Source organism: Streptomyces sp. ACA25 (assembly GCF_028200735.1).
In the GTDB taxonomy this organism is placed as follows: domain Bacteria; phylum Actinomycetota; class Actinomycetes; order Streptomycetales; family Streptomycetaceae; genus Streptomyces.
This window is the reverse complement of the sequence record NZ_JAQKPV010000004.1, coordinates 280940-336266: the sequence shown is the minus strand read 5'-3', so window position 1 is coordinate 336266 and position 55327 is coordinate 280940. Positions and strand designations below refer to the sequence as shown.

At 73.3% G+C, this 55327-nt stretch carries 53 protein-coding genes, 1 tRNA gene, 1 other RNA gene, 1 pseudogene and 1 riboswitch (2 of these 57 cut by a window edge); of the genes and pseudogenes, 29 read left to right on the top strand and 27 right to left on the bottom strand.

Annotated elements, in window-relative coordinates; all coding sequences use genetic code 11:
• A protein-coding gene (locus tag PJ985_RS09605; RefSeq protein ID WP_271683177.1) for a glycosyltransferase crosses the window boundary here: on the bottom strand, positions 1–569 show its start. It extends 586 nt beyond the left edge of the window; only the first 569 of its 1155 coding nucleotides appear in the window; the start codon lies at positions 567–569; its stop codon lies beyond the left edge, outside the window.
• Positions 570–746: 177 nt separating this feature from the next.
• Between PJ985_RS09605 and PJ985_RS09600 the strand changes: the two genes are divergently transcribed.
• The 3 genes from PJ985_RS09600 to PJ985_RS09590 all read left to right on the top strand — a co-directional run bounded on the left by PJ985_RS09600 (position 747) and on the right by PJ985_RS09590 (position 3776).
• Entirely contained in the window at positions 747–2216 is a 1470-nt protein-coding gene (locus tag PJ985_RS09600) for a hypothetical protein (protein WP_271683176.1), read from the top strand.
• 184 nt (positions 2217–2400) lie between these two features.
• Positions 2401–2856, top strand: a complete 456-nt coding sequence (locus PJ985_RS09595) for a hypothetical protein (protein ID WP_271683175.1) — start codon at positions 2401–2403, stop codon at positions 2854–2856.
• A 728-nt stretch (positions 2857–3584) separates the two neighbouring features.
• The gene (locus PJ985_RS09590; protein ID WP_271683174.1) at positions 3585–3776 is read left to right on the top strand and encodes a hypothetical protein; all 192 of its coding nucleotides are present in this window, start codon (positions 3585–3587) and stop codon (positions 3774–3776) included.
• Between the two features lie 143 nt (positions 3777–3919).
• Here PJ985_RS09590 and PJ985_RS09585 read toward each other — a convergent pair whose 3' ends face one another.
• The 3 genes from PJ985_RS09585 to PJ985_RS09575 form a co-directional block, all read right to left on the bottom strand.
• On the bottom strand, positions 3920–5125 hold the full coding sequence (locus PJ985_RS09585) for a hypothetical protein (protein ID WP_271683263.1): 1206 nt from the start codon (positions 5123–5125) through the stop codon (positions 3920–3922).
• A gap of 89 nt (positions 5126–5214) precedes the next feature.
• Positions 5215–6966, bottom strand: coding sequence for a lipopolysaccharide biosynthesis protein (locus tag PJ985_RS09580; protein WP_271683173.1), 1752 nt, complete (start codon positions 6964–6966; stop codon positions 5215–5217).
• Positions 6963–8171 (bottom strand): glycosyltransferase family 4 protein, encoded by a 1209-nt coding sequence (locus PJ985_RS09575; protein WP_271683262.1) that lies wholly within the window; start codon positions 8169–8171, stop codon positions 6963–6965. Before PJ985_RS09575 ends, PJ985_RS09580 begins: the two co-directional genes overlap by 4 nt.
• A gap of 245 nt (positions 8172–8416) precedes the next feature.
• Here PJ985_RS09575 and PJ985_RS09570 point away from each other — a divergent pair, with 245 nt between their 5' ends.
• Entirely contained in the window at positions 8417–8866 is a 450-nt protein-coding gene (locus tag PJ985_RS09570; protein WP_271683172.1) for an adenylyltransferase/cytidyltransferase family protein, read from the top strand.
• On the opposite strand, the gene PJ985_RS09565 is transcribed toward PJ985_RS09570, so the two are convergent.
• A complete protein-coding gene (locus tag PJ985_RS09565; RefSeq protein WP_271683261.1) occupies positions 8844–9539 on the bottom strand; it encodes a CDP-alcohol phosphatidyltransferase family protein in 696 nt (231 codons plus the stop codon). The two genes, PJ985_RS09570 and PJ985_RS09565, sit on opposite strands and share 23 nt — an antisense overlap.
• A gap of 261 nt (positions 9540–9800) precedes the next feature.
• Here PJ985_RS09565 and PJ985_RS09560 point away from each other — a divergent pair, with 261 nt between their 5' ends.
• Positions 9801–10772, top strand: coding sequence for a hypothetical protein (locus PJ985_RS09560; protein WP_271683171.1), 972 nt, complete (start codon positions 9801–9803; stop codon positions 10770–10772).
• Between the two features lie 168 nt (positions 10773–10940).
• Here PJ985_RS09560 and PJ985_RS09555 read toward each other — a convergent pair whose 3' ends face one another.
• Positions 10941–11660 carry a bifunctional DNA primase/polymerase gene (locus PJ985_RS09555; protein WP_271683170.1) on the bottom strand — a complete coding sequence of 240 codons (720 nt, stop codon included), beginning with the start codon at positions 11658–11660 and terminating at the stop codon, positions 10941–10943.
• 283 nt (positions 11661–11943) lie between these two features.
• Here PJ985_RS09555 and ddaH point away from each other — a divergent pair, with 283 nt between their 5' ends.
• Complete coding sequence (gene ddaH / locus PJ985_RS09550; RefSeq protein ID WP_443033446.1) at positions 11944–12819, top strand: dimethylargininase; 876 nt, start codon at positions 11944–11946, stop codon at positions 12817–12819.
• 24 nt (positions 12820–12843) lie between these two features.
• Here ddaH and PJ985_RS09545 read toward each other — a convergent pair whose 3' ends face one another.
• The 3 genes from PJ985_RS09545 to PJ985_RS09535 form a co-directional block, all read right to left on the bottom strand.
• A complete protein-coding gene (locus PJ985_RS09545) occupies positions 12844–13833 on the bottom strand; it encodes a small ribosomal subunit Rsm22 family protein (RefSeq protein WP_271683169.1) in 990 nt (329 codons plus the stop codon).
• A 90-nt stretch (positions 13834–13923) separates the two neighbouring features.
• Positions 13924–14994, bottom strand: a complete 1071-nt coding sequence (locus tag PJ985_RS09540) for a serine hydrolase domain-containing protein (RefSeq protein WP_271683168.1) — start codon at positions 14992–14994, stop codon at positions 13924–13926.
• Entirely contained in the window at positions 14973–16343 is a 1371-nt protein-coding gene (locus PJ985_RS09535) for a multidrug effflux MFS transporter (protein ID WP_271683167.1), read from the bottom strand. Before PJ985_RS09535 ends, PJ985_RS09540 begins: the two co-directional genes overlap by 22 nt.
• A gap of 209 nt (positions 16344–16552) precedes the next feature.
• Here PJ985_RS09535 and PJ985_RS09530 point away from each other — a divergent pair, with 209 nt between their 5' ends.
• Positions 16553–17446: a PhzF family phenazine biosynthesis protein gene (locus tag PJ985_RS09530; protein WP_271683166.1), complete on the top strand. Its 894-nt coding sequence runs from the start codon at positions 16553–16555 to the stop codon at positions 17444–17446.
• A gap of 92 nt (positions 17447–17538) precedes the next feature.
• Positions 17539–18153, top strand: coding sequence for an SRPBCC domain-containing protein (locus tag PJ985_RS09525; protein WP_271683165.1), 615 nt, complete (start codon positions 17539–17541; stop codon positions 18151–18153).
• Between the two features lie 44 nt (positions 18154–18197).
• Here the strand turns inward: PJ985_RS09525 and rnpB are convergent.
• Positions 18198–18604: RNase P RNA component class A (gene rnpB, locus PJ985_RS09520), an RNA gene on the bottom strand.
• 188 nt (positions 18605–18792) lie between these two features.
• On the opposite strand from rnpB, the gene yaaA reads away from it, so the two are divergent.
• Both yaaA and eda read left to right on the top strand, forming a co-directional pair.
• Positions 18793–19581, top strand: a complete 789-nt coding sequence (yaaA, locus tag PJ985_RS09515) for a peroxide stress protein YaaA (protein WP_271683164.1) — start codon at positions 18793–18795, stop codon at positions 19579–19581.
• 77 nt (positions 19582–19658) lie between these two features.
• Positions 19659–20279, top strand: coding sequence for a bifunctional 4-hydroxy-2-oxoglutarate aldolase/2-dehydro-3-deoxy-phosphogluconate aldolase (gene eda, locus PJ985_RS09510; protein WP_271683163.1), 621 nt, complete (start codon positions 19659–19661; stop codon positions 20277–20279).
• 55 nt (positions 20280–20334) lie between these two features.
• On the opposite strand, the gene PJ985_RS09505 is transcribed toward eda, so the two are convergent.
• Genes PJ985_RS09505 through PJ985_RS09495 form a run of 3 tightly spaced genes read right to left on the bottom strand, consistent with a single transcriptional unit; the run spans position 20335 to position 23152 of the window.
• A complete protein-coding gene (locus PJ985_RS09505; protein WP_271683162.1) occupies positions 20335–21510 on the bottom strand; it encodes a bifunctional RNase H/acid phosphatase in 1176 nt (391 codons plus the stop codon).
• Positions 21507–22250: a zinc ribbon domain-containing protein gene (locus PJ985_RS09500; protein ID WP_271683259.1), complete on the bottom strand. Its 744-nt coding sequence runs from the start codon at positions 22248–22250 to the stop codon at positions 21507–21509. Before PJ985_RS09500 ends, PJ985_RS09505 begins: the two co-directional genes overlap by 4 nt.
• The gene (locus PJ985_RS09495; RefSeq protein WP_271683161.1) at positions 22247–23152 is read right to left on the bottom strand and encodes a Nif3-like dinuclear metal center hexameric protein; all 906 of its coding nucleotides are present in this window, start codon (positions 23150–23152) and stop codon (positions 22247–22249) included. Before PJ985_RS09495 ends, PJ985_RS09500 begins: the two co-directional genes overlap by 4 nt.
• A gap of 196 nt (positions 23153–23348) precedes the next feature.
• Here PJ985_RS09495 and PJ985_RS09490 point away from each other — a divergent pair, with 196 nt between their 5' ends.
• The 3 genes from PJ985_RS09490 (at position 23349) to PJ985_RS09480 (ending at position 26398) form a co-directional block, all read left to right on the top strand.
• Entirely contained in the window at positions 23349–24566 is a 1218-nt protein-coding gene (locus PJ985_RS09490) for a hypothetical protein (RefSeq protein WP_443033445.1), read from the top strand.
• A gap of 236 nt (positions 24567–24802) precedes the next feature.
• On the top strand, positions 24803–25402 hold the full coding sequence (locus PJ985_RS09485) for a class I SAM-dependent methyltransferase (protein ID WP_271683257.1): 600 nt from the start codon (positions 24803–24805) through the stop codon (positions 25400–25402).
• 156 nt (positions 25403–25558) lie between these two features.
• A complete protein-coding gene (locus tag PJ985_RS09480) occupies positions 25559–26398 on the top strand; it encodes a DUF5336 domain-containing protein (protein ID WP_271683160.1) in 840 nt (279 codons plus the stop codon).
• 117 nt (positions 26399–26515) lie between these two features.
• Here PJ985_RS09480 and PJ985_RS09475 read toward each other — a convergent pair whose 3' ends face one another.
• The 3 genes from PJ985_RS09475 to PJ985_RS09465 are packed head-to-tail and all read right to left on the bottom strand — an operon-like array spanning position 26516 to position 29712.
• Entirely contained in the window at positions 26516–27589 is a 1074-nt protein-coding gene (locus PJ985_RS09475; RefSeq protein WP_271683159.1) for a prenyltransferase, read from the bottom strand.
• Positions 27586–28371: a class I SAM-dependent methyltransferase gene (locus tag PJ985_RS09470; RefSeq protein WP_271683158.1), complete on the bottom strand. Its 786-nt coding sequence runs from the start codon at positions 28369–28371 to the stop codon at positions 27586–27588. Before PJ985_RS09470 ends, PJ985_RS09475 begins: the two co-directional genes overlap by 4 nt.
• Before the next feature lie 6 nt (positions 28372–28377).
• Entirely contained in the window at positions 28378–29712 is a 1335-nt protein-coding gene (locus PJ985_RS09465; protein ID WP_271683157.1) for a glycosyltransferase family 4 protein, read from the bottom strand.
• A gap of 299 nt (positions 29713–30011) precedes the next feature.
• On the opposite strand from PJ985_RS09465, the gene PJ985_RS09460 reads away from it, so the two are divergent.
• Positions 30012–30611 (top strand): TetR family transcriptional regulator, encoded by a 600-nt coding sequence (locus PJ985_RS09460; protein WP_271683156.1) that lies wholly within the window; start codon positions 30012–30014, stop codon positions 30609–30611.
• A gap of 253 nt (positions 30612–30864) precedes the next feature.
• A pseudogene (locus tag PJ985_RS09455) lies at positions 30865–31440 on the top strand (response regulator); the annotation flags it as partial.
• Here the strand turns inward: PJ985_RS09455 and PJ985_RS09450 are convergent.
• The 4 genes from PJ985_RS09450 to lanKC form a co-directional block, all read right to left on the bottom strand.
• A complete protein-coding gene (locus PJ985_RS09450; protein ID WP_271683155.1) occupies positions 31366–33351 on the bottom strand; it encodes an ATP-binding cassette domain-containing protein in 1986 nt (661 codons plus the stop codon). The pseudogene PJ985_RS09455 and the gene PJ985_RS09450 overlap by 75 nt on opposite strands.
• Position 33352: 1 nt before the next feature.
• Positions 33353–35128, bottom strand: coding sequence for an ABC transporter ATP-binding protein (locus PJ985_RS09445; protein ID WP_443033444.1), 1776 nt, complete (start codon positions 35126–35128; stop codon positions 33353–33355).
• 31 nt (positions 35129–35159) lie between these two features.
• Positions 35160–35288, bottom strand: coding sequence for a SapB/AmfS family lanthipeptide (locus PJ985_RS09440; RefSeq protein ID WP_271683154.1), 129 nt, complete (start codon positions 35286–35288; stop codon positions 35160–35162).
• Positions 35289–35354: 66 nt separating this feature from the next.
• A complete protein-coding gene (lanKC, locus tag PJ985_RS09435) occupies positions 35355–37940 on the bottom strand; it encodes a class III lanthionine synthetase LanKC (protein ID WP_271683153.1) in 2586 nt (861 codons plus the stop codon).
• A gap of 253 nt (positions 37941–38193) precedes the next feature.
• On the opposite strand from lanKC, the gene PJ985_RS09430 reads away from it, so the two are divergent.
• The 6 genes from PJ985_RS09430 (at position 38194) to PJ985_RS09405 (ending at position 45039) form a co-directional block, all read left to right on the top strand.
• Complete coding sequence (locus PJ985_RS09430) at positions 38194–38949, top strand: class I SAM-dependent DNA methyltransferase (RefSeq protein WP_271683152.1); 756 nt, start codon at positions 38194–38196, stop codon at positions 38947–38949.
• 87 nt (positions 38950–39036) lie between these two features.
• Positions 39037–39165, top strand: a riboswitch (cobalamin riboswitch).
• 124 nt (positions 39166–39289) lie between these two features.
• Positions 39290–40576 carry a prenyltransferase/squalene oxidase repeat-containing protein gene (locus PJ985_RS09425; protein WP_271683151.1) on the top strand — a complete coding sequence of 429 codons (1287 nt, stop codon included), beginning with the start codon at positions 39290–39292 and terminating at the stop codon, positions 40574–40576.
• The gene (locus tag PJ985_RS09420; protein ID WP_271683150.1) at positions 40576–41346 is read left to right on the top strand and encodes an SCO2322 family protein; all 771 of its coding nucleotides are present in this window, start codon (positions 40576–40578) and stop codon (positions 41344–41346) included. Before PJ985_RS09425 ends, PJ985_RS09420 begins: the two co-directional genes overlap by 1 nt.
• Positions 41343–42509, top strand: a complete 1167-nt coding sequence (locus tag PJ985_RS09415; protein ID WP_271683149.1) for an energy-coupling factor transporter transmembrane component T — start codon at positions 41343–41345, stop codon at positions 42507–42509. The genes PJ985_RS09420 and PJ985_RS09415 overlap by 4 nt, the downstream gene beginning before the upstream one ends.
• Positions 42506–44143 carry an ABC transporter ATP-binding protein gene (locus PJ985_RS09410; protein WP_271683148.1) on the top strand — a complete coding sequence of 546 codons (1638 nt, stop codon included), beginning with the start codon at positions 42506–42508 and terminating at the stop codon, positions 44141–44143. The genes PJ985_RS09415 and PJ985_RS09410 overlap by 4 nt, the downstream gene beginning before the upstream one ends.
• A 59-nt stretch (positions 44144–44202) precedes the next feature.
• Entirely contained in the window at positions 44203–45039 is an 837-nt protein-coding gene (locus PJ985_RS09405; RefSeq protein WP_271683255.1) for an ECF transporter S component, read from the top strand.
• Positions 45040–45143: 104 nt separating this feature from the next.
• Here PJ985_RS09405 and PJ985_RS09400 read toward each other — a convergent pair whose 3' ends face one another.
• The 3 genes from PJ985_RS09400 to PJ985_RS09385 all read right to left on the bottom strand — a co-directional run bounded on the left by PJ985_RS09400 (position 45144) and on the right by PJ985_RS09385 (position 46874).
• Entirely contained in the window at positions 45144–45596 is a 453-nt protein-coding gene (locus PJ985_RS09400) for a phospholipase (RefSeq protein WP_271683147.1), read from the bottom strand.
• Between the two features lie 412 nt (positions 45597–46008).
• The gene (locus PJ985_RS09390) at positions 46009–46440 is read right to left on the bottom strand and encodes an ANTAR domain-containing protein (RefSeq protein WP_271683146.1); all 432 of its coding nucleotides are present in this window, start codon (positions 46438–46440) and stop codon (positions 46009–46011) included.
• Positions 46441–46517: 77 nt separating this feature from the next.
• A complete protein-coding gene (locus PJ985_RS09385) occupies positions 46518–46874 on the bottom strand; it encodes an STAS domain-containing protein (RefSeq protein WP_271683145.1) in 357 nt (118 codons plus the stop codon).
• A 55-nt stretch (positions 46875–46929) separates the two neighbouring features.
• On the opposite strand from PJ985_RS09385, the gene PJ985_RS09380 reads away from it, so the two are divergent.
• Positions 46930–47514 carry a TetR/AcrR family transcriptional regulator gene (locus PJ985_RS09380; RefSeq protein ID WP_271683144.1) on the top strand — a complete coding sequence of 195 codons (585 nt, stop codon included), beginning with the start codon at positions 46930–46932 and terminating at the stop codon, positions 47512–47514.
• Positions 47515–47594: 80 nt separating this feature from the next.
• On the opposite strand, the gene PJ985_RS09375 is transcribed toward PJ985_RS09380, so the two are convergent.
• Positions 47595–48434 carry a peptidoglycan-binding domain-containing protein gene (locus PJ985_RS09375; protein ID WP_271683143.1) on the bottom strand — a complete coding sequence of 280 codons (840 nt, stop codon included), beginning with the start codon at positions 48432–48434 and terminating at the stop codon, positions 47595–47597.
• A 956-nt stretch (positions 48435–49390) separates the two neighbouring features.
• On the opposite strand from PJ985_RS09375, the gene PJ985_RS09370 reads away from it, so the two are divergent.
• The 3 genes from PJ985_RS09370 to PJ985_RS09360 all read left to right on the top strand — a co-directional run bounded on the left by PJ985_RS09370 (position 49391) and on the right by PJ985_RS09360 (position 51237).
• Complete coding sequence (locus PJ985_RS09370; protein WP_271683142.1) at positions 49391–50047, top strand: HAD-IA family hydrolase; 657 nt, start codon at positions 49391–49393, stop codon at positions 50045–50047.
• A gap of 111 nt (positions 50048–50158) precedes the next feature.
• The gene (locus PJ985_RS09365) at positions 50159–50935 is read left to right on the top strand and encodes an AzlC family ABC transporter permease (RefSeq protein WP_271683141.1); all 777 of its coding nucleotides are present in this window, start codon (positions 50159–50161) and stop codon (positions 50933–50935) included.
• On the top strand, positions 50932–51237 hold the full coding sequence (locus tag PJ985_RS09360) for an AzlD domain-containing protein (protein WP_271683140.1): 306 nt from the start codon (positions 50932–50934) through the stop codon (positions 51235–51237). Before PJ985_RS09365 ends, PJ985_RS09360 begins: the two co-directional genes overlap by 4 nt.
• Positions 51238–51298: 61 nt before the next feature.
• On the opposite strand, the gene PJ985_RS09355 is transcribed toward PJ985_RS09360, so the two are convergent.
• Positions 51299–51889 (bottom strand): TMEM165/GDT1 family protein, encoded by a 591-nt coding sequence (locus PJ985_RS09355; RefSeq protein ID WP_271683139.1) that lies wholly within the window; start codon positions 51887–51889, stop codon positions 51299–51301.
• Positions 51890–52204: 315 nt separating this feature from the next.
• Positions 52205–52786, bottom strand: coding sequence for a superoxide dismutase family protein (locus PJ985_RS09350; protein WP_271683138.1), 582 nt, complete (start codon positions 52784–52786; stop codon positions 52205–52207).
• Between the two features lie 241 nt (positions 52787–53027).
• On the opposite strand from PJ985_RS09350, the gene PJ985_RS09345 reads away from it, so the two are divergent.
• From PJ985_RS09345 to PJ985_RS09335, 3 genes are all read left to right on the top strand, one after another.
• Positions 53028–53663, top strand: a complete 636-nt coding sequence (locus PJ985_RS09345) for a DedA family protein (protein WP_271683253.1) — start codon at positions 53028–53030, stop codon at positions 53661–53663.
• Positions 53664–53728: 65 nt separating this feature from the next.
• Positions 53729–54016 (top strand): YiaA/YiaB family inner membrane protein, encoded by a 288-nt coding sequence (locus PJ985_RS09340; RefSeq protein WP_271683137.1) that lies wholly within the window; start codon positions 53729–53731, stop codon positions 54014–54016.
• Positions 54017–54225: 209 nt separating this feature from the next.
• Positions 54226–54408, top strand: coding sequence for a hypothetical protein (locus PJ985_RS09335; RefSeq protein ID WP_271683136.1), 183 nt, complete (start codon positions 54226–54228; stop codon positions 54406–54408).
• Positions 54409–54544: 136 nt separating this feature from the next.
• Here the strand turns inward: PJ985_RS09335 and PJ985_RS09330 are convergent.
• Positions 54545–54616 (bottom strand) — tRNA-Val (locus PJ985_RS09330).
• 174 nt (positions 54617–54790) lie between these two features.
• Here PJ985_RS09330 and PJ985_RS09325 point away from each other — a divergent pair.
• On the top strand, positions 54791–55327 hold the 5' portion of the coding sequence (locus tag PJ985_RS09325) for a DUF4097 family beta strand repeat-containing protein (protein WP_271683135.1). It continues 285 nt past the right edge of the window; the window shows 537 of its 822 coding nt (coding positions 1–537); its start codon is at positions 54791–54793; the stop codon falls past the right edge of the window.

Sequence of the window (55327 nt, the reverse complement as noted above, 5' to 3'; positions counted from 1 at the left end):
CGCACCTCCTTCTGCACCGGCACCCCGTTGACCAGCCGGTACGCCGGAGCCATCGGCTCCGGGGCGACCACCGCGGCCGTCGCGTCCCGCTCCGTGGCGGTCAGGTGCAGCACGGCGTCCGCCTTCTTCAGCACCCGGCGCATCCCCAGGACATCCACCAGCCGGGCGACCCGCTTGTCCGAGGGGTCGACCATGCCGTGGGTCTGCAGCACCAGCGGCCGCCGCGCCTGCAACGCCACCAACGCGACCGGCAGCGTCACCAGGTCCCGCATCAGATGCACATGAACCACATCGGCGGACTGCACATAAGCCCACGCCCGGGCGAGCAGCGCCGGCGAGGTGATGCCGCTGACCTCGAACCGGGGCAACACATGACGGGCCGGGAACAGCTTCACCGGAACCCCGTCGACCTCGCGGGGCTGCTCGCCCTCGAACCCGTCCCCCAGGGCCAGCACGGTCGCCCGGTCCCCCCGGGCTCGCTGCCCCCGGGCCAGATGCAGTGCGACGCGCGTCGGCCCACCGAACCGGTGCGTAGGTGTGTGCAGCGTGACGACATGCAGAACTCTCACAGCGGGTCCCCTCCCGACCGGTGGACTCCCACCGGATCAACTCCCCCAAGACTATTAAGAGGCAGGCTAGTTGGCGGACGATCCGCGGTATACACCGCAAGCGCCCGTACCCCTCCGCGCGGCCAGTAGACTCCGGTCCGGGGACTCACATCAGGTCGGGGGTGGGCAGCGTTGGCCGTGGATCTGCACGACCGCACGCACCCGCAGGAAGCCCCGGGGGTGCGGCGCACCGCGCTCTCCCGGGCCACCGCCCTGCCGCTCATTTTCGGCGTCGTGGCCCTCCTGCCGCTGGCCGTGGCCGCCCAGCCGGGTGACGGTGTCCGCGACACGGCGTTCCTCCTCCAGCTCACCGTCGCCATGTACGCCGGGACCCGGCTGTGCGCGATGGTGCTGTCCTGGCGGCGACGGCTGGTACAGGGCACCTTCTGGCTCTTCTGCTACCTGGCCATGGGAATCGCCCCGCTGGCACAGAGCGTCCTCGGCCGCGACCCGACACCGGTGATCGGCCCGCGGTCGGACACCGTGCTCGCCACCGCCCTGGTCCTGCTCGGCATGGTGGCCTTCGACATCGGCGTGCTGCTGAGCCGGCACCGTCCGGCGCTGCGCCGCCGGGTCCGGGAACCGGCCCGGGTGCACCGCACCCGGCTCTACGTCCTGGTGGCTGTCGCCTACGCGGGCAGCGGCCTGCTGATCGTCCGGCTCGGCGGTCTGGGACTCTTCTTCACCAGCCGTGAGGAGATCAGCGACGGTCTGGACATCGCCTCCGGCGCGCCACTGGACGAGGTCACCGGTGAGGTCGGCAACGCCATGATGCGGGGCTTCGGCACGGTGCCGGCGCTGCTCGCACTTCTCTTCCTGACCCGCTGGCTGGTGACCTCCCGCCAGGCCCGCCGCAGCCCGTCGGTGGTGCTCCCCTGGGCGGGCCTGGTGATCATCAACTGCGTGGTCAACAACCCGGTGTCCAATCCCCGCTACTGGTTCCTCACGGTGCTGTTCGCCCTGCTCTTCACGATGTTCCCGCGCAGCCCGGTGATGTACCGGTCCTCCCTCGCCCTCGGGGTGGTCATCGCGCTGCTGCTCTTCCCTTTCGCGGACCGCTTCCGGTACGCCGACGACGGCCACCGGCTGGTGGACGCAAGCTCCGCGCTGGAGCCGCTGGTCATCAAGGACTACGACCAGATCGGCATGTTCGCCAACACCCTCACCTACGCCGACGACGGCGCCGGGCACTCCTACGGCCGGCAGCTCAGCGGCTCGGTACTGTTCTTCGTGCCCCGCGCGATCTGGCCGGAGAAACCCCTGGACTCCGGCGTCCGGGTGGGTGAGTGGATGGGCATGACCAACACCAACCTCTCCTCCCCGCTGTGGGCCGAACTCTGGCTGGACTTCGGCCCCCTGGGCATGGCGGGAGGCTTCCTCGGCCTCGGCTATTTCGCGGCCCGTGTCGACCGCCGCTACGTCCGTCTCACCGTGGACGATCCGGCACCCGGGAACGTGCTTGCCGTGGTGGTACCGGTCATCGCCGGATACAGCTTCATCCTGCTGCGCGGCCCCCTGCTCCAGGCGACCGGCCGCATCGCGATCGCCGCACTCTGTGTGGCGCTGATCACCACCTTCCGCGAGAGCCCCTCCCACCAGCTCCGCTGACACCTGCCCCCCGGACACCGGGAGTTGCCCCTCGCTGACCTCTGCGTCACACTCGTTCCGGACACAGCGGGAACGGGGACTGGGGAGCGCTGCGCGGCGGGAAGGCCTGCGGGGAGCCCGGCCGTTCGGGGGAGGGCCGGCCTGCGGCCCGGCGGAGTCTCCGTTGCCCGGACAGGGGGAGCAGATGGCGCATTCACCGTTCTGGGCGGAAGCACTGTCGGCCGGAGCACAGGACCGGGCCCGCACGAGTCTGAACAGCCAGATGCACGACGGCGGTAGCGTATCGGAGGGTCTGCTGATCCGCTCGGACGAGGTCGGCCCCATCGGTGGCGACGCGTTCACGATCCACGGAATTCTCGACACGCACGTTCGCGGGGACGACAGCGAGACCCACCTGGCCGCAATCCACTTCCGCAAGGACATCTTCGACACCGGCCGCGCTCTCCACACGCTCCGGGAAATGTGGCCCGCCCAGCTGGCCACCCTGGAGCAGTCCTCCGGAAAGATATCCAACCACCTCAACTACTCGGTGGAGAGCCACCGGGCGAACGAGGAATGGATCGCCCTGGATATGCGGAACAGCGGATCCGAGCAGCCCGCCTCTCCCCTCGCACGCTTCGCGCAGGACGGTCCGCAGTGAGCGGTATCTCCTTCCGCGCTCTGACCGACCTGCGGGTGGGCGCGCTGTCGCAGGCCGCGACCGAGTGGCTGGCCAAGTCGGTGCGCCTGGACCAGGCCGAGGAGATCGCGCAGGACCCCGGTGGCATGGCTGACAAGGCCCGCAGGACCACCTGGGAAGGGCTGAACGCGACGGTGACGGTCCCGTTCGTGCTGGACCAGGCAGAGCAGGTGGCCCGCGCCGCCCGGACCCCGGACCGTCTACCACGTGCTGCGGGACGGCCACGAACGGTTCAGGACGCATCAGGACCGGCTGGAACGGATCGTCGACGAGATACAACACCTCCTGGGACCTGCGCATCAGCGCGGGCGGGTGGATAGCGCTGACGCCGAAGGCGATCAAAGAGCTGGAGATGAACCCGGACAGCAATTACGACGGCCAGGCCCGGATCACGGCAATGAAGGAGCGGGTGGAACAGGTCCTCGCGGAAGCAGCGGAGACCGACCACTTATTGGGGACGGCTCTCCGGGACGCGGTGGGACACGACCCGCACAGCTTCACCGGCGTGGAGTACAGCGGTCTGCACGCAGCAGAACAGGCACACGCCGACAGCGGGCGTCTGCTCGAGCTCAGTGAGCGGCCGGCCCTCTCCGACGACGAGCTCAGAGAGTTCAACAAGCTGGCGGAGAAGTACGCACAGGATCCGGCGTTCGCCGAGCGGGTGGCGGCTCGGCATGGGCGCCGAAGGCGTGGCGGCATTCTGGCTCACCACCTCGTCCGTCGGGGCGATCGGCGACGAGCGCCACGAACTCGTCGCCGCCACCCAGGAGCACGTGGGGCACCTGCTGGGGCTGGCGTCCCACAGCTCCAGCGACGAGATGAATTCGGCACCTCACAACCCTGGACTGAAGACGAAACCCCTCAGGACAGCCCAATCCTGAGCGCCGGCGCAGACCTCCTCCGGTTCATCGCACAGGACATGCTCAAATGCGAAGGCTCCGAACAACTCCCCGACGGCCCCATTCAGCTCCCGGCTGAACGCACCCAGACCCTGCCACACGCCCTGGGCACGACAGGGCGTTCGTCACCGGGCCCGGTCGTCGATGCCGTCCGGTTCGCGGAGGATGGCACGGGTGCGGAGCCAGGTGGCGGCGGCCTTGGTTGCCGAGCCGAGGCACAGGCCCCAGGCCGCACCGAGGACCCCGCCGAGGGCGTAGCCGCCCAGCAGGCAGGCGACGGAGAACAGGGAGAACGCGATCTGCAGGGACAGCGTGGTGCGGGGGCGCAGCACGCGCAGGGTGAGGAGGCCGCAGGTGCCCAGCGCCATGGCGGCGTACTGGCTGCCGGTGGCGGGCAGCAGGGCGGCGGCCGAGTCCCAGGTCTCGCCGAGGAGTTGGCGTCCGGCGGTGGCGGGGAGGAGGGCCAGGACGGTTGCCCAGACGGCGGCGACGGCGGCCAGGACGGTGCCTGCCAGGGCCGCCGCGCGGGCTTTGCGGCGGGCGTCGGTCAGCCGGTTGAGCAGCGGGGGCCCGAATCCGGTGACCGCGTTGAAGAGTACGTTCATCGGCCCGAAGAGTGTGGTGGCGCCGCGCAGCGCCCCCACGGCCAGTGGGCTGGCGAACAGCCCGAGGCCGATGATGGCGAGTTGTGTGCCGGCGTTGCCGAAGCCGAACTCCACGACGAAGCGCCGCCCGAGGTGGTCCCGGCGCACCAGGGACCGGACGGCGAGCGGCCCGGCGCCCCGGGTGGCGCGGAGCAGCAGGAGCGTGCCGAGGAGGAGGGCGGGGAGGGCCGAGAGCCCCCACAGCAGCACCATGCGCGCCGGGCCGGTGCCGTAGGGCTGCGCGGCGAGTACCGGGACGACCGCGGCCAGCCGCAGCGCGTCGGCGGCGAGTGCGTGGTGCGGCAGCCCGAGGACGGAGAACGCGTAGCGCAGTGCGTCCTGGGTGAGGACCAGCGGCAGTACCAGTCCCAGGGCACCCAGCCCGGTGGCGAGTTCGCCGGGGATCAGGAGGCCGCCGGCCGCGAGCACCGCGCCGAGGCAGGTGGAGGCGGTCAGGGTGAAGACCGCGGAGCTGCGGCAGTGCCGGCTCACTTCGGGGGCCGGTCCGCGGCGCAGCACCAGGGCCTGCCCGACGTAGGCGGTGGAGGCCCCGAGCAGCACGGCGAAGACGGTGTAGACAACGGCGAAGGACGCGAAACCGGCTGCGGTGGACTGCCGGGCGACGAACACCACGACGAGGATGTTGGTGAGTGCCGCGACGCCCTGGTCGGCCACCGAGGCGGCCATCACCGCTTTCGTTCCCCGGTGCGGCCGCACCGGTGGTGCGGCCGGGGGCGGTGCGGTGTCGGGTTCCTGCGCGTCAGGCTGGTCCCGGGTCACTTCCGCGGGTTGCGTTCTTCGAGTTCGGACGGGTCGAGGATGCGCAGCCCCATGGTCTCGGAGCTGATGTCGCGGGTGCTGCCCGCCCGGCCCTCCGGACTGACACGGCGGGCAGTGCCGGCGGTTCCGGTGCCGCCTGCGGTGCTGCCCGGCCGGAGCGGGGTGCGAGCGCGGGACGGGGCGTCGGCGTCGGCCCGCCGGTCGCTGCCGGCGCCCCAGGAGTGCAGCACCGCTCCGAGCAGCAGGCCGCCGGCGCCCACCACGAGCTCCCGTACGCGGGCCAGGTCGTCGCGGCGGACGTCCCTCGGGTCGCAGACGACCACCACACCGTCCACCCGGTCGATCAGTGCTATGGCGTCGGCGTAGGAGAGCACCGCGGGGGCCAGCACGACGACGACCGCGCCTTTGTCGTCGGCGTGGGTGATGAGCCGGCTGGCTGCCGCGGAGGTCAGGGCCCGTGGCACGTTGCGGACCCGGCGTCCGGGCACCAGGTCGAAGATGCCGGACTCGCCGGCGTCGATGGGCACCCGGACCCCGGCCGGCCAGCCGCTCTCGCCGCGGCCGGAGGCGCCGGCCCATCCGGGGCGTACGCCGTCGGCGTGGCGCAGCTGGTCGGTGAGGGTGGGGGTGCGCAGGTCGGCCTCGATCAGGAGCGGGTCCATGCCCATCTCGGCGAACGCCGCGGCCAGGTTCACGGAGGCGGCCAGCGGGGTCTCGATGCTGCCTCGGGGGGCGACGACGAGCAGGCGCCGGCGCTGCGCGAAGGTCTCGTCGTAGGCGAGGCGGAACGCCACCGAGCGGTATTCCTCGGCGAGTCTTCCTTCGGCGAGGAGCTGGTCCGGGTCCTCGCGGGAGGCCCGGGGGAGCTCTCCGAGGACCGGGGCACGCAGGGCGCGGCTGACGTCACCTGCGGAACGCACCCGGGGGTCGAAGACGAGCCGCAGCCAGGCTGCCAGCAGGCCGAGTCCGGCGCCGACGGCGCCGCCGAGGCCGAGGAGCAGGCCGAGTCCGGGGCCGGAAGGGCTTTCGGGGGCGGTGGCCACCGTGATGACGACGCCGCCGGTGGTGTCGAGGGAGGTCACGGAGCTGATCGCGGCGTTGATTTCCCCGATCTGCCCGAGCAGGAGGGTCTGACGGGCGGTGGCCTGCTGGTGGGCGGCGGTCCCCTCCGGCGCCTCGGCTATCTCCGCTTCCAGTTCCGCACTGCGTTCCTCGAGCGGCTCGCGCTGGGTCCTGAGGGCTTCCGCCATCCGCTCGACGGTGTCGTCGGCGGCTTCCTGGCGGACTTCCAGGTAGGCGGAGACGAAGGCGTTGGCGTACCGGGCGGCGGTCTCCGGGGCGTCGGCGGTGTAGGAGAAGCGCAGGACCTCGGTGTTGGGCGGGTTGCTGACCTGCAGGTCGCGTTTGAGGCCCCCGGCCCGGGCGGCCGGAATGCCGACTGCGTCCGCTGCCCGTCCGGCGACGAGGTCGCTGACCGCTGTGCGGCGTTCGGACCCCATGGCCACCCGGTCCAGGACGCGGCCCGTGAAAGGGTCCGAGGTGGGTTCCCGTACCTTGACCTCGCTGCTGGCGATGTAGGTGCTCCCGGCGGAGAGCCCGAGGTATCCGCCTCCGAGGAGTCCGAGGAGCACCCCGGCGGCGAGGAGCAGCCGGTAGCGCAGCAGCTGCCGGAACTGTTCGCGCAGCAGGTCGGGTTCGTCGTGGCCGGGGGCGCCGCGGTGCTCCTCCCGAGGCGTGCCGTCCTTCATGAAGCGGTCCCTCCCGGGGTGGTGCGGGGCTGGTGGGCGGCCAGCGCTTCGTCGAGCAGGGCGGAGATCCGGCGCAGGCCGGCGGACTGGCTGAGGTGAGTGCGGGCGTAGTCGTAGCCGCGGGCGCCGATGGTGTCGGCGGCGGCCGGGTCGGCGGCCAGTTCGGCGGCCGCGGCTGCCAGGGCGGCGGGGTTCTCCGGGGGCACGAGCCAGCCGGCGTCGGAGCGGCGGATCTCCTCGGCGGTGCCGCCGCTGTCGGCGACCGAGCCGATCACCGGGCGGGCGGCCATGAAGTACGAGGTGAGCTTGGAGGGCACGCTCATGTCGAGTACCGACGCCAGCTGGGTGACGACGAGAGCGTCGGCGGCGGCGAGGGTGTCGGGGAAGTCATCGGCGTCGCAGGGCGGCAGGAAGTCGATGTTGGGCACGCCGGCCGCGAGTTGCCGGAGGTGTTCCCGGCGGCTGCCGTCCCCCATGAGCACGACGCGCAGGGCCGGCGTCGTACGGGCGGTCTCGACCAGGACCTCCAGGCCCTGCTTGAGGCCCATGTTCCCGGAGTGCAGCAGGACGGTCTCGCCGGGGGCCCAGCCGAGGCGGGCACGGGTCTGTGCGCGGGTGGCGGTGGGCCGGGAGACATGGGACCAGTTGGGGACGAGCCGGATGCGGTCGGCGTGGACGCCCAGGTCCCGGACCCGGTCGCGGAAGGACTCGTGGATGATGCCGACCAGGGTGGCGGAGCGCAGGACCTGTCGTTCCACTGCGGTGGCGGCCGCGGCGGCGCGGCCTCCGCCGTCGATCCCGCTCTGCACGGCGGCGGCACCCATCAGGTCCTGGACGACCGGGACGAAGGGGGCTCCGTGCCGCCGGGCGAAGCGGGCGGCGAGTAACCCTCCGGCCAGGCTGGGCATCTGGGCGACCACCGCGTCGGGGCGGCCCATCCTGGGCGGGGACAGCCAGCCGTGCGCCAGGATCGACGCCTCGTAGAGGGCACGGCGTGCTGCGGTCTGGCGGACCGGTACGGAGTGGCGTCTTCTGTGGACGAGGACTCCCGCGCGCCGGTCCAGGGTGCGCCACACACCGCGGTAGGCGGGGTCGGTGCGCCAGGCGGGGTAATGGGGCATCCCGGCCAGCACATGGACCTCTGCGTGCCGTTCCGCTGCCCAGTGTTCGGCGACCTGGGTGGCGTAGGGGCCGATTCCGGCCATTTCCGGGGCATAGTTGGTCGACACCAGAAGCAGCCGCTCGCGTATCTCCGCAGGCTTGTCGCGCACCGTTCATCTCCTCCCCCGGCAGAGCCGCCCCCCGGCCGCATGTGGTGCACAGCCTATCCGCAGAACCGTACGGTGTGTCAGATAGCCGTTGCGACAGGGCGGGTTGACGCTATCGTCGGGACGAGCCGGCTATCGCGCGGGGGCGGAACGCCGGAGAGCTGACCGGGGGGTCACTGCGTATGCGGCACACGGTGGGTTACGCACCAGGGGTCTACGACCTCTTTCACATCGGGCACCTGAACATTCTCCGGCACGCGAAGAGCCGTTGCGACTACCTGGTCGCGGGCGTGGTCTCGGACGAGATGGCGGTCCTGGCCAAGGGAAAGCCTCCGGTTGTCCCGCTGGTGGAGCGGCTGGAGATCGTGCGGAGCATCCGCTTCGTGGACGCGGCCTTCGTGGAAACGGTGCCGGACAAGCTGGAGACCTGGCAACAGGTGCGGTTCGACCGGCTCTTCAAGGGTGACGACTGGCGTGGCACGCCGAAGGGCGACAAGCTCGAGCGTGACTTCGCGACGGTCGGCGTCGAGATCGTCTACTTCCCGTACACCGTGCACACGTCGAGCACGCAGCTGAGAGGCGCCCTGGACGCGCTGGCGGCACCGGCCGTCACGAGGGGAGCGGAGGCCTGACGGCCGCCAGCTCACGGAACCACTTCACCAGGAACGCCGCGAGGAAGAGCAGGTGGACCGCGCACAGCAGCGCGTAGCCGGCGCGGAAGGCGGCCTGACTGCCGAGCAGCAGGAAGACGGTGCACAGCACGCCGTAGTCGGCGGGCAGCAGGGCGACGGCCCGGACCCGGGACGGTGCGGCGGACGGGCTGCCGGGCCGCGGCCCGGGCTTCAGCTTGTCCGTGAGCAGACCGGCGCAGAAGATGAGCACGGCCGCGAACTGGAACGCCAGCGGCACCAGCAGCCAGCCGTCGTGCGGCAGGTCGAAGAAGCGGTGGAAGGAGATCAGTACGGCCGCGTGCAGTGCGGTGATCTTGGCGCAGTCCACCACGTGGTCCAGCCACTCCCCCGCCGGGCTCGACTCCTGTCGCAGCCTGGCCAGCTGACCGTCGGCGGAGTCCAGCGCGAAGCCGGTCACCAGCGCGGCCCAGACACCCGCGGCGAGCAGCCAGGACGGCTGGACCAGCGCGACAGCCGCGATGGCGGCACCGCTGAAGAGTGCGCTGATCCCGGTGACGCCGTTCGGGGTGAGGCCCGCCCGGTAGGCGGCGGCGGCCAGGATCCGGCCCAGAGGACGGTTGACGTAGCGGGAGTAGAGCGAGACGCCCTTGCCGGACTTCTGCGCTCCGCGCAGCTGCCGCAGCGCCGCTCCGAACGTCTCCGGCCGGGCCGCATCCCCGCCCCCAGTGGGGGCCGGGTCCCCCGGGCCGGCCGTCGTGCCGCTGCCTGCCGTTGTCGCTTCCGTCATCCGGTTTTCCACCCCATCCGTGCCCCCGCCCGGCCGCCGCGCTGACGTGACGCAGGGCATCATCCCATGCGGAACACGGAGTTGGGGCCCGGATACGATGCTCCGGCCAAGGGCTGGTGCCCAGGAAGCAAGGGGGAGGGTCCCACGATGCGGGCGAGAGCACGGGTGTCGGCCACCGCGGCAGCGCTGGTCCTGGCACTGACGGTGTCCCTGTCGGGCTGCCTCACGGTGCACGGGGAGCAGGCGGTGATTCCGGCGGTGTCCGAGGAGGAGGCCGAGCGGGTGCTGGCGGAGTACACGGCGGTCAGCAACGAGGCCAACCCCGCCTTCGACACCGCGCTGAACCTCACCATCGAGACCGGTCCGCTGGGGGCGATCAACCAGGCCGGGCTCCGGTCACGCGGCACCGTGCACCCCGAGGGGAACGAGCAGTACCAGGACCTGGAGTTCACCGACACCCGGTTCCTGATACCGCAGCAGGCCGGCTGGCCCAAGTTCTTCGTCGCGGACTCGCTGAGCAGCCGGCACGGGACGAACCGCTGGCTGCTGGTGTTCACCCGCAGCCGCGTCGATGAGGACTGGCGGGCCTCCTACCTTTCCGTTCTTCCCGCGGACCGGGTTCCGGAGTTCAGCGAGGACGAGGACGGCTTCGCCGAGGCGGTGCCCCGGGAGGCGGACTCCCGTCGCACTGTCGCGCCGGGGGATCTGAGTGCGGCCTACACCGCCCACCTGCAGGACCAGGAAGGTCCGTTCGCCGAGAGCTCCTACACGTCCGGGGAGTGGGAGAAACGGGATTCCGCCAACAACGACCCGGCCTACGTGACCGAGTTCCGGGATCTGCCCGCCGAGGAGGAGGCCTACGCCCCGGCCGCGCTGCGCACCGCGGACGGCGGCGCTCTGGTGTTCTTCGGTTCGCACCACCACGAGCGGAAGACCATGGCGGAAGGCGAGCCGCTGGTGGTCGACCAGTACGTCGAGGCGCTTCTGGAGAGCCCGGCCGAGCGCACCCTGACCACCGTGCGCATGGCGATGCAGGTCGCGCACGTCCCGGCGGCGGGTGACGAGGGCATCGCGCTGCTGAACCGGATCAGCGGGGCGGTGTCGGCGAGCGGCGGCTGACGGCACCCCGGCAGCCGGGAGGGCCGGGGCGGGCGGTTCCCACGGGGAAAGGGCCGTTCCGGCGGCGTGGAAACGCGCCGCAGGTGTCCATCGGGCGCCGGACCGGCGTCATGTCGCCACCGTGGGGCCGGGGCCCGGGTACGCGCGACGAGGGACGCAGCCCTGGGCCTAGCGTGCGGGCCAGGCGCTCGGCTCGACTTCCTGCCCGCTCGCGGCGAGCTCGGCGCAGGCGTCGGTCAGCGTCTCCAGCAGCGTGAGCGGCTCGGGCAGCGGCAGCTCGGGGCCGCGCAGCCAGCGGACCCCGCCCCGGCCGGGGACCCGGGAAGGCGGCAGCAGTACGTAGCTGCCGCGGCAGTGCCAGCGCAGCCCGGGGTGCTCGTCCATGGTCTCGGGGCGGCAGTCCAGCTCGCACGGCCACCACTCGTCCTCGTCCGCCGGGGTGCCGCGCGTCCTGGTGAAGAACAGCATCCGGTCCGGATCGGTGACGGCCACCGGGCCGGTGTCCACCCCTCCGGCCGTCAGCCGCTCCAGGGCTGCCTCGCCGGCGGACAGGGGTACGTCGAGCACGTCGTGGGCCTGACCGGTGGCGGTGATGACGTTGGCCTCCGGGTCTGCGCGCAGCCAGCGCAGGACCTGGTCCCGGTCCGTGGTGGCCTGGGTCTGCCAGGCGAAGGAGACGGGATGGCGGGCAGGCGTGGGGCAGCCGATGCGCTCGCAGGAACAGCCGTAGTCGTGCGGGTAGGCGGCCATGGCCAGCGGGAATCCGGCATCGGCAGCGGCGAGCAGCAGTTCCTCACGAGCCAGCGCGGCGGCTTCGGTGGCTGCCGCGTTCCGGACGTTCCGGCCGTTCCGGCGCAGCCAGCGGGGGATCCTGCTCTCGCGTTCCATGGGCTGTCAACCGCCTCACTTCCGTCCGAGGGCCCGCCTGGCCGTCTTTCCGCCATCCTGCCCTGTGAGCGGGGCCTATGGGTAATCGGACCTCCTACAAGCCCGGCGCGCCGCCGAATATTCCCCCGCACCACCCGCCCCACCCGTGAGCTCCGGCCGGGAGCCGCCGGCGCCGCCCCGGCCTGCCGGTACCGGAATCATCAGCACAGCCTCATGATTTCCGTCCCGACAGGGCGCACCATGGGCTCACACCGACCACCCGGCTGACGTGAGGAGACCCCCTTTGTACCGACCTCGCAGCTATCTGATGTGCCCGCCGGAGTATTTCCGGGTCAGCTACTCCATCAATCCGTGGATGGACCCGGACAAGCCGGTGGAGCTGTCGCTGGCGCTCGCTCAGTGGGAGACTCTGCGCGACCGCTACCGCTCCCTGGGCCACACCGTGGAGGAGCTGACCCCGCACCCGGGGCTCCCCGACATGGTCTACGCCGCCAACGGGGCCACCGTGATCGACGGCCGGGTGCTCGGGGCCCGCTTCGCCCATCCGGAACGGCAGGACGAAGCCGAGCGGCATCACGCCTGGCACCGGGAGCACAGCGCGGCGGAGGTCAGACGGCCGGAACACGTCAACGAGGGTGAGGGCGACTTCGCGGTGACCGCCTCCTGGCTGCTGGCCGGCCGGGGCTTCCGCAGCAGCCCGCTGTCCCACCCGGAGGCCCAGGAGTTCTTCGGCCGCCCCGTCCTCGGCCTCGACCTCGTCGACCCCCGGTTCTACCACCTGGACACCGCGTTCGCCGTGCTCGACGACACACGTGACGACGCGGTCATGTACTACCCGCCGGCCTTCTCACCCGGCAGCCGCGCCGTGCTCGCCCGGCTCTTCCCCGACGCGGTGCTCGCCGAGGAGGCGGACGCACTGGCGCTCGGTCTCAACGCCGTCTCCGACGGCCACCACGTCTTTCTGCCGCAGGAGGCCCAAGGGCTGTTCGGCCCGCTGCGGGACCGTGGATACGAGCCGGTGCCCACCGACCTCACGGAGCTGCTCAAGGGCGGCGGCAGCGTCAAGTGCTGCACGGCCGAGCTGCGCGGCGGCCACCGCAGAGCGGGCGCAGCCGGGGCCGCGGGCGCAGCCGGGGCCGCGGGCGCTGCCGGCGGATAGCTCCGGTGCCGGGGGCCGCGTCACTCAGGGCGGCGGCCAGGGCGCACCCCAGCCGGCGTCGCGGGCGGCCCGGTACTGCTCGCGGTCCCGCTTGGTGACCGTCCCGCGCCGCAGCCCTTCCTCGGGCTCGCACAGGTCGAGGAGCACCTGGCCCTTGCGCAGCTGCGGCCTGCGGACGATGCGGGACGCGGCCGGAGTGGCCGGCCCCGGGTCACGGACGGCTGCGACATAGCTGTACTTCTCGTCCTCGTACGGCAGCGAGCCGCCCTTGATCCGCCGGTGCAGGGCGGAGCGGTTCACCCGGGCGGCGAAGTGGCACCAGTCGGCGCCGACCTCGATCGGGCACCGGTCGTCGTGCGGGCAGGGTGCCAGCACGGTCAGCCCGCCCGCGATCAGCTGATCACGGGCCTGCCGGATGCGCAGGTAGCCGGCCGGGGTCCCGGGCTCCACCAGGACCACGGCCCGGCCGGCCCCGGCCGCGGCGGAGACCACCGCCGAGCGGGCCGGGCCGGTGAGTTCACCGAGCACGTAGGAGACCGTCACCAGATCCGCCGCCGGCAGTTCGGGCGCGTCGTCGAACGCCTGGCGGCACCACTGTGCCGCGCGCAGCGCCGGGTCGCCGGAGGCGGCGGCCAGCTCGCGTCCCAGCTCCAGCGCGGGCTCCGCCCAGTCGAGCACGGTGGTCGGCCGGTTCTGCCCCGGCCACCGGGCCGCCGCCGCCCAGACCGCGGAGCCGGTGCCGCCGCCCACATCGGTGTGGCCGGAGGGTGACCAGCCGGGCATCCGGTCCGCGAGCTCCGTCAGTGCGCCCGCCACCGCCTGGAAGGTGGCGGGCATCCGGTAGGCGGCATAGGCGGCCACGTCGGCCCGGTCGCGCAGGATGGGTGAGCCGGTCGTGCCATGGCCCCGGTAGTGCCCCATCAGCCGCTCGACCGTGCCGGTGACCTGCGTCGGGGGGAGCCCGTCGAGCAGGCGGTCGAGGGCGGCGCGGAGCTCGTCGGCGGTGCTGTTCACCGGTGCAGTGTAGGAGACGGCGCGAGGGTGCGGGCCCCCGGTGGCCGCCCCGGGGTTCCGGGGCGGGGACGGCCCCGGGGCCGGGCGCGGTCAGCGCAGCGCCCGGGCGAGCCGGGTGGCGGCCCGGGCCCGCGGGGTGCTGTCGGGCCGCCGCGGACGGACCGGGTGAACGGTGTTCGCGAGCAGGACCAGGTAGCCGCCGGTGTGCCGGTCGAGCACCAGACTGGTGCCGGTGAAGCCGGTGTGGCCGGCCGCGCCGTGGCCCGCCAGCTCCCCCATGAAGTACGGCTGGTCGACGGCGAAGCCCAGACCGGGCGGGTCGAGCAGCAGGGCGGCCGACTCGGGAGTGAGGAGCGGCGGGCCGCCGGCGAGCAGTGCCCGGCACAGCCGGCCCAGGTCACCGGCCGTGGAGAACAGCCCGGCGTGCCCCGCGATGCCGCCGAGCGCGTGCGCGTTCTCGTCGTGCACCTCGCCGCGCAGCAGGCCGCGGTCGGCCTTCGCCCAGGGTCTGCGCTGATCCTCGGTGGCGGCCGCCCCGGCCGCCGGTACGGGTCCGTAGCGGGTGTCGTCCATGCCCAGCGGGGCGGTGATGCCGTCCCGGACGAGCACGTCGAGGCGCTGCCCGGTCACTCGCTCCAGCACCTGCTGCAGCGCGAGGAAGTTGAGGTCGGAGTAACGGTAGGTGCTGCCCGGTTCGGTGACCGGCACCTCCCGCCACAGCAGCCCGAGGCCGCCGCCGTCGTGGAAGGGCAGCTCGGGCCGGAGCCCGGAGGTGTGGGTGAGCAGCTGCCGCACGGTCACCGCCGCCTTGCCTGCCGCGGCGAACTCGGGAACGTGGTCGGCGGCCGGCCCGTCCAGGGCCAGTGCTCCGCGTTCGGCCTGCTGGACGGTGGCGACGGCGGTGAACAGCTTCGTCAGGGAGGCGAGGTCGAAGAGGGTGTCCGCGCGCATCGGGACCCAGTCCGCCCGGGCCCGCTCGCGGCCCCGGGCGGCATACCGCACGGCCCAGCCCGTGGTGTGGCGCACCAGAACACCGGGGCCACGGCCGGCCAGTACCACCGCCCCGGCGCACCAGGGGCGCCCGCCCTCCGCCAGCGCGGAGACCTCCCGGACGAGCGCGGCGAGCTCCGCCGCGGGGGTCAGATGCTCCGGCGTCGCCATGGACGGCAGAGTACGACGAAGCTGGCCCCGGCGAGCACGGTCGCACTCAGCTGCACCACGGCCATCGGAACGGCCGTGTGCTCGCCCGCGACCCCCACGAGCGGGGAGGCGAGGGCACCGACCAGGAACAGCGACGCGCCGAGCAGTGCGGAGGCCGACCCGGCCGCGTGCGGGGTGCGCATCAGCCCTTGCGAGTTGGTGTTCGGCAGCACCAGAGCCATCGCCGACATCAGCACGAACAACGCGCAGGTCACGGGCAGCAGGCCGATCTCACCGAACGCCCCGGCGGTCATCAGCAGCAGGGCGAGGGACGCGCCGCCGATGAGGAGCAGACCGACGGCTATGACCGCGTTCAGCGACACCCGGCCGACGAGTACCTTGCCGTTGATCTGGCTGACCACCACCATGCCGAGGGCGTTGACCATGAACAGCATGCTGAAGGTCTGGGCGGAGGCGCCGTAGATCTCCTGCACGACGAACGGGGAGGCGGCCACATAGGCGAAGAGCGCGCCGAACGTGAGGGCGCCGGTGAGGAGGTGTCCGGTGAACACCCGGTCCTTCCAGAGACCGCCCATGGCGCGCAGCGCGGACGGCACGCCGCCGCGGGTGCGCTGTTCCGGGGGCAGGGTCTCGGGCAGCCAGCGTGCCGCGATCAGCATGAGGACCAGGCCGAAGGCGCCGAGGATGACGAACAGCCCGCGCCAGTCGGTGACGAGCAGCAGCTGCCCGCCGATGACGGGCGCCAGGACGGGGGCGGCGCCGGCGATCAGCATCAGCGTCGAGAAGAACCGGGCCATCGCCAGGCCGTCGAACAGGTCCCGGACAATGGCCCGGGCGATGACGATCCCGGCGGCGCCGGCCAGTCCCTGAATGAGCCGGAAGGCGCTGAGGCTCTCGATCGTGGGGGCGAAGGCGCAGGCGACGGAGGCGACGACGAATCCGCCCATGCCGACCATCAACGGCCGTCGGCGGCCGAGCTGATCGCTCATCGGTCCGACGACGAGCTGCCCGAGGGCCAGTCCGAGCAGGCAGGCGGTGAGCGTGAGCTGGACGTTCGAGGCGCTGGTGTCCATGATGCGGCCGACCTCCGGCAGAGCCGGCAGGTAGAGGTCCATGGACAGCGCGGGAAGCGCGGAAAGACTGCCGAGGATGAGAGTGATCAGCAGGCCGGCCCGGTGGCGGCGGGAGATCGGTGGGGCGCCGGAAGCATCCGGCCGGAGTACCGGGCCGGGATCCGGGGAGGCCCCGGGTATGAGGGGAGCGGAAGGAGCGGCTGCGGTGTCGTGGACGCCGATGCCGGGCGGGCCGCCTTCGGTGGCGACCGGGCAGGGTTGGCCGGGCTGGGTCATGCACCTCTCCGGTGGCTTGTGCGGAACGGCCCGATCATCCCATGACCTGTTCCTCGGGCCCCAGTGGTTTGTGCGCGGGTCTCACCCCTCGGCCTGAGGTGTGCGTCACGTCCGTGGGGCCGCCGGACCGGCGCGGCGGCCGGGCACCGCCGGCCCTGGCGCGACGGTGCGCCCGGAACACCCTGCGGTGCGCGGCGGTTGGCACGGTCATGCCTTCACGCACCGATGTTTCCGTACTGCACTACACGGCCTTCTCCGCCTCCCCGGAAGGAGGCAACCCGGCCGGGGTCGTGCTCGACGCGACCGGGCTCGACGACGGCGACATGCGGGAGATCGCGGCCGGGGTCGGCTACTCGGAGACCGCGTTCCTGACCCCGCCGCCCCCGGGCCTCGACGCCGAACCGGGCCGCGGCTTCACCATCCGGTATTTCAGCCCGCTGGCCGAGGTGCCGTTCTGCGGTCATGCCACCGTCGCGGCCTCGGTGGCCGTCGCCGAGCGCCTCGGCACCGGAGAACTGGCCTTCGCCACCCGGGCCGGTACGGTGCCGGTGACCGTCACCGAACAGGACGGCACCCTGCACGCCACGCTCAGCAGTGTCGAGCCGTCCACCGAGGCCGCCGGGGCCGAGGACGTCAGCGAAACGCTGGCCGCCCTCGGGTGGGCCGCGGACGAGCTGGATCCCGGGTTGCCCCCGCGCATCGCCTTCGCCGGCGCCCGCCATCTCGTGCTGGCCGCCGCCACCCGTGAGCGCCTGGCCACTCTCGACTACGACTTCGAGCGGCTGAAGAACCTCCTGCTCCGGCTCGGCCTCGTCACCGTGCAGCTGGTCTGGCGTGACCGCACGGACCCGGCCGGCACCGTCTTCCACGTCCGGAACCCCTTCCCGGTGGGCGGCGTGGTCGAGGACCCGGCCACCGGGGCAGCCGCCGCGGCTCTCGGCGGCTACCTCCGGGAGCTGAAACTCGTGCCGGGCGGCAACGTCCGCCTCACGCTGCACCAGGGCCACGACATGGGCCGCCCCGCTCTGCTCACCGTGGAGCTGCGCCGCAGGGACCCCCGGGTGCACGTCACCGGTGCGGCGGTGGCGATTCCGGGGCGTTAGGACGGATCGGCTCCCCGAAGCAGGCATGCCCCGGCAGCGGTCCGGGCACCCGGCAAGCCGCTGGGAAGCCGGAGCGAAATAAGGGGTATCCCATGAGTGACACCGACACGCACAGTGACACCTATCGGGAGATCGGGCGCCGTCCGACCGCAGAGGGCGAGGCCCGCACTCTCCTGCTGCGCCGGCACTGCGCCGGCTCGGTGCCGTCCGCCTGGGCCGCGTGCACCGAGCCCGACCGGCTGAGCCGCTGGCTCCATCCGGTCACGGGAGAGCTGTCCATCGGCGGCGCCTACCGGCTGGAGGACGAGGCGCACGGCGAGATCCTGCGCTGCGAGCCGCCCCACCTGCTCGCCGTGACCTGGAGCCAGGGAGAGGGCGGGCCCGCCACCGAGGTGGTGGTGCGGCTGGCTCCCCTCACCGAGCGGGAGACCGCCGTCGAACTGGAGCACGGGCCCATTCCCGACGAGGTCGAGGCGGACGGGCGGTTCCTCGACCCGGTCCTCAACGACGCCCCGACCGGCATGTGGGGGCTGGGGACCCGCTGGGACATGGTGCTGATCTCACTGGACCGCTACCTGCGCGGTGAGCTGGACGAACCGAGCGCCGCCACTCTGGACGAGCACAGCCCGGAGGTGCGGGAGCTGGCCGACCGCTGCGGCCTCGCCTGGGCATCCACCGTGGCCTCCGCCACCACGAACCGCGCCTGATTGCCGCGAACCGCCGGGGCGCACCGCGCGCCCGGGAGATGCGGCAGACGAGCCGTGCTGTACGCCGGGTTCTGTCTCCCGGGGCCCTCGCGGCCCCCGGGGAGGCGGTCATCCCTCTACGACTGCCGTCACCGGCAGCCTCCAGCGGTCCACCCGCGGACTCGGGCGGGCCGCCCTCGATCGTCCGCGCAAGGCCGTCACCGACGGCCTCTCCTGACCTTGCTCCGGGTGGGGTTTACCGAGCCGCCCAGGTCACCCTGGGCGCTGGTGGTCTCTTACACCACCGTTTCACCCTTACCGGGTACTGCTCGCGCAGTCCCGGCGGTCTGTTTTCTGTGGCACTGTCCCGTGGGTCGCCCCAGGTAGGCGTTACCTACCACCCTGCCCTGCGGAGCCCGGACGTTCCTCGGCGGGACCTCGAAGGCCCCGACGCGACCGCCCGCACTACTCGTCTGCCGCGTCCGCCATGGTACCCGCCGGGCAGGGCGGTCCGGTGCCGCGGGAGCTCCGGGCCCGCCCGGGTCCGGAGCCGGGCGGGCGGACCGGAGGCCGTAGGCTCGTGAGGCCGCCGCCCCTGCCGAGCCGATCACCGGGCCGGGCGCTCCCGCGGCGAGGTGGAGAGACAAGGAGAGACGTTCCGTGCTGGTGCTGCTGCCGCCGTCGGAGGGCAAGGCCGAGGGGTTCGGCGGACCCCCGCTGGATCTCGGCGGTCTCTCGCTCCCCGGCCTGACGCCGGCCCGGGAAACCGTGCTGGCCGAGCTGGTCGACCTGTGCTCCGGTGACCCGGAGAAGGCCCGGGGGGTGCTGGGGCTCAGCGAGCGGCAGGCCGGGGAGATCACGAAGAACGCGGCCCTGCGCACCGCCCCGGCCCGTCCGGCCGGAGAGATCTACACCGGCGTGCTGTACGACGCGCTGGGACTGGCCACCCTGGGCACGGCCGCCCGGGAACGCGCGGGCCGCGCCCTGCTGGTGTTCTCCGGTCTGTGGGGGGCCGTCCGGGTGTCCGACCTGATTCCGTCCTACCGCTGCCCGGTGGGTACCCGGCTGCCGGGTACCGGCGGGCTGGCCGGCCTCTGGCGCCCCGTCATGGCCGAGGTCCTGCCGGAGGCGGCCGGCTCAGGCCTGGTGCTGGACCTGCGTTCCGCCGCCTACGCCGGCATGTGGAAGCCGAAGGGCGGCCCGGCGGAGCGCACCGTCACCGTGCGGGTGCTGCAGGCGAAGGTGGTGGACGGCACCGAGCGGCGGTCCGTGGTGAGCCACTTCAACAAGGCGACCAAGGGCAGGATCGTGCGCGCGCTGCTGGAGTCCGGGGCGCAGCCGCGCAGCGCCACCGGGCTGGCGGATGTGCTGCGTGACCTCGGGCACACCGTGGAGATGCCCGACGACGCCGGGCCCCGGAGGCTGGACGTCATCGTGCGCGAACTCTGAGAGCGCCGGCCGGCGGGCGGATTGCGAACGGCGCAACCGGCGTTGTGCCGGGCGGCGGGCGGGTGCATGGTCGAGGAATGGAAGGCTCTGTTCTCGATCTGTCCCCCGTGCTCCCGGTCGTCGCCCTGGAGGACGCCGCCGATGCCGTGCCGCTGGCCCTCGCCCTCGCCGCCGGCGGGCTGACCGCCCTGGAGGTGACGCTGCGCACCCCGGGGGCGACCGACGCCATCCGGGCCATCGCCTCCGAGGTGCCGCAGGTGACGGTGGGCGCCGGTACGGTGCGCACCCCGGAGCAGGCCGAGGAGGCCGTCGCGGCGGGTGCCGGGTTCCTGGTGAGCCCGGGATCCACCGGTCATCTGCTCGCCGGCCTGCGGGCGTCCGGGGTGCCGTTCCTGCCGGGAGCGGCCACCGCGTCGGAAGTCATGGTGCTCCTGGAGCACGGCATCACGGACCTGAAGTTCTTCCCCGCCGAACCGGCCGGTGGGGTCGCCTTTCTGCGCGCCCTGGCGGGCCCGTTCCCGCAGGTCCGGTTCTGCCCCACCGGGGGCGTCACGGCCGAATCGGCGCTGGCATATCTGGCCCTGCCCAACGTGGTGTGCGTGGGCGGGAGCTGGATGGTGCCGGAGGACGCGCTGGCGGGCCGCGACTGGGGCCGGGTGACGGATCTGGCCCGCAAGGCGCCGCTCCGGGCCGGCTGAAGGGTCCCTCCGGTCACCGGCCCGCCCCGGACGCCCCGGCGTCCGGGGCGTCCGGTCAGCGCAGGTGGCTCGTCTCGTTGAACAGCCGGACCGAGGCGTTGCCGTCCGCCCAGTAGGCCACCGCGGACAGCGAGGCAGCCGCCAGCTCCATCCGGAACATCGCCTCCGGCGGGGCGGCGAGAGCCAGCCGGAGCAGGGACTTCACCGGGGTGACGTGGCTGACCAGCAGCACCGTGCGCCCGGCGTACCGGGCGAGGAGCCGGTCCCGGGTCACCGCGACCCGGCGGGCCACCGAGGCGAAGCTCTCGCCGCCGCCCGTGGGCTCCGCCTTGGCCGAGGTCAGCCAGTGGTGGAGGTCGTCCGGGTACCGCTCCTGGACCTCTGCGAAGGTGAGGCCCTCCCAGTCGCCGAAGTCCGTCTCCCGCAGGCCTTCCTCCAGCCGTACGTCGAGGTTCAGCCGGGCCGCGACGGTCTCCGCCGTCTGCCGGCAGCGCTTGAGCGGTGAGCTGACGATTGCCTGGACGGTTCCGCGTGCGGCGAGCGCCTCGCCGACGGCCTCCGCCTGCCGGTGGCCGGTCCCGGAGAGCTCGGGGTCGTTGCCGCCGCTGCCGGAGAACCGCTTGAGCGGAGTCAGGGCCGTCTCCCCGTGCCGGAGCAGCACGAACGTGGTGGGCGTGCCCAGGTCCGCGCCCCAGCCGGCCGACGGGGGTGCCGTCTCGGCAGCGGGTTCCGCGGCCACCGCGGGCCCGGGCCGCTCCGCCACGAGCTGTGCCCGGGAGCGGTCGGCCTGCCACACCTCGCCGCGCTTCCCGGCGTCCATCGCCTCGTTGGCGAGCCGGTCGGCGTACTTGTTCTTCTCCCGGGGGATCCACTCGTAGGTGACGGCCCCGGCGGGGAAGATCGTTCCGGCCTCGGCGGCGAGCGGACGCATGTCCGGATGCTTGATCTTCCAGCGGCCGGACATCTGCTCGACGACGAGCTTGGAGTCCATCCGGACGTGCACGGTGGCCCCGGGGTCGAGCGCGAAGGCCGCCCGCAGGCCGGCGACCAGCCCTTGGTACTCGGCGACATTGTTGGTCGCGGTACCGATGTGGGCGGCCGTCTCCGCCAGCACCTCACCGGACGCGGCATCGAGGACCACCGCGCCGTACCCGGCCGGTCCCGGGTTGCCCCGGGAGCCTCCGTCCGCCTCGATGAGGAAGGTGCGCCCCTTGCCCGGTCCGCGCGTCACAGCCCGGACTCTGGGGTGCGGACCAGGATCCGGCGGCAGTTCTCGCAGCGCAGGACGGCGTCCTCGGAAGCCGCCTTGACCTCGTTGACCTCGGTGATGTTGAGCTCGAGACGGCAGCCCTCGCAGCGCTTCTGATAGAGCCGCGCCGCCCCGACTCCGCCGTGCTGGGCCCGGAGCTTGTCGTACAGCTTGAGCAGCGACTCGGGCACCGCCCGGGCGATGACCTCGCGCTCCCGGCCCACCGTCCCGGCCTCGGCGTCGATTTCCCCGACCACCGTGTCGCGCCGGCCGGTCACTTCGGTCACCGTGGTCTGCAGCTCCTCGACCGAGGCGGCCAGCTCCTCGGCCCGGGCCTGGGCCGACTCGTGGCGTTCCATGATCTCGAGCACGACGTTCTCCAGGGCGTCCTGCCGCTTGGCGAGCGAAGCGATCTCGCTCTGCAGGCTCTCCAGGTCCCTGGGACTGGTGACCATGCCGGAGTCCAGCCGCTGCTGGTCGCGGACGGCCCGCTGCCGGACCTGGTCGACGTCCTGCTCGGCCTTCGTCTGTTCGCGGGCGGTGTCGCTCACCTCGGTCTGCGCGGCGACCAGCAGGTCGCGCCGCTGGGCGAGCTCGCTCTCCAGCTCACGGAGCTCCGCGTGCTCGGGGAGGGTGGTGCGCTGATGCGCGAGCTGGGTCAGCCGGACATCCAGGGCCTGGACGTCGAGCAGACGGATCTGGTCGGCAGGCGCAGCGTTCAGTTGGGGGCTCCCGGTGTGACTTCGGACGGGGCGCGGGCGGCGCCCCGGTGCGGGGTGGTGGACGACGGACGGGCCGGATCGGCTGCCGCGTGTGCGCTCCACGGGTCGGTGACCCGGTGGGAGACATGGACGCGCAGGTCCCATCCATGACGGTCGGAGAGGGCGTCGAGCTGGGTCGCGGCCTGCTCGCACCACGGCCACTCGGTGGCCCAGTGGGCCGCGTCGACCAGGGCGAGCGGAGACTGCTCGCGGGCCTCGGAGGCGGGGTGGTGGCGCAGGTCGGCGGTCAGGTAGGCATCCACGCCGGCCGCGCGCACGGCGGGGAAGAGGCTGTCGCCCGAGCCGCCGCAGACAGCGACCGTGCGGACCGGACGGTCCGGGTCCCCGGCGGCGCGGACGCCCTGCGCGGTGGCCGGCAGCCGGGCGGCGGCGTACGCGGCGAACTCGGCGACGGTCAGCGGCTGGTCGAGCTCGCAGATCCTGCCGAGGCCGCGGCGCCCGGCCGGGTCGTCGGGGTCGGGCACCAGGGGCCCGGTGATCCGGAGCCCCAGTGCCCCGGCGAGGGCGTCGGAGACCCCCGGGTCGGCACGGTCGGCGTTGGTGTGCGCGACCTGGAGCGCGATGCCGTTCCTGATCAGTGTGTGCACCACGCGGCCCTTGAAGGTGTCGGCCGCGACCGTGGTGGTGCCGCGCAGGTACAACGGGTGGTGTGTGAGCAGCAGCTGTGCCCCCAGCTCGACGGCCTCGTCGGCGATCTCCTGCACCGGGTCGACCGCGATGAGCACCCGGTCGACGTGGTCCGACGGGTCTCCGCAGACCGTGCCGACGGCGTCCCAGTCCTCGGCTCGCTCAGGGGGCCAAAGGGTGTCGAGCGCGGTGAGGACATCGGAGAGGGCGGGCACGGGGCCCAGGCTACCTGCCCCGGCGGGGGCCCGGCCCCGCCCCGGCCCCGGAGGGGCAGGCCGCGGGAACGACGGAGCACAGCGGGCGCCGGCGGCCGGCCCGAACAGGCTTCTCGTCACTCGTAAGCGTGAAGGCGCCCTCCGTCGGTTGTTCTACGGGCCGTACGAATCTAGCGTCCTGGCTGGAGGTGATCGCATGATGACGGTCTGTGCCGACCAGCCCCGGACAGCTGCCGGGGCGGTAGCCCGGGTGGGTGCCCGGGCGGCCGCCGACGTCCTTGCCGGTGTTCCCGGTTGCAGGCCGCTGACGATCGCGGCCGACGGTTCCTACGGGGCCCGCCTGGTGGTGCGCGGCCCGGGGCCGGACGGACGGACGGGCTGGTGTCCGGAGCGCTGGACGCTGGACGGGCCCGAGCCGTACAGCGTTCCGCTGCCCGGCAGCCGGCCGGAGGATCCGGCCGGTGAGCTGCAGCCGCTGGCCGACGGCCGGGTGCTGATCAGCCGGCCCGCCGACGACGGGTTCAGCTTCGCCCTGCTCTACCCCTCGGGTCCGGACACCGGGGAGCTGGCGCTCGGCTCCGTGGAGTGCGGGCAGCTCTCCCTGCTGCCCCCCGCCCCGGACGGTTCCCGCGTCTACGCCCTGGTCCCCGGGGACGGGGCGACGGTCCTGTGGCAGGTGTGCGGTGGGGCCTTCGGGCCCGAGCCGGTGGCCCGGATCCCCGGGCGATGCTCGGGCGGAGCCTGGCTGGACCGGCAGGGGCGGCTGCTGGCGCTGGACCGCACGGACGTGGAGGGCCGGACCCGGACCGTGACGCTCGACGTCCGGCACGGCGGCACCCCGGCCACCCTGCTGCAGATCGCCGAGGGCAGCAACGACCGGCTGCTGCTGGCCGACCCGGACAGCGGGCTGCTGCTGGTCCGCTCCGATGCCCCCGGCGAGGACCGGGTGGGCTGGGGGGTGCTGGGCAGCCACCGGCCGGTCCGGTTCCCGGAGGCTCTGCACCCGGAAGGGGTGCGGCTGGTGCCGTTCGCGGTGCAGCCGGACCAGGTGCTGCTGCCGGAGACCTGTGCGGTGGCACTGCTCGCTGAAGGGCCGGGCGGGACGCGGATCGTGGCGTGGCGCCCTCAGCAGCGGGAAGTGCAGCCGGTGGCTGCCCCGGAGGGGTGGCTGACAGGCGCCGGCCGGTGGACGCCCGGCGGCGAGCTGCTGCTCCCCTTCTCCTCGGCGGACACCCCGTGCGGAGTGGCCCGGGTCCCGGTCCCGGTCCCGGTGCCCCGGCCCCGGCCCCGGCCGCTGCGGAGTTTTCGGGGCGGAGAGCTCCCGGCGCCCGGCCCCGCCGCCGACACCGCGGCCGTGGCGGGGGTGTGCCGGCCGGTGCCACTGCAGCAGGCCCCGCTGGCCGGGAAGGGCTGAGCCTTCCGGCTGTCCCGGGGCCGGCAGTCGGCGGCGGGGCCGGGAGCGGTGTCACCCCCGGTGTGCCGCTCCCGGGCGGATGAGGCAGAGTGTGGATCCGGCAGCATCGAGGAACACCGGCGCGCGGCCGCGCCGCGCGCACCACGAGCACGGGGACCGCAGGGGGACGGGTGGCGCACGACGGGCTGGAGCCGGCACCGGAGGCTCTCGCCGCCTTCAGGGCGGCCAAGGGATTCATGCCGGCCGACGAGGGGCTGGCGCTGTACGCGGCGGCGGTGGAGGCGGGCAGGCTGCGGCTGCCGCTGCTCGAGATCGGAACCTACTGCGGACGCTCCACGCTTCTGCTGGCCGACGCGGCCCGGCGGAGCGGAACAGTGGTGGTCACGGTGGACCACCACCGCGGCAGCGAGGAGCAGCAGCCGGGCTGGGAGTTCCACGACGCGGAGCTGGCCGATCCGCGGGATGCCGCCGGCCGGCTGGACACCTTGCCGGTCTTCCGCCGGACGCTGGCCGCCGCCGGGCTGGAGGAGCATGTCGTCGCGGTGGTGGGCCGGTCACCACAGGCCGCGTCGGTGTTCGGCGGTGCGGAGCGGTTCGGTCTGGTGTTCATCGACGGCGGTCACACCGACGCCCACGCGACCGCCGACTACGAAGGGTGGGTGCCGCAACTCGCCACGAACGGGCTGCTGGTGATCCATGATGTGTTTCCCGATCCGGCGGACGGTGGCCAGGCTCCGTTCCGCCTCTGGCAGCGAGCACGGAATACCGGCGTTTTCGAGGATATTTCCGCCACCAAATCGCTGCGGGTGCTGCGCCGGACGGGCCCCGGCAGCTGAAGTGCCGAGCCGCGGCGGCAATATCACGACGGCATCACAAGCGTGTCGCCTGGGAAACAGTAACCGGACCTGTCTGACCGGGAGTGAGCTTCGTCCGTACGATGGGCCCGTTCCGCGTGACAAGACCATGACGATGCGACCGACAAAGGATCTGACGTGAACAACCGCTCGCTCACCCGAGGCGATGCAGCAGTGGCCGGAGCAGCGGTCCTGCTCTTCATCTTCTCCTTCCTCCCGTTCTACAGCTTCAGCGAGTTCGGCGGCGGAAGCACGATGGCATGGTCCAGTGACCTGTTCCCCGTGCTGCCCTCGATTTTCCTCGCGGGCATCATCGGCGGCGGTCTGATCGTCGGCTCACGGTTCCTGCCGCAGAAGGACCGGGAGTTCGGCGGTCTTCGGCTCGACCAGTGGGGCATCGCGCTGAGCGTGTTCTCCCTGTGGACGGCCTTCTGGACGCTGGTCGGCGGCCCGAGTGGCGCCACCGGTGCCGGGCAGGTCCTCGCCTTCATCACCACGATCCTCCTGGCCGCCGGAGCCGTCGCGACACCGCTGGTGCCCGCGCTGAAGGCTCCGCTGCTCAGCGGTACGCCGGCCCAGCCCGCCGTTCCGGGGGCACCGGGCCAGCCCCAGCCGGGCCAGGCTCAGCCGGGGTACGGCTACCCCGGTGGCGCCCCGCAGCAGCCCTACGGTGCCCAGCCCGCCGCCGCCCAGCCCTACGGTGCCCAGCCGGGGGCCCCGGGTCAGCCGCAGCAGCCGCAGCAGGGGGCCGTGCAGCCGCAGCCGACCGCACCGGACCCGAACTTCCAGCCGTTCTGGTTCGCCGTGCCCGCCCAGCGCCCCCTGTACGCGGAGGACGGCTCGCAGGCACCGGTTGCCGAGCTGGCTCCCGGCACCTGGTACCTCGCGGTCGAGCAGCGCGGTCAGGCTCTGGTCGCCCAGACGCAGGACGGCCGTCGGGGTGTGCTGCAGGACAGCAGTGACATCCAGCGCGGCTGACAGCGCGCGTCCGCTCACGGCGGTGGCCCTGCCCGGTTCTCCTTCTCCGGGCGGGGCCGCCTTCGCGTTGCGGACCCGTCGGCGCCGGGCCGACGTGCGGCGCCGGGCGAGCCGCGTTCAGTCCGCGCAGCAGTCCGGCTCCAGGCCGCACGGCAGGGTGTCACCGCCGAAGACGGCACAGGTCGCGTCGTCTCCGGTGAGCACGGCGACCGCGAGCAGGACCGAGCCCGCTGTCCAGGAGGTGAGCTCCTCGGGCCAGACGGCGTCGTCGGCGAAGACGTAGCCGGTCCAGTAGAGGCCGTCCCCCGCCCGCAGGCGCTGGATCCAGCGCAGGATCTCGGCCGCCCGCTCGTGGTCCCCCATGGCCCAGAGGGCCAGGGCAAGTTCGGCGCTCTCGCCGCCGGTGACCCAGGGGTTGGGCAGCACACACCGCACGCCCAGGCCGGGCACCACGAATTCGTCCCACCGCTCCTCGATCCGGGCGCGGGCCGCCGGCCCGCGCAGCGCGCCGCCGAGGACGGGGTAGTACCAGTCCATGGAGTAGTGGGACTTGTCCAGGAAGCGTTCGGGGTGGTGGCGCACCGCGTGCCCGAGGCTGCCGGCGGCCAGCTCCCAGTCGGGCTGCGGTTCACCCTGCAGCTCGGCCAGCCGGAGCGCGCAACGCAGCGCCTGGTAAAGGGAGGAGGAGCCGGTGAGCAGCGCGTCGGGGACGGGCGTGCCGTCCGCCTCACGCTTCCAGCCGATCTGGCCGCCCTCCTGCTGGAGAGCGACGACGAAGTCGGTCGCCGCCGTGACGGTGGGCCACATCCGGTCCCGGAACGCCTCGTCGCCGGTGGTCAGGTAGTGGTGCAGGACTCCGACAGCCGGGTAGCCGCAGAAGTTGCTCTCCTTGCTGCGGTCGGTGGGGCGTTCGGCGTCACCGTCGGCGTAGGCGGCGTACCAGGAGCCGTCGGGGTTCTGGTGATCGGCGAGCCATCGGTAGGCGGCCGCGGCCCTTTCGTGCTGTCCCGCGGTGTCCAGTGCCATGGCGGACTCGACGTGGTCCCAGGGGTCGAGGTGGTGGCCACGGAACCAGGGGATGGCGCCGTCCGCGCGCTGCAGACCGGCGATTCCGGCCACCGTGCGGGCGGCCTGCTCGGCGGTGAGGACCCCGGGCAGGGCGAGCCGCGCGGTGCGCTCCGGAACGGTCACGTCGTCGTCCCCGGCGTCCCGCCCGAAGCAGCTGTGGCCGGGGCGGCGGTGCGGGCCGGCAGGTGGGGCTTGGTGGCGTAGGCCACGAAGCTCTTGCCGATGAGCGGGTCCAGGGCGCGCTCGGCGACCCGGGTGGCGAGCGGTTTCTTCATGATGTCCCAGACCAGCAGCCGGTGGTAGGCGCGCACCGGGAGCGCGGCTTCCGCACCGTCCCGGTGCACTCCGAAGGCGCACTTGAGCCACCAGTAGGGCGAGTGCAGGGCGTGCGCGTGGTGGGTGCCGTAGGGGCGCAGGCCGGCCTCCCGCATTTTCCGGAGCAGCTCGTCGCCCCGGTAGATCCGGATGTGACCGCCCTCGTTGGCGTGATAGGCGTCGGAGAGCGTCCAGCAGACCTTTTCCGGGCCGTACCGGGGCACGGTCACCGCGATGCGGCCTCCGGGGCGCAGCACCCGCACCATCTCGGCGAGGACCCCCTTGTCGTCGGGGATGTGCTCCATGACCTCGGAGATGATGACGACGTCGAAGCTGTCGTCGGGGAAGGGCAGGGCCAGCGCGTCCCCCTCCATGGCGGTCGCGGTGGCTCCCGCGGGTGCCTCTCCGGCCTCCGCCATGGCGGCGAACCAGGTGGCGACCTCGCGGATCTCCTCCGCGTTCCGGTCCAGGGCGACGACGTGGGCACCGCGCCGGTAGCACTCGAAGGCGTGTCTGCCTGCTCCGCAGCCCAGGTCCAGGACCCGGTCGCCCGGGGCGAGCGGGAAGCGGGAGAAGTCGACGGTCAGCACGAGCGGTCAGCCTTTCGTGTCACTGGAGGTGCCGGAGGTGCCGGATGCCCGGGAGAGACCGGCTCCGGGGAAGCCGGCCAGCGCGGCCCGGTAGTGCTCGACCGTTCCGCGGGCGGCCTGCTCCCAGGTGAACCGGCTCAGCACCCGCTCCCGTCCGGCGGCACCGAGCCGGGATCTCAGGGCGGCGTCTCCCAGCAGTGCGGAGAGAGCTGCGGCCAGCGCACCGGCGTCTGCGGGCGGCACTGCCAGGCACGTCTCGCCGTCGGTGCCCGTCACCTCGGGAAGCGCGCCGCCGGTGGTGGCGACGAGCGGGGTGCCGGTGGCCATGGCTTCGGCGGCGGGCAGCGAGAAGCCCTCGTAGAGGGAGGGCACGCAGGCGACTTGGGCGCTGCGCACCAGGTCCGCCAGTTCGGTGTCGGAGATGCCCTTCACGAACCGGACGGCGCCTCCCTCTCCGCCGAGCCCGAAGCGGTCCAGCAGGTCGGCGACCGGCCCCTTGGCGGGGCGGGTGCCGACGACGACGAGATGGGCCGCGGGGTGTTCGGTCCGAACCTTGGCGAGAGCCTCGACGAGATGGATGAGGCCCTTGAGCGGCACGTCGGCGCTGGAGGTGGTGACGATCCGGCCGGGGATCTCCTCCCGGCCCGGGGCCGGGTGGAATATCCGGGTGTCGGCTCCGATGGGCACCACGTGCACACGCTGCGGCAGGACGCCGAGGTCGTCGATGATCTCCCGCCGGGAGGAGCCGGAGACGGTCAGCACGGAGGGCAGCCGGCGGGCGACTGTCCGCTGCATCCTGGTGAAGCCGTACCAGCGGCGGACCGAGAGGCGCTGCCGGAGTCCGGCCGCGGCGGCCAGGTCCAGACGGCGGTCCACGGTGACGGGGTGGTGAATGGTGGTGACCAGTGGCAGTCCGAGCCGTTCGGTGCCGAGCAGGCCGTAACCGAGGGTCTGGTTGTCGTGCACGAGGTCGAAGTCGCCGCGGCGGGCTGCCAGGTGACGGCGGGCGCGCAGCGAGAAGGTGAGCGGCTCGGGGAACCCTCCGGTCCACATGGTGGCGACCTCCAGGGCGTCCACCCAGTCGCGGTACTCGCGGGGCCGGGGGGTGCGGAAGGGGTCGGGCTGCCGGTAGAGGTCGAGACTGGGCAGTTCGGTCAGGGGTACACCCTCGTCGAGGACCGGGTACGGTTGCGCGCCGATGACCTCGACCCGGTGGCCGAGCCGCGCAAGCTCCCGGGAGAGGTGCCGGACGTACACGCCCTGGCCACCGCAGTACGGGTTCCCCTTGTAGCTGAGCAGCGCGATCCTCAACGGGCGCTCCCCAGCAGCCTCTGCGGTCACGCCCGGCTCCCTTCTCACTGCTCGTGCGCCGGAGCGTAACCGTAAATTTCCAGCTAGAACAAGTTCTGTATTTTGCCGCTACTCAGGCGTATCGACGATAGCCTGCCGACCGCGGCCGCAACCTGCCGGGGCAAGTGACCCTCGCCACGCGGACGGTGACCGGGCGTGGCGGGCTCTCCCCGGCCGCCCCCGGCGCCCGGCCGGGGCGTCCCGACGCGGGGGTTCCGCACGGCAGTGCCGGCGCAGCGGCCCCGCGTTAGAGTGCAACAGGTTCCCGTACCGGTTTCGGAGCAGCGCACATGACCACACAGCAGCAGGTGTCCGCTGCCGCCCGGACCGCGCGTCAGCGGGCCCGGCGCCGCGGCATCCTGGATGCCAGCGCGAGGCTGGCCTCCGCCGGGGGGTTCGACGCGGTGCAGATGCGGGAGGTCGCCGAGTCCTCCGGGGTCGCTCTCGGGACGCTCTACCGCTACTTCCCCTCCAAGGTCCATCTTCTGCTGGCGGTGCTCCACGACCAGCTGGAGCAGCTGCACGCCACTCTCCGGGAGCGTCCGCTGACCGAGCGGGACCCCGCTGACCGGCTCGGCCGGACGCTGCAGCGAGCGTTCCGTGCGCATCAGCGCGACCCCCGGCTGGCCGAGGCGATGATGCGCGCCCTGCTGTTCGCCGACCGGTCCGCGCGGGACGAGGTGACGGTCGTCTCCCGGCTCACGACCAGGCTCCTGCTGGACGCCTCCGGCCTCCCGGAGCCGCGGACACCGGAGGCCCTGAGCGCGATCCGCGTGATCCAGCACACGTGGCACTCCACCCTGCTCCACTGGCTTTCCGGGCACATCACGCTCGAGGAGGCGCAACTGGACGTGCGGACCGCCTGCCGGCTCGTCAGCGGGCAGCCCTGAGCCGGGACCGCCCCGCGCTCCCCCGCCGTCCGCCACCCGTCCCCGCCGCTTCGCGATGCCCGCGGGTGTGGCCGCGCCGCCTCCCGCCGGGGCCCTCCCCCACCGCCTGCCGCACCGGACCTCCCGCACCGCGCGGTGGAACAGCCGTGGACAGAGGGGCACGCGGTGCGCAATGTGCGCCTGAAATTCACTCCCGCACGCCCCCTAGTGGCTGATTCGTGGCGTCTTCTGCTCACGGCTGTCACCCGTCACGATGGGGCGGGCACTCACCGTGCCCGAAGAAACGGGGCAAGGGAGGGGAGAGAAGGTGATCCGGATACTTCTCATACATGACGCGCCGCTGCTGCGCTCAGCTCTCGCATCGCTGGTGGCGGGAGAAGCAGACCTCGAGGTCAGGACCACCTCGTGGCGCGAAGCGCTGGACAGTGCCCGCTCTCACGGGGCGGACATCTGTCTGGTGGACGCGGACTACCCGGTCGCTTCACGGCTCAGCGCCGCGAGGGACCTGGTGCAGCACACCGGGGGCGCACCCGCTGCGCTGGTGGTGCTGGCGCAGGCGGGCAAACCCGGTCTGCTGCGGCAGGCGGTGGCGGCCCGTGCGCGGGGATTCGTCAGCAAGGACGCTTCCCGGGAGCGGCTGCTCGAAGCCATCCGCAGGGTCTTCGACGGGGAACGGTACATCGACGCGACGCTCGCCTACGACTTCCTCCAGGCGGCCGAGATACCGCTGACCCCGAGGGAGTTGAGCGTGCTCTCACTCGCCGCCGAGGGGACCCCCCTTCCCGAGATAGCCCGTGCGCTGCATCTGACCCGCGGCACGGTGCGCAACTACATGGCCGCGATCACCCGGAAGACCGGCGCCCGCAACCGGGTCGACGCCATCCGCATATCCCAGGAGGCGGGTTGGCTGTGACCAGCTCCCGGTCAGCTCGCGGTACCCCGCCGAGCTGCGCAGCAGCTCCTCGTGGCTCCCGCACCTCGCACGGCTGCCGTCCAGGAGCAGCACCCGGTCCGCGCGCAGGGCCGAACTGATCCGGTGCGCGATGACGAGGAGAGTGCCGCCCGGACGGTTGGCGAAGGCCCGCTCCGCCGTGTCCTCGACCACCGGGTCGAGGTGGCAGGTCGCCTCGTCCAGCACGACCACCGGCGCGGGCGAGAGGTAGGTGCGGGCGAGCGCCAGCAGCTGCCGCTCCCCGGCCGACAGCCGGCCGGGATCGACCCGCCCGTCGGGGCCGCCGAGCCGCTCCAGGAGCGGCCCGGCCCCGACGGCCGCAGCCGCCGTGAGCAGCCGCTGTTCCGGCACCGGCTGCCCGGGGCACAGGTAGACGAGATTGTCACGGACGGTGCCGTCGAACACGTACGCCTCCTGCGGCACCAGCGCCCGCAGCCGTGCCCGATGTGCCGGACCGGGCCCGGAGGCAGGCATGCCGCACACCCTGATCCGGCCCTGGCGGGGCTCCAGCAGCCCGGCCACGAGTCCGGCGAGCGTCGACTTTCCCGTTCCGCTCGGCCCGACCACCGCAAGGTGTTCGCCCTGCGGTATCTCGAGGTCCAGCCCGTGCAGCACGGGCGCGCTCCGCTCGCCGTAGCCGAAGGTGACCTGCCGCAGCTCCACCGCGGCGGGCGGGCCACCGGGGGCGGGGGCCTCCGCCGCGGCTCCGGGCGGGCGCGGGGGGTCGTCACCGTCCGGGCCGGGGTCCGGATCGGGTGCACCCCCGCGGAGACGGCCTACCACCACGGCCAGCCGCGCCCCGGCCCCGCCCAGCCCTTGCACCAGGCTCTGCAGAGCGGGCAGCAGCGACTGCATCAGGTAGGTCAGGGCGCCCACCAGCGCCCCCGCCGTCACCCCGCGGGACAACAGCCAGGGGGCCAGGAGCAGCAACAGCACGACGGGCAGCCAGCCCCCGACGGCCAGTGCCACCACCCGGGTGACCGTCCACCGGGCGAGCGCCCGGGCAGTGCGCTGCCCGGCGCCGATCCGCTCCCCCGTCTCCGCCAGCATCCGGTCCTCCGCACCGGCCGCGACCACATCGCGCAGCCCGCCCGCCGTCTCCCCCAGGGCGGCGGCGATCTCCTCGTCCGCCTCCAGGAAGGCCCGCTGCCGCCGGGCCAGCGGGCGCAGCGACCAGCCGAACAGGGCAAGGCCCAGAAGCAGGGGCGGCAGCACGATCAGCAGCATCACGGGGGCCAGCCACAGCAGGCCGGCCAGGGCCCCTGCGGCCGTGAAGACGAAAGACTGGGTGATCAGCACCAGGCCCGCGAAACTGTCCCGGGCGATCTCCGCCTGGTGGGTGAGCCGGGAGACCACCGCGGTGCTGTCCGGCCGAACGCCGCCGACCGCTTCGTGCAGCGACCGCCCGACGATCCGGCGCACCAGCAGGTCCCGCAAGGGTTCGGCGAGGGCGGCGACCGCGCGCAGCACCCGGCCGGCGCCCACCGCCCCGGCCAGCACCCCCATGGCGGCGACGGCCAGCCATACCAGGCCGGTGGCGGTGTCCCCCCGCAGGAAGCCGTCGTCGAGAGCCCGGGCGATTCCGTAGCCCAGGAGGAAGGTCTGCGCGGACTCCAGCAACGACCAGCCGCCCAGGGCCAGGACGGCGCGCGGCCGGCGGCGCAGGAAGCGGAGCCCGGCCGCCACCAGCCCGGAACGCGCGGCCGGCGGATCGCCGGCCCCGCAGGGCAGGGCGGGGGGTGTCCCGGTGCCGGGCGCCGGGGGTGCGGGCGTCTCGGGCTGCGGCATGTCAGGTCCTCCACACGGCCCGGTAGTCGGCGCGTTCCCAGAGATCGTCGTGGCGTCCCAGGGCCCGGATCCGGCCCTCGTCGAGCCAGGCGACGAGGTCGGCCCGGGCCGCGGTGCCGGCCCGGTGGGCGACGAGCAGCCGGGTCCGGGCCCCGGTGCCGCTCAGCAACGCCCGGCCGATGCGCAGTTCGGTCACCGTGTCGAGACTGGAGGTCGCGTCGTCCAGGACGAGCAGTCGGCCGGGGTGGGCGAACGCCCTCGCCAGGCCGAGCCGCTGGACCTCGCCGCCGGACAGTGGGGCCTCCGCGCAGCGGGTGCGGTATCCGTCGGGCAGGGTCCGGATGAAGCCGTCGGCACAGGCGGCCCGGGCCGCGGCGGTGATCCGCTCCGGTCCGGCCGGCCGGGGTCCGAAACCGATGGTGCCGCCGATGGTGGAGCCCAGCAGCGCGGGGCGTTCGAAGGCGTAGCCGATCTCCCGCCGCAGGGTTTCCCGGTCGAGGTCCGGCAGCGGCACACCGTCGAGCAGCACTTGGCCCTCCTCCGGGTCCTCCAGCCGCCCCGCCAGCGCCGCCAGCACGGACTTTCCCGAGCCGGAACGTCCGACCACGGCCACCGTGCTGCCGCCGGGAACCGTCAGGTCCAGGGCCCGCAGCACCTCCCGGTCGCCGCGCCGGACGGTGACGCCGCGGAATTCCAGCCGCCCGGGGCCGGCGGGCAGCGTCCGCTCCCCGTGCCGGACGGGCGGCACCTGGAGGACGTCCGCCAGCCGGGCGGCGGCGGCCCGGCCCCGGACGAGGCTGCTGAGGTGGCCGACCATGGCGCCGACCCCGGCGGCCAGCGCCGCGTAGCGGGCGGCGGCCAGCAGCGCTCCCACGCTGATCTCGCCCGCGCCGAGGAGCAGGCCGCCGACCGCCACGACGGTGAGCAGCAGCAGGGGGACGAGTGCGGCGGCCTGGGCGGCGGCCCGGCCCTGCACGTGCCAGATCCGGTAGCCGTGGCGGCTCAGCTCCGGCAGCGTGGAGAGCACCCGCCGCCGCTCCCGCAGTTCCGTGCCGGCCGCGGCCACCGTCCGGGCGCCGGCCAGCGCCTCGACCAGGCGGCCGGCCATGGCGCCCTGCACCCGCTGGTAGTCACCGACACTTTTCGCGGTGGAGCGGACGAAGGAGCGCAGGAGCAGAAAGAGGACCGGGGCGCCGGCCAGGAAGGCGAGGGCCAGCCGGTAGTCGATCAGGACGAGGGCGGCGATGCCACCGAGCGGGGTCAGCAGAGCGGCGACGGCGGTGGCCACTGCGGCCGGTGCGGTCCCGGCATGCCCGGCGTTGACGGTGCCGCGGGTGACCAGGTCCCCCTGGGTGAACCGGGCGGCCGCGGCCGGCCCGATGCGCAGCGTGCGGTGCGCCAGCAGGCGGCGCAGCCAGGCAGTGGCGCGGGCGTCAGTGGTGCCGGTGAGCACCGTCCGGACGGCGTCGAGGACGACCGTCCCGCAGATCAGCGCGGTGCAGACCGCTGTCCAGCGGGTCACCGGGCCGGCCGCGTCCTCGCCGGCCATCAGCAGGTCCAGGGTCCGGCCCAGTGCGGCGGGCAGGAGCAGGGCGAGGACGGAGGCGGCCGTGGTGACCAGGAGCAGGACGGTGGCCCGGGCTCTGCTGTGCCGGACCGCATCGCGCAGGACGCGGTCGGCCGGGGTCGCCGGATACCTGATGTCTCCTCCTCGGTGGACGGTCGCCCTCGGGCGGTCAGGCCCGTGGCCCCGGACGGCGGAACCGCCCGGGGCCACGGAATACAGCGTTCGGCTCAGGGCCGGGTCCTCAGCAGGTGAGGACGCTCAGACCGCTGTCGCCGCAGAGCAGCAGGCTCGCGTAGCTGACGTTGCCGCCACCGCCGCCGCCGTAGGTCTCTTCCGGGGTGTCCATCGACTGCAGGTCGAGAAGTGCCATGGTGAGGTCCCTTCATCATTCTTCGCTGTGTTGCTGGCTGTTCAGTTGTGGTGGTGCACCCCCGCCTCAGCGGGGGGGTTCGGGGTGCCGCAGGGGCGGCAGGAAGGGCAGCTGGACGGGGTCGGTGTGGCGTGCCGCGCCCAGCGCGAGCAGGCAGCCGGCGGTGCCGGTGGCCAGGTCCATGGAGAGCCGCATCATCTGGTCGCCGGGGAAGGCCAGGCCTCCGCCGTAGGGCAGGGCGTACCAGGCCAGGCCGTCGATCTGGGCGGCGAGGTCCTCGGCGGTGGCGGCCGGTGCGGTGGTACGGCTCAGGTGCAGGACCATCCCGGCCCGGCCGCGGAACAGACCGGGCTGGGCGTAGAAGCGGGACCGTGCCGCGGGCAGGATGGCCGCGCGGGCCTGCTCGAGCTCCTCGTCCGGACGGTGGGCGAGGTAGTCGTCGAGCACCATGCCGATGCCGGTGCTGCCCGCGCCGATGTACGGCATGAGGCGGTTGCCCTCGTCGACGAGCCAGGTGCCGCGGCGGTCGGCCCGGCAGCGGGCCAGGTCCTGTCGCAGGGCGGTGCCGGCGAGGTCGAGCAGCGCGGGGTCGCCGGTGCGCTCGTACAGCCGGAGGAAGAGGAGGGCGGGGCCGGTGGCTCCGCGCAGCAGGCCCGCGCGGTCGGCCTGCGGAGGTCCGGGCTCGGGGCTGAGCCGGGCGGCGGCCCGCTCGGCGGCCTCCAGCGCCAGGTCGTGCAGCTCGCTGCCGCCGCCGGCCGCCGCGAGACGTTCGAAGGCCAGGCCGATCCCGGCCAGACCGCCGAACAGGTCGGGGGGCAGGTGCTGCCAGCCCTCCAGGGGCAGCTGTTCGCTGAGGTCCAGCGCCCGCTCGGTGTGACCGAGCCGGTCCAGGACGCAGGCGACGCCGAGCAGGCCGTCGTACAGGCCGACCGGGGTGCCCTGCGGCGGGGCGGCGGCCTGCCGCAGCAGCCAGCGCTCCCCCTCCTCGTACCGCTCGGCCCCGGTTTCCGCCAGGGCGTACAGCACGCCGGCCGCGCCGTGCGCGAGGCCGAGTCCGCCGCCTTCGGAGAACTGGGCGATGTCACCGGGGAAGAGCCGGTCCTCACGGTCCGGGGTCGCGGAGGCCAGGATGGCGCGGGCCATGGCGTCCCGGCTGCGCGGCCAGTCACCGGGCTCCACCGGAACGGCCGGGGACCGGGCGGCCGAGCCGGGCACCGCCGGTCCCTCGATCACCGCGACAGCCTCGTCCAGGAACGCCTGCGGCACGTCGGGGAACTGCTGCGCCACGAGTGCCGCCAGGTGGGCGGCCTTGCCCCGGTCGATGGAGAACAGCGAGGTCATCGGCAGGAAGAGCGCAAGCCGCAGACAGGCCAGGGCGTAGCGGTCGATGTCCGGGCCGCTGCGGTCGGCGGGGGCCAGGAACCCCGGGTGGGCGACGATCTGCCGGGTTTCGTTGCCCGGGTAGGAGGCGGCCTCGAAGTCGAGCAGCGCCACGGACTTCTCGTCCGGGGCCACCATGATGTTGAACATGTGCAGGTCGTTGAAGACCACGCCACGCTCGTGCAGGGCACCGACCGCCTCCTCCACCTCCCGGTGGATGTGCAGCGCCCAGTCCGTGTAGTCGGCCAGTGCCGCCGGCTCGGGCTGCTCGCTGATGAGCGGGTGGCGTTCGGCGAAGAACGAGTTGAGCGTGCGGCCCGGCAGATGGTCCATCACCAGGAACTGGTGGCCCCCCAAGGTGAACCAGTCGCGGGCGGCCGGCACCACGGACAGCCCGGCCAGCCGTTCCAGCACGGCCTTCTCCCGCTCCAGGCGGCTCACCGCGTCCACCCCGTCGGCGGCCAGGCCGGCATGCGGGCGGGCCTCCTTCAGGACCACCTGCTCACCGGTGCGGGTGTCCGTGCCGCTGTACACACCGCCGCCGTTGGAGAAGTGCAGGGCGCGCTCGATCCGGTACGGCAGGTCCTGCGTGGTGGTGCTGTTGCGGGCGGCGAGCTGCGGGGCGAGGAAGTCCGGCAACGTCACCCAGTCCGGGAGGGCGAAGGTGGGAGCCCGCCGGTCGGGGACCAGCCGCCCTTCGGCGTTCTCGATCGCCGGCACCAGGCGGCCCGCCTCGTCGGCACAGGTGCGCCGGGCGAAAGCGCCGTACCGGACGTACAGGGGCCCGTCGCGCCACCGGAGGTCGGTGAGGATGTACGGACCGGGCTCGCCGGCCAGCGAGGCGTCCAGGTCGGTGAGGGCGCTGCGCAGTTGTTCCTCGCCGGCCGGATAGACCGTGGCGAACTTGCCACTGCTGTCCCGTCCCGCGTACTTGGAATTGCGCAGGTAGAGCAGGTGCCTGCTGGGCACAAATTTGAAAGGTATTCCGCGGGGTATGCAGTAGTCCCGGATCACGGCGGCTATGCGGTCCGCGTTATCCAGAGTGGCCGACACGTGAATCTTCCAGCCCTGTTGGGGCAGGTCGCTCCGGTCCGGGCGGATTTGCAGCCAGTCACCTGAACGGACACCCGTCCAGTTCTCCGGCAGGGGACGCTCAGCGGTCTCGAAGAGCCCTTCCGTGCCGGCTTTCCCGTTTCCTCCGGAGGACCACCGGTCGGGAGTCTCGTAGAAGTGTCGGTCGGCCAGACAGAAAGCTTCGTACCGCTTGTCCATGCATCTCCTTCGGGGTAACCGGAACTGAGATTTCCATATCCTTTCCCGACGGAACAGTCGTGATTGTCATGACCTGGCCGTGCGAAACGCACAGGTACGGATGTGCATCGGGAACATGCGGCAACCGGAGGGCTTCGCCTCCCAGCGGGAATGCACGGGCAGGTGGACGGGTAGAAGCTTGCGGACCTCGATCAGGAGAACCGCTGACCGGCGCACCGGCCAGGCAACCGGGCGCCCGAAGGGATCACCCCGAGTGGACGAGCATGTGGAAGACCACTACACGCACCTCGCGGAGACCTACGACTCCACCTGGGCTCACCGGCCCGACTATCTCGACTGGATGGAGGAGCAGATCCATTCCCGGCTCAGCCTGAGCGACGAGCGCCGGCTGGCCGACATCGGTGCGGGCACCGGCCTGTTCCTGCGCCGGCTCATGCGGCACGCGGCCCCCGGCCGTCCGATCGTCTGCGTCGACCCGTCCCGGGCAATGCTCGACCGGCTGCCGTCCGACCCCCGGCTGGTCCCGGTACGGGCCACGGCGGAGGAGCTCGCCGGAGGAGGGGTGGAGCTGCCCTGGAGCACCTTCGACGGCATCATCATCAAAGAGGCGGTGCACCACTTCACCGCACTGGAGAGCACCATGGCGGGGCTGGCCGGGCTGCTGGCACCCGGCGGGCAGATCCTGGTCGTCACGCTGCCGCCGAGGATCGGCTACCCGCTGTTCCCGGAGGCGCTGGACCGCTTCGCCGCGGGGCATCCCGAACCGCGGCAGGTCGAGGAAGCACTGCGCGCGGCCGGGCTGCGGACCGCCACCGAGTTCGCGGCCTTCCCGGTGCGCATCGACCGCGGGCTGTGGATGAAGCTGGTCGAGGGCCGCTGGATGTCGGTGCTGTCCTCCTTCACGGAGGCGGAGCTGACCGCCGGCCTGCAGTGGATCGCGGAGCATCACCCCGGCCCGACGCTGGAGTTCGACGACCGCTTCGCGTTCATCACCGGCCGCATTCCCTGATCCTGCCGGTCCCCCGCCCGGGTACCGGAACACGGAGCAGCTCAAGCCGTTCCCGACTCCGGTGCCCCGGCGCCGGGCCCCTCCCTCTACAGTGGGGCCCGCAGTACTCGTCCACGCCCAGGGGAAGCCGGTGGGAAACCGGCGCTGACCCGCAGCCGTGAACCGCCCCGGGGAGGGGCGGTGAGCCGGAACACCTGGTGCGGCGGACCCGCACTGGCTCCCGGTCCTGTGACCGGCACCGTCGAGGTAAGCGGAGTTGAGCCCGGTGCCGCCCCGCGCCCTTCCGCGCCGGGGCGGTCAGCCGTGCACGGCCGACCGCCCAGCGAAAGGCAGTACCCGCATGAACCTGCGCCGCAGCGCGACCGCTCTGGGCGGCGCCGCCGTCCTGTGCCTGGCCGGCCTCACCGCCGCGTCCGGTGCCCTGGCCGACGGCGGCGAACCGCCGGCCGCCCTGTTCGGCGACGGCGACCCGGAGTACGACGGGGTGTGGCGGCAGTCCGTCGCGCTGCTCGCCCAGCACACCGCGGGCGTCGTCCCGGCGGACGAGGCCGTGACGTGGCTGGCCGGGCAGAGCTGCGAGCACGGCGGGTTCGCCGCCTACCGGGCCGGTACGGGCGCGGACGCCCCCTGCGGCGAGGAAGTCCTCGCGGACACGAACGCCACCGCGGTCGCCGTGCAGGCGCTGACCGCGCTCGGCGGCCACGACCAGGCCGTGCAGACCTCGGTGGACTGGCTGAAGTCCCAGCAGAACGACGACGGTGGCTGGCCCTACCTGCCGGGCGACACCTCGGACACCAACTCCACCGCGCTCGTGGCCGGCGCGCTGGCCGCCGTCGGCGAGGACCCTGCCGACACCGAGCAGGGCGGAGCCTCCCCCTACGACGCGCTGACCTCGCTGCAGCTGGGCTGCGAGGCCGAGGAGCAGGAGCGGGGCGCGTACGCCTGGCAGCCCGAGGGCGACGGGGAACTGTTCGCCAACGACACCGCGTCCGTCGACGCGGTGCTGGCCTCCTACGGCAGCGGGCTGGTGGTCGACCCGGACCGCGCCGGCGACGAACCGGTACCGGCCCCGCTGAACTGTGCGGAGTCCGACGGCGAGGAGCCCACCGGCGCCCAGTCCGCGGAGGCGGGGGCCGCCTACCTGACCGGGGCTCTCGAGCGCAACGGCGGCCACCTGACATCGGCGCTCGCCGGCGCCGACGACCAGCCGGACTACAGCGGAACCGCCAAGGCCGTCCTGGCCCTGGCGGCCGGCGGCCACCGCGAGGCGGCGGCCGGACCGCTGCAGTGGCTGGCGGACCACCACACCGAGTGGGACGGCCACCAGGACAGCCCGGCGGGTGTCGGCCTGCTGGTGCTGGCCGCCCACGCGGGCGGCGAGGACCCGTCGGACTTCGGCGGCAGCGACCTGGTGAGCACCCTGAACGCTCTCGGCCCGGCCCCGCAGACCATCGGCGACAGCGGCGAGGGCGAAGCCTCCGACGAGGCCGGGGACCCGGCGGACTCCGAGAGTTCCGAGGACTCCGGTTCCACCGGCTGGCTGCTGTGGGTGCTCGTGGTCGGTGTACTGGCCGGCGTGGGCGCGGGCCTGCTGGTCAGCATGGTCAAGCGGCGGAAGACCAGCTGATGCCGGGCGGTACCCGAGGCCGGCAGGCACACACCGGCCGCCGGCCGTCCCGCCGCCTCCCGCGACGGGTTCTCGCCGCGCTCGGCACAGCCGTGGCGGCCCTCCTGCTCGGCTCCGCGCCCGCGCAGGCCGACGGCACGGGCTACCGCTACTGGTCGTTCTGGCAGGCGGGCGCAGACGGCGAGTGGGAGTACGCCACCCAGGGACCGGGCACGCTGCGCCCCGCCGACGGGGACGTCCTCGGTTTCCGCTTCGCCGTCAGCGTGAACTCCTCGGACGCCCACCGTCCCCGCGCCGCCCCGGACTTCGCGGCGGTCTGCGGGGACACCCCCGAGGAGCCGGAGAGCCGGAGAGTCGCCCTGGTCGTCGACTTCGGTGTGCCCGAGCACGCCCCCGGAGAGGAGCGGCCCCCGCAGCCGGAGCCGCGGACCACCTGCGCGCAGGTCGCGGACGGCTCCACCGCCGGGGAGGCCCTGGCCGCGTCCGCTCCGCCCCTGCGGTACAACTCCGACGCCCTGCTGTGCGCCATCGCCGGCTACCCGTCCCAGGGCTGCGGCGAGCAGATCGCCCTTCCTCAGGACGGGGCGGAGGACACAGCGGACGACGCACCGGAGAACGGTGCCGCGGACACCGGCAGGCAGGACGAGAACGGCTCCGCTGACCCCGGCGGCTCCGACGACGGCAGCACCGTCGCCGTGCTCGCCGGCGTCACCGTGGTGGCGGTGCTGGCCGGAGCCGCGCTGTGGAAGGCGCGGCAGCGCCGGCCATGAGCACCACCCTGCCCGCCGGCCGGCTGCGCGCCCCGGAGGCGACCCGGAGCACCGCGCTGCACGCCGGCGCGTGGTGGCTCTGGGCCCTCGGGATGGCCGCCGCCGCTTCCCGCACCACCAACCCGCTGCTGCTCGCCCTGATCATCACGGTCGCCGGGTACGTGGTGGCCGCCCGGCGCACCGATGCGCCCTGGGCCCGCGCCTTCGGTTTTTTCCTGGCGCTCGGCGCGGTGGTGGTCGTGATCCGACTGCTCTTCGCCCTCCTGCTGGGCTCCCCGATCGGCGGCACCCATGTCCTGTTCACACTGCCGGAAGTGCCGCTGCCCGATTGGTCGCAGGGCGTCCGGCTCGGTGGCCGGGTGACCGCCGAAGGGATGCTGTTCGCCTTCTACGACGGACTGAAGCTGGCCACCCTGCTCATCTGCATCGGCGCCGCCAATGCGCTGGCCAACCCCGCCCGGCTGCTCAAGTCCCTGCCCGGCGCCCTGTACGAGGTGGGCGTGGCCGTCGTCGTCGCCCTGACGTTCGCCCCGAACCTCATCGCCGACCTGCTGCGGCTGCGCGCCGCCCGGCGGCTGCGGGGCCGCTCCGACAAGGGCGTCCGCTCGCTGCTCCAGGTCGCCCTCCCGGTCCTGGAGGGGGCGCTGGAACGTTCCGTGGCCCTGGCCGCCGCCATGGACGCCCGCGGGTACGGCCGCAGCGCCCAGGTACCCAGGGCCGTCCGGCACACCACCTCCGCCCTGACCCTGGGCGGACTGACCGGTGTGTGCGCCGGTACGTACGGTCTGCTCGCCGCGGAAGGAGCCGCCCTCGGGCTGCCGGTCCTGCTGCTCGGGCTGGCCGCCGCGCTGGGCGGGCTGTGGCTCGGCGGCCGGCGCAGCGTCCGCAGCCGCTACCGGCCCGACCGGTGGGGCGCCCGGGCCTGGCTGGTGTCCGGGTCCGGCCTCGCGGCCGCCGCCCTCCTGATGCACGCGGGCTCGGCGGACCCGGCCGCCCTGCACCCGTCCGTCGTACCGCTCGCTGTTCCCGGTTTCCCGCTGTGGCCCGCGGCGGCCGTCCTGCTCGGCCTGCTTCCCGCGGCCGTCGCCCCCCGCCCGGCCCACCCCGACCGCACTGCCCGCACTGCCCGCACTGCCCGCAGCACCCAGGAGCCGTACCGGTGATCCGCTTCGACCACGTCCGCGTCACCTACGAGGACGCGCCCGCCCCCGCGATCCAGGACGTGCACCTGGTCATCCCCGAGGGGGAACTCGCACTGCTCGTCGGCCCTTCCGGGGTGGGCAAGTCCACCCTCCTGGGCACCGTCTCCGGGCTCGTCCCGCACTTCACCGGCGGAACTCTGGCGGGCCGCGTCACCGTCGGAGGACGGGACACCCGCACCCACCGGCCGCGCGAACTGTCCGACCTCGTGGGCACCGTCGGCCAGGACCCGCTGGCCCACTTCGTCACCGACACCGTCGAGGACGAACTCGCCTACGGGATGGAGTCGCTCGGGCTGCCCACCGACACCATGCGCCGCCGGGTCGAGGAAACTCTGGACCTGCTCGGCCTCGCCGAGCTGCGCGACCGCCCGATCGCCACCCTGTCCGGCGGCCAGCAGCAGCGGGTCGCCATCGGCTCCGTCCTCACCCCCCACCCCCGGGTCCTGGTGCTCGACGAACCGACGTCCGCCCTGGACCCGGCAGCCGCCGAGGAGGTTCTCGCCGTCCTCCAGCGCCTCGTCCACGACCTGGGCACCACCGTGCTGATGGCCGAGCACCGGCTGGAGCGTGTCGTCCAGTACGCCGACCAGGTCCTCCTGCTGCCCGCCCCCGGCGCCGCCCCCGTGCTCGGATCACCGGCCGAGATGATGGCCCACTCCCCCGTGCACCCCCCGGTCGTCGCACTGGGCCGGGCGGCCGGCTGGGCACCGCTGCCGCTGTCCGTCCGCGACGCCCGCCGCAAGGCCGCCGGTCTGCGCGAACAGCTCGCCGGACGGCAACCCCCCGCACCGCCCGCGCTGCCCCCCGAGCCCCCGCTCCTGGAACTGCGCGACCTCTCCGTGCGGCGCGGGCGCACCGAAGTCCTGCGCCGGCTGCGGCTGTCGGTACGGCCCGGCGAGACCATCGCCCTGATGGGCCGCAACGGGGCCGGGAAGTCCACCCTGCTGCGCACCCTGGTCGGCATGCACGAACCGGCAGGCGGCAGCGTCCGGCTCGGCGGGCCCGGCACCGGCGCCGTCACCCCGCACCGCACCAAGCCCGCGGAACTGCTGCGGCACGTCGGCCTGGTGCCGCAGGACCCGCGCGACCTGCTGTACGCCGACACCGTCGCCGCCGAGTGCACGGCCGCCGACGCGGACGCCGGCGCCGCGCCCGGCAGCTGCCGGGCCCTGGTGACGGGACTCCTCCCGGACGTCCCCGACACCACCCACCCGCGCGACCTGTCCGAGGGGCAACGCCTTGCCCTTGCCCTGGCCGTCGTCCTCACCGCCGCCCCGCCTCTGCTGCTGCTGGACGAACCGACCCGCGGCCTGGACTACGCGGCCAAGGCCCGGCTGGTCGGCATCCTGCGTGCGCTCGCGGCCGACGGACACGCCATCGTGCTGGCCACCCACGACGTGGAACTGGCCGCCGAGCTCGCCCATCGTGTGATCGTGCTGGCGGACGGCGAGACCGTCGCCGACGGGCCCACCCCCGACGTCGTGGTCTCCTCCCCGTCCTTCGCCCCACAGGTCGCCAAGATCCTCGCCCCCCAGCACTGGCTCACCGTCCCGCAGGTCAGGAAGGCGCTGGAGCAACCGGAGGAGGCCCCGTGAACCCCGCCGCCCCCGGGCCGTCACCCGCGCCGGACCCCGGGCCCGCCCACCAGCAACCCGTGGGCCAGGCCCCGGCCGCAGCCGGCCGGCAGGTCCGGGCCGTCCGCCTCGGCCCCCGGTCCGCTCTCGCACTCGTTCTCGTCTCCGCCACCGGTCTCGCCGCCTTCGGCTGGCCGCTGCTCGCCGACTCCGCCTCCGGCCTCGCCCACTCCACCGACGCGCCCTGGCTCTTCGCCCTGCTGCTGCCGCTGCTGCTCGGGGTCGTCGTCGCCACCATCGCCGATACCGGTCTGGACGCCAAGGCCGTCGCGATGCTCGGCGTGCTGGCCGCTGCCGGTGCCGCACTGCGTCCGCTCGGCGCGGGCACTGCGGGCCTGCAGCCGATGTTCTTCCTCATGGTGCTGTCGGGCCGGGTGCTGGGCCCCGGCTTCGGCTTCGTCCTCGGGGCGGTCGCCATGTTCGCCTCCGCCCTGCTGACCGGCGGCGTCGGGCCGTGGATGCCGTTCCAGATGCTGTGCCTGGGCTGGTTCACCATGGGGGCCGGCCTGCTCCCCGCCCCGCACCGGCTGCGCGGCCGCGGCGAACTCCTGATGCTCGCCGGCTACGGCGCGATCGCCTCCCTGCTCTACGGGCTGCTGATGAACCTCCAGGGCTGGCCCTACATCGCGGGCCTCAGCACCGGCATCTCCTTCGTCCCCGGCGACCCACTGGCCGAGAACCTGGGCCGCTACCTGACCTACGTCCTCACGACCTCGCTGGGCTGGGACATCCCCCGCGCCCTGCTGACCGTCGTACTGACGCTCACCCTGGGCGGCACGGTCCTGCGGGCGCTGCGCCGCGCCACCCGCCGCGCAGCCTTCGACGCCCCGGCCCGCTTCACCGGCACCACCTCCTGACGGCCACCGGTCCGCCGCCACGAGGCGCGGCACCCGCAGGGCACAGGACCGCGTCCGCCGCCCGTGGAGGGGGACGGCGGACGCGGAGTCAGTGGGCCGACGGATCAGCCGAAGGCACGGACAGCTTGATAGTAGGTCCACGCCGTGCCATTGCAAGTGGTCCTGGTGGCACCGGTGTACCGGTTGCAGACCCGCTTCAGGTCCTCGTAGAAGGCACTGTCCAGCCGGGCCTTGTTCGCACTGAACTGTCCGGCGGCCTTGTAGTTGCGGTAGCCGAAGTCGTGACGGGCACAGGACTGGCTGAAGGGGAACCCGAGCGGATTGTCCGGCGACCAGGAGCAGTAGTCGGTGGACCAGTCGAAGCCGTACGCGGACCAGGCCCCCTTGTTGCTGTTGGCGGCGGCCCAGCTGTTGTAGCTGGCAGCACTCGTCTGCGTCCAGCTGGAGAGCACCTGCGCTTTGTCGGCCGGCGCGGCTGTCGCCGGCGCGGCGATGGCTACGAGCGCGAGCAGGGTGGTGGCCAGAGCGGCCACGGTGGTGCTGAGTCGGCGACGCATGCGTTACCTCCGGTCCGGGCGGCCCCTGGGGCGGACCACCGCTACGGACGGGTAACTACCCTGATTATCAGGTCAGTTGACCGGCATCATGCAGCAGCTTGCTGCAAGAGCACCACGTGTATCCGCACGAAGGCGCGCGGGGCGGAGTTCCGGTGCGGACCGGAGGTCGCGGACGGCATCGCCGGCCTCGTGCCTGTTCGTGACAGCAAGGCGCCGGAGGGGCCTGCGTCGGTGATTCCGGCAGCCGGCTGGGGTCCCTGCCGGTCCGCCGTCAAAGGCGGAGCCCTGTAGCCGCCCTTCCCCCGATTCGTGGCGCATCAGGCGCGTTTCCCCGTGCGTAAGGGCCTCCGCGACGTGGAAAAGCGCCCGATGCACGTCCGCCGGCGGGCCCGGGGCGCGGGCCCGGCCAGGGCTAGACCGTCGAGACCTCACCCGGAGTCAGGCAAGTGCAGGGCAGGTCCTCGCAGCAGGTGCCGGTGTCGGGGCCCTCCGGCTGCCGGACCATGGCCACCCGCTTCTCGCCCAGGACCCCGGCCTCGCGCCGGACCCGGTGACGCAGAAGCGCCTGGCGCAGTGCGGCGCGGACCGGACCGGCGGGCGGGGACTCGTCCAGACCGGCAACCACGCTGTCGGCGATGTCCCGCAAGCGGACGGCGGGATTGTGCGAGGCGGCGCAGCAGAGAATGTCCCAGGCCTGGTCGCTCGTGCATCCCGTGGTGGCCATGAGCACACCGCGGGCCTGGTCGATCACCGGACGGCTGGCGTTGGCCTTCCGGAGGCGGCGGTTCTCCTCCTGGAGGCGCTGCATCTCCGCGGCCTGTGCCGCGGCGACGGAGAGAGACACGTTCAGGCCCTCCGGGGATCCGGGGGCGGAGGGCCGGGGAGTGACGGGCCGCGAGGAGGCGGCCGGGTTGGGTCTGATCATTTGAGGCTTGCCTCGGGTGCCCGGGTGAAGGTACGGGCCGCTGCTTCCAGCACTCGGCGCGGCTGCCGGCCCCAGTTGAGGGTCTCCACGGGGACCCTGTGGCGGCGGCCGAACGCGTTCAGGCGCTGCAGGAAATGCAGGCCGGCGACGTCCATGAACGTGACTCCTGCCATATCCAGCAGCACGCTGTCGGCTCCCGTCGGGAGTCCCTCCAGCGCCTGGTCCAGGACGGGGGCGGAACCGTAGTCGATCTCGCCTCGGACAGCGATCACCGCGGTGCTGCCTCGCAGGGAAGTACGGACCTGCAGTGCGTCCATGCAGACCGAGGCAGACAGATCTGTCTTCGAGTGCATCTTCCTCATCATGGGGGAGACCGACCAGTCTGTCCACCCTATGCTGGGGCGCACGATGACCAGTGAGCGCGTCTCTCCTGAAACCCGTCTTGACCCGCGTGAACGCATACTTACCACCGCGTACGAGCTTTTCTCCCGGCGCGGGGTCAGAGATGTCGGGGTGGACGAGGTGATCCGTCAGGCAGACGTGGCCAAGGCAACGCTCTACCGCCACTTCCCCTCCAAGAACGACCTGGTCCTCGCGTTCCTCCGGTTGCGCGAGCAGAACTGGACCCGGGGATTCGTCGAGGCCGAGGCGAGAAGACGGGGAGCAGACCCGGAGGAGCAACTTCTCGCGATCTTCGATGTGTTCGACGGCTGGTTCCGCGGGGACGAGTTCGATGCCTGCGCGTTCATCAACGTACTGGTGGAGATGCGGGCGGAGCATCCCCTGGGCCGGGCCAGCATCCAGTATCTGGCGAACATCAGGGCCGTCGTGCAGGAACTGGCCGACGAGGCCGGGCTCCGGGACACCGAGTCCTTCGCCCGCTCCTGGCACATCCTGATGAAGGGCTCGATCATCTCCGCTTCGGAGGGCGACACCCATGCCGCCCTCCGGGCCCAGGCGATGGCTCGCTGCCTCATCGAACAGCACCGCTGAGCCGCCGGAGGGCGGACCTGGGGCTGCGCACCCTCACAACGGCTCCGCCGAGTTCGCGGCAGCCCCACGGGGGCCGGCGGCTAACGGCCGGTCAGGGCGGCGGTGTGCTCCTCCAGGCGGTCGCGGGTCAGGAAGCCGTACACGCCGTGCAGTTCCCCCTGGACCCCGTACCAGCGCTGGAACTTGGCGACAGCCTGCCGGGTCTTCCGGTCGTAATGGCCGGTGATGCCACCGTCGTAGATGCCCCAGGGCTGCCGCAGCCGGTACTGCAACTCCGCCACGTCCGGGCCCTCGTCCCCCTCCCTGAGCACCCGCGGAGCCGCGTCCTCGCCCTCATCGGGACCGCCGGGGTCCGGGTCGGGGTCCGGGGTCTCGGGCGGCGGTGCGGTCCGGGGCGGCGGTGGGTTGCCGGAGCGCTCCGGTGGCGGGCTCGGCGTCTCGGGTGACGCAGGCCCGCCGGACGCGTCGGTTTCGGTCTCCGCGGGGTCCGCCGGCTCGGTGCTGCCGGGCGGGGGGCCGCTGGGCGGGCTTGTCGCCTCACCGTCCGGGCTCGCGGAGCCGGAGCCTTCGGACTTCTCGGGCTTCTCGGAATCCACCGGCGCCGGCTCCAGCGCCCGGCTGCCGTCCGGGAGCGCCATGGTGGGGCGGTTCACCTCGTCCAGCCGCGCATCGTCGGGACGCGTCCCGCTGCCGATCAGCGTCGCGGCGAGGGCCGTGCTGCCGACCACGGCCGCCATCGACGCACCCGCGAGCAGGGCCGCACGGCCCCGCCTCGGAGGCCGACGATGAGAGCGACGGGGGCGGTTGAACTCCGGGTGGTCCGGCCCGACGCCGGGGCCGCCGATCGGGAAGAGCGCCACGTCAGCAGGGTCGGGGCCCTGCTCGGAGGGCAACACCGGCTTGGACAGCGAGTGCGTCACGCAGTCGCAGCCCGGCTCGCCGTCGGGCCTGACAGGCCGACCGCACACCACACAGGCTGTCCCCTCCATCACCGCGCCCTCCCCTCAGGCTTGATGGCTCATTGGCTCGATTATGCCGCACCCGTTCGAGGGGCGCCCTGCTCTTGTCCGACAAGCCGGGGCTTCGCAGGTCCGGGCGTACCGGGGGGGTCGGCGTCAGTACGCCCTCCTCGGGACGACGGACAAGGAGGCCGCGGTGTCCGGAGTCGCACCGGCGAAGACCCGCGCGACCTGAGCCTCATTGCCGACCGGCCACCGCGCCGGCGACAGCCCCACCCGACCCGCCGCCGCTCACGAGAGGGGCCCTGGATCCACGACTGGGTCCAGGGCCCTCCCGGATACCGGCACCTCACCAGTGCTCCTGACGGGATTCGAACCCGCGCCGAGTAGGCGAGCGTGGAAAACGCGCTTCCCTGCCGGGGGTTCGGGACTGCAGGCAGTCCCTCGTTGAGGTTCCCCAACCCTGGGGCTTTTGACCGACCAGGGCCCGGTCCCGGTGCATCCGCAACCATCTCGCCATGACGCCGTCAACGTTTTTCAGCCGCTCTGTCCACTGAGCTACAGGAGCTGGTCCTCGCCCTCCCGATTCATCCGCCTTCCCCTGTCAAGGGGCAGGCGGAGGGCACTGGGTGGCCGAAGGCGCCGCTCATGCCCCGCAGCCTATCCCCTCCGCTTCGGCCGGCCGAAGCGGAGGACGCGAACTGGTCTCTCCGTGTTTCGCACCTCGTGAGCTCCGCCCGATCCAGCGAGCGAACCGGGTGCGGGCCGTGCGCGAGCCGGGCCGCTGCCCGTCCGGCCCCGGCCTGGCGCCCTCGATCGTCATTTTGTACTCTTCAAGAACAAAGTGGTTCCGCCCGCTCCCCGACCGTTGCGGGCGGGGCCGCTCTGCTACCACCACCTCGTCTGGAGCCCGCCCCATGCCCGTCCACCTGACCGCCCGCGCGCTGCTGCTGGACATGGACGGCACCCTGGTCAACTCCGACGCGGTGGTGGAGAGGGTCTGGCGGGGCTGGGCGGCCGGGCACGGGCTGGACGGCGACGAGGTGCTGAAGGTCGTGCACGGACGGCAGGGCCACGCCACCATGGCGGCCCTGCTGCCGGACCGGCCGGCGGAGGTCAACCACGCCGAGAACCGGCGCCTCCTCGCCCAGGAGACCGCTGACCTGGACGGCGTCGTCGCCATCCCCGGCGCGGCACCCTTCCTGGCGGCCGTCGAGAACCTGCCGCACGCACTGGTCACCTCGGCCGACCGCGCGCTGGCCGCGGCCCGGATGGCCGCCGCCGGTCTGCGGATGCCCGGCATCCGTATCACCGCGGAGTCGGTCAGTGCGAGCAAGCCCGACCCGGAAGGCTTCCTCAAGGGCGCGGCCGAGCTGGGCGCCGACCCCGCCGACTGCCTCGCCCTCGAGGACTCCCGGGCCGGCATCGCGGCCGCACGGGCCGCGGGCATGCGGGTCATCGGTGTCGGGCCCCGGGCCGCCGCCCTGGACCCGGACGTGGCCGTCCCGCACCTGGAGGGCATCGGCGTCGAGCCGCTCGCCGACGGCGGTTTCCGGCTGCACCTCGGCGGCTGACGGGCGCGGCCCGTACCGCGGGCCCCGCACACGACCGGCGAGACCAGGAAGACCCGCTGCGAGCAGGGCCTTCGTCCGGACGCGCGCCGCCCCCTTGATACCTTGTGCGCCATGCGGAAACGCCGGATATCAGACATCGGGCCCGGAACGGCGGCCCGGGACGGCGCGCGGAGCAAGGTCGTGCGTGACGCGCTCGGCATCGGTGTCGCGACCGGCACCTACGGGCTGTCCTTCGGCGCGCTGGCCACCAGCGCGGGACTCTCGCTCAGCCAGACCTGCGCCCTGTCCCTCCTGATGTTCACCGGCGCCTCGCAGTTCGCCTTCGTCGGAGTCGTCGCCGCGGGCGGCGCACCGCTGGCCGGCGCCGCGACCGCCGCCCTGCTCGGCACCCGTAACGCTCTCTACGGGCTGCACCTGTCCCCGCTGCTGCGCGTCCGGGGGGTGAAGCGGCTCGGCGGCGCCCACCTGGTGATCGACGAGAGCGCCGCCATGTCGCTCAACGCTGCCTCCCGTCCGCTGTCCCGGCTGGGCTTCTGGACCGCGGGCCTCGCGGTCTTCGCCTGCTGGAACCTCGCCACCCTGCTCGGCGCGCTCGGTGCCCACCTGCTGTCCGACCCGGCCGTGTTCGGGCTCGACGTGGTCGCGCCGGCCGCCTTTGTCGCGCTGATGGCCCCGCGGCTGCGCTCCGGGGAGGCATGGCGGGCCGCGGTGCTGGGAGCCGGGGTCGCACTGGTTCTCCTGCCGGTCACGCCGGCCGGGGTGCCGGTGCTGCTGGCCGCCCTGGCCGTGACGGGCCTGGCGGCCTGGAGCGTGCGCGGAGAGCGGCGGCCTTCGGGCCGGCAGGCCGGCGGGCACCCGCACGGCGCAGCGGCGGAGGAGGACCGGTGATGCTGTGGTCCGCCCTCCTCCTGGCAGCCCTGGTCTGCTACGCCCTCAAGCTGGCGGGGCTGTCGGTGCCCGACCGGGTACTGCAGGACCCGCGGGTCCGGAAAGTCGCGGCGCTGCTGCCGGTCGCCCTGCTGGCGGCGCTGGTCGTCACGCAGACCTTCGCCACCGGGCAGCAGCTGACGCTGGACGCCCGCGTGGTGGGCGTCGGGGTGGCCGTCGTCGCCGTCCTGCTGCGCGCCCCCTTCCTGGCCGTCGTCGGCCTCGCCGCCGGGGCCGCGGCGCTGGTCCGGCTGCTCGCCTGAGCGAGCCGGCCCGGCCCCGGTGCCCGTGTGCGCACCGGGCACCGGCGGTCCGCGCGGCCGGTCAGCCGGTGAGGGCCTGGTAGATGTTGAGCGAGGCCATCATCAGCATCGCGCCGGCCGCGACTCTGGTGAGCAGGTGCAGCGGCACCACCCGCAGCAGGGCCCGGCCACCCATGATGCCGAGGGCCGCCACCGTCCACAGTGCCGCCACCGATCCCAGCGCCACCGACAGCGGGTCCTGGTAGTGGGCGGTGAAGTTGGCCATCATGATCTGCGACATGTCCCCGAACTCCGCGACCAGGATGATCCCGAAGCTGGTACCGGCCACCTTCCAGAAGGACTGTCCGGCGGGTTGCCGGTGCCCGTCCCCGTCGCCGTCCCCGTCCTCCTTGCGGAACAGCAGCAGCGCCGCGCCGGTGAGGAAGAGCGCGGCCACCACCACCCGGAGCAGGCGGTCCGGCAGCAGCGTCAGCAGACTGCCGGCGCCCACGGACAGCGCCACGTGCAGCACGAACGCCGTGGCGGCACCCGCGAACACGTAGGAGGGCCGGAACCGGGTGCTGAGCATCAGCCCGGCCAGGGTCGTCTTGTCGGGCAGCTCGGCAATGACGATCAGGCCGAAAACCACGGCCACGGCGGTGAAGTCGATCAAGGTTCCTCGCTCGGTCGGGCCGTGCCGAGGAACCGCGGGGAAGCGCACACTCCGGCACGGCAGCGTCCAGGACACTGCGGCCGAAGGTCTCGCTGGCGGACGTTCCCGTCCGCTCCGGGCGCCGGGCCCGCCGCACGCGGCGGGCCAGTATGTCGACGGTCCGGCGAAGAGCTACTCCCCTTCAGACGGCGGCCATCCTACGGGACGGCCCGGCGGGGGCGGAGGGCGGCTGACGTTTCCTGCGACGGCGCGCGCCGGGCGGGCGGCAACCGGACGGGTGCCGCCCGGCCCGGGAGCGAGGCTTTGGTCAGCAGGTCACCGCGGCAAGGCCGGATCCCCGGCGAACGGCACCGTGAAGCACGCCGCCCGGGGGCCCGCCTCGCCTGGTGCGTGGCCGTCCGCGCCGTGCGAGGTCTCCCGCTCGTGCAGCACCACGGAGGCCGCGCCGCCCGCCCGGAACGTCCACTCATGATGCGAGACGGCGGTGCCGTGGCCGCGGGCGTCGGCCCGGAAGTCCAGCCAGACCTCGTTCTCCGGATTGGCCGAGGCGGAGTCGTCCCCCTCCACGTGCTGGTAGTGCGGGCCGGAGTCCGCCGGATCCGGGCCACAGGGGCGGGTGTGCACGTGGGTGCCGAACGCGTGGCCCGGGAGCACTCCGCGGACCGACAGCTCGATGGCCATTTCCCCGTCCGTGATCCGCTGCGCGACCTCCACCTCGGCCCCGGCGGGCACCAGCTCCCGGTCGTAGGTCACCGCTGCCGGGGCGAGGACGGTGGCGGGCGGGGCGAACTGGCCCGAGGCCCGGAGCCAGAAGCTCCCCGCCTCCGCGGTCGTCCCCCCGGCTCCCGTCCCGGCGAGCACCGCCGCCATCGCCGTACCCACTGCCGCAGTCCACATCGCGTCCTTCTTCCCTCAGGTCGGCCACACGTGGGCCCGGGCCGTACCCTCCGGCCGGGACCGGCTACCACCCTGCCCACCGGGCGGAAGACATGCGCGGCCCGCGCACCCACATGCCCCATCCGGGGTACGCGGGCGTAGGCTGTACGGCGGAACGCCTGAGCCGTGCGCCCGCACCTTTTCCGAAGTGGCCCAGTCGTACGCGAGGCCGGAGAACGACTGCCGGGGAAACGGGGAGCACGTGCTGGAGACCTTGGGGGTGCTGCTGTACGCCCCGTGGATTTACCTGGTGGTCGTGCTGTCCGTACTGCTGGACGTGTTCGTTCCGCTCCTGCCCAGCGGGGTCGTGGTCGTCGCCGCGGCCACCCTGGCCGCCGGTACGGCGGCGGACGCCGCCGGTTTCCCCGCCCCGGTCGCCGGAGCGCACCTCCCGGAGCTCGCGCTGCTGGTGCTGTGCGCCACCACCGCCTCCATCCTCGGGGATCTCGCGGCCTACCGGCTGGCCCTGCGGGGCGGGCGGCGCTTCGACAGCGCCATCGCCCGCTCCCGCCGGCTGTCCACCGCCCAGCTGCGGATCGGCTCCGCGCTCGCCCGCGGCGGCGGCGGGCTCGTGGTGCTGGCGCGCTTCGCACCGGCCGGGCGGGCGGTCGTCAGCCTGGGCGCGGGAGCCACCCACCGCCGGGCCAAGGACTTCCTGCCGTGGTCCGCGCTGGCCGCAGTGGTGTGGACGGGCTACAGCGTGGGCGTCGGCTATCTCGGCGGCCAGCTCCTGGGTGCCGGCTGGGTCAGCACCGGACTCTCCGTCCTGGCGCTGCTCGGCACCGGCTTCCTCGCGGCCCGGATGCTGCGCCGCCGGCCCTCCGCCGCACCCGCGTAGGTACCCAGGCGGGAATGGGTGTGCGTACTCATGCCCGGGGCCCGGCCCCGGGCCATGCTGCGGGCATGACTTCTCCCCTGCAGAAACCACCGACCACCGCCTTCGTCGCGCAGGCCGCCCTCGCCTTCGGTATCGCCCTCGTCGCGATGGTCTACGGAATCATCATGCTGCCGCTGGGCACCTGGGAGCGCGGTTACCTCGCCCTGGGGCTGGTCTTCCTGACCTCTTCGACCTTCACGCTGGCCAAGTGCGTCCGCGACCGGCAGGACATCACTCAGGTCACCACCCGGGTCGACCAGGCCCGGCTGGACAAGCTGCTCTCCGAACACGACCCCTTCGAGGTCAAGATGTAGCGCCACTGCCGCGTGCGCCGGGCCACGGCCGGGCGTGCGCGGGCGCTCTGCCAGGGTCCTCCCGGGCAGTCCGGGGAAACATCCGAGGAAAAAGAGAGTGAAGAGCGGGAAACCGGGAAGAACACTGTGTTCGGGGAATATGACCACTGTCACGCGAACAAGTGCCCGCAGACCGCCTCGAGTGTCGGTTCTGCCCGTACTCTTGCTGTATGCCCACCACTCCAGACCGCGAGGACTCCCGCCCGGACGCCGAACAGGCGAACGAGGCGATCCGCCGGTATGTGCAGGCCCACGGCTCCCGGCCTTGGGGCGAGGAGGAGCGCGCGGAACTCCAGCGGCTCCGCTCGGTATGGCTGCGGGCCATCCAGAACAACGTCCGGGCCGCAGCCTGACCCTTCCGCGCCGGCTGACCGCGTACCTCCGCCGCCCCGTCGACGGAAAAGGCGCTGCGCCCACGGCCGAGCCGTGCCCGCAGCGCACGCCCGGCGCAAGAGCTGTCCGAGCTGCCCGCAAGTGCGGTTGTAAGGGTGGGCGCAGACGGGATCGAACCGCCGACATCTTCCTTGTAAGGGAAGCGCTCTACCGCTGAGCTATGCGCCCGGAGCAGGACCGGCACCAGCCTACATCGCCCCGCCTGCGCTCCCGTCCGGCCCCGACGAGGGGCCAGGGGGGACAGCCCCACCCCGGCCGGGCGGGCTGCCGGATTCCGCCGGGCCCTCCGCGGCTCCTACCGTGAGCGGCACACCTCGGAGCCGATCACGGGAGACACCGGTCATGGCGAAGCGCACCGCACCGTCCGTTCTGCTGCTCGCCGGAGCCGTGCTGCTCGCCACGGGCGCCGTCTCGGCGTGCGGTGTGCAGGAGACGCACGACATCTCCGGCGAGCAGCGCGCGTTCCCGCTCGCCGCCGGAGAACTGGTCATCGACTCCGGCAACAGCCGGATCGATCTGATTCCCGACGACGGTCTGGACGGCGAGGTCGGCGTCACCCGCTGGTTTCAGGCCCGCAAGCTGACCGGCGACACCGGCATCAGCTGGTCCATGGAGGGGAACACGCTCAGTCTGCACACCACCTGCCGCGGCATGATCGCCCGGTGCGAGGCGCGCCACGAGGTACGGGTGCCGGCGGACGTGGAAGTGCGAGCCGAGGCCCGGAACGGACAGCTGAACGCCTCGGGCTTCACCGCGGGGCTCGACCTGACCACCCGGAACGGGCCCATCGACGTCGCCGGGAGCAGCGGGCCGCTGACGCTCAGCAGCCGCAACGGCTCCATCGAGGTTGCCGGCACCGAGGGGCCGGTCTCGCTCAGC

What these genes read in the sequence shown, in the direction of transcription:
- PJ985_RS09575 (WP_271683262.1), bottom strand. Translation starts at nt 8,171, where the DNA reads ATGGCCGGAATCGGCCCCTACGCCACCCAGGTCGCCGAACACTGGGCA.
- PJ985_RS09350 (WP_271683138.1), bottom strand. Translation starts at nt 52,786, where the DNA reads ATGTGGACTGCGGCAGTGGGTACGGCGATGGCGGCGGTGCTCGCCGGG.
- PJ985_RS09595 (WP_271683175.1), top strand. Translation starts at nt 2,401, where the DNA reads ATGGCGCATTCACCGTTCTGGGCGGAAGCACTGTCGGCCGGAGCACAG.
- PJ985_RS09335 (WP_271683136.1), top strand. Translation starts at nt 54,226, where the DNA reads ATGCCCACCACTCCAGACCGCGAGGACTCCCGCCCGGACGCCGAACAG.
- PJ985_RS09525 (WP_271683165.1), top strand. Translation starts at nt 17,539, where the DNA reads ATGAGTGACACCGACACGCACAGTGACACCTATCGGGAGATCGGGCGC.
- PJ985_RS09530 (WP_271683166.1), top strand. Translation starts at nt 16,553, where the DNA reads ATGCCTTCACGCACCGATGTTTCCGTACTGCACTACACGGCCTTCTCC.
- PJ985_RS09490 (WP_443033445.1), top strand. Translation starts at nt 23,349, where the DNA reads ATGATGACGGTCTGTGCCGACCAGCCCCGGACAGCTGCCGGGGCGGTA.
- PJ985_RS09380 (WP_271683144.1), top strand. Translation starts at nt 46,930, where the DNA reads ATGACCAGTGAGCGCGTCTCTCCTGAAACCCGTCTTGACCCGCGTGAA.
- PJ985_RS09570 (WP_271683172.1), top strand. Translation starts at nt 8,417, where the DNA reads ATGCGGCACACGGTGGGTTACGCACCAGGGGTCTACGACCTCTTTCAC.
- PJ985_RS09415 (WP_271683149.1), top strand. Translation starts at nt 41,343, where the DNA reads ATGAGCACCACCCTGCCCGCCGGCCGGCTGCGCGCCCCGGAGGCGACC.
- PJ985_RS09340 (WP_271683137.1), top strand. Translation starts at nt 53,729, where the DNA reads ATGACTTCTCCCCTGCAGAAACCACCGACCACCGCCTTCGTCGCGCAG.
- eda (WP_271683163.1), top strand. Translation starts at nt 19,659, where the DNA reads ATGGAAGGCTCTGTTCTCGATCTGTCCCCCGTGCTCCCGGTCGTCGCC.
- PJ985_RS09485 (WP_271683257.1), top strand. Translation starts at nt 24,803, where the DNA reads ATGCCGGCCGACGAGGGGCTGGCGCTGTACGCGGCGGCGGTGGAGGCG.
- PJ985_RS09370 (WP_271683142.1), top strand. Translation starts at nt 49,391, where the DNA reads ATGCCCGTCCACCTGACCGCCCGCGCGCTGCTGCTGGACATGGACGGC.
- lanKC (WP_271683153.1), bottom strand. Translation starts at nt 37,940, where the DNA reads ATGGACAAGCGGTACGAAGCTTTCTGTCTGGCCGACCGACACTTCTAC.
- PJ985_RS09580 (WP_271683173.1), bottom strand. Translation starts at nt 6,966, where the DNA reads ATGAAGGACGGCACGCCTCGGGAGGAGCACCGCGGCGCCCCCGGCCAC.
- PJ985_RS09385 (WP_271683145.1), bottom strand. Translation starts at nt 46,874, where the DNA reads ATGCACTCGAAGACAGATCTGTCTGCCTCGGTCTGCATGGACGCACTG.
- PJ985_RS09560 (WP_271683171.1), top strand. Translation starts at nt 9,801, where the DNA reads ATGCGGGCGAGAGCACGGGTGTCGGCCACCGCGGCAGCGCTGGTCCTG.
- PJ985_RS09555 (WP_271683170.1), bottom strand. Translation starts at nt 11,660, where the DNA reads ATGGAACGCGAGAGCAGGATCCCCCGCTGGCTGCGCCGGAACGGCCGG.
- PJ985_RS09535 (WP_271683167.1), bottom strand. Translation starts at nt 16,343, where the DNA reads ATGACCCAGCCCGGCCAACCCTGCCCGGTCGCCACCGAAGGCGGCCCG.
- PJ985_RS09440 (WP_271683154.1), bottom strand. Translation starts at nt 35,288, where the DNA reads ATGGCACTTCTCGACCTGCAGTCGATGGACACCCCGGAAGAGACCTAC.
- PJ985_RS09420 (WP_271683150.1), top strand. Translation starts at nt 40,576, where the DNA reads ATGCCGGGCGGTACCCGAGGCCGGCAGGCACACACCGGCCGCCGGCCG.
- PJ985_RS09585 (WP_271683263.1), bottom strand. Translation starts at nt 5,125, where the DNA reads ATGGCCGCCTCGGTGGCCGACCAGGGCGTCGCGGCACTCACCAACATC.
- PJ985_RS09450 (WP_271683155.1), bottom strand. Translation starts at nt 33,351, where the DNA reads ATGCCGCAGCCCGAGACGCCCGCACCCCCGGCGCCCGGCACCGGGACA.
- PJ985_RS09540 (WP_271683168.1), bottom strand. Translation starts at nt 14,994, where the DNA reads ATGGCGACGCCGGAGCATCTGACCCCCGCGGCGGAGCTCGCCGCGCTC.
- PJ985_RS09400 (WP_271683147.1), bottom strand. Translation starts at nt 45,596, where the DNA reads ATGCGTCGCCGACTCAGCACCACCGTGGCCGCTCTGGCCACCACCCTG.
- PJ985_RS09365 (WP_271683141.1), top strand. Translation starts at nt 50,159, where the DNA reads ATGCGGAAACGCCGGATATCAGACATCGGGCCCGGAACGGCGGCCCGG.
- PJ985_RS09425 (WP_271683151.1), top strand. Translation starts at nt 39,290, where the DNA reads ATGAACCTGCGCCGCAGCGCGACCGCTCTGGGCGGCGCCGCCGTCCTG.
- PJ985_RS09460 (WP_271683156.1), top strand. Translation starts at nt 30,012, where the DNA reads ATGACCACACAGCAGCAGGTGTCCGCTGCCGCCCGGACCGCGCGTCAG.